Genomic DNA, 55889 nt, shown 5'->3' on the forward strand with positions numbered 1-55889 from the left:
GCGCTGGCGTCCGCATGAGCAACCTGCATAAGTTTGTGGAAGCCGGATTGCGTGAGCTACACAGCTCCGCCAGCCAGCGAATCGCCTCTGCAATGCGCTACCGTAAAGCCGGTGTTTCCATGACTTCCGTCGCGGAAACGGATGAGTTCAGCCGCGCCTGCGTTGACGGCGATATGGTGGAAGCCATGAAAGCCTCGCTCTCGCTCTCGTTTGGCTCGTCGGCAAGCGTAGCCTGACCCCGATTTTGCCGCACAGCACGCCAGGTTAACGACGTGATGTTTGCAAGTACCAGGCCTCATCATTTTGGTGAGGCTTTTTTTCTGCCGCAGAACCGAAATTCCTCTTACACTGAACACATCTCTGGCTGCTGCGAGTTCACTGATGAAAGTCATAATGACCGCCAACGTTTTTCTGCTGCCGCTCATGCTACTGGCGGGCGCGGCACAGGGCGCAGATACCTGTCCCGCCAACGCCGCACGGGTTAACGACAGCAACAGCCTGCTGCTGCTGGGCGGTACCGCGAAAGGGCCGATAAAACAGGTTGTAATGGGCGAGTTTGGTAAGGATGTCGACCAGCAAAAACGCATTCTCGGTGAGTTCGATCGCTGTGGCGCGCTGCTGCGGGCGGATATCAGCTTTGACAAGAACGAAGGTAACGTCGCGCTCAGAATGGTGCAAAGCGTCACGCGCGTCGCCACCGGCTGGCAGGCCGACTACGTTCTGTCGGTCTTCGTGCTGCAAAAGGGCAAGCTGGTGGAAGTCAGCAATAAACAGGGAACCGTCAACTATCTGACCGGTAAAACGGGCACCATTACCAGCTCGTCCGAGGCGTTTCTGTTGCAGGGCAAAAAGGGCTTTACGGAAACCACTAACAGCTACGACAGCCGTCAGCGGCTGATAAAAAGCGTGGCGAGAGGATCGGACGCGCAGGCCAACGGCGAGTTTCACTATAGCTGGAATGCGGAAAATCTGCTGATCGCCAGCCGTTCGGGCAACAGCGAAATGCAGTGGAGCTATGACGATAAAAAGCGGGAAAAGGGGCTACTGATGCAAACGCATAACCCCGATAGCGAGCTGACCACGCAGGATGAATGCCAGCTGTGGGACGAGCGGGGCAACTGCACGCTAAGCTACTCGCATGAGAGAGAAGTCTTTGCGCACGGTGAAGTGCTGCGCAATATCAGCGCGGCCTATCGCTTTGAATACTGGGATAAAGCGGAAGGCGCGGACAAATAAGCGGCCCGCGCCAAACGCTGTTATTTCACGGTCTGGCTGAAAGCGTCTACTGCCAGGATAGCGCTGGCGATATCCTGCGCGCTAAGGTTAGGGTTAAGGTTCTTCAGCGTATCGCCTTCGCTGTTAGCCAGTTCGCCCACTTTCAGCAGGTTCTCCCAGCTTTCGTTTTCCAGATGCATCTCTTTTAGCGTGGTCGGCATTTTTATCGCGCGATAAAAGCGGACATAGCGTGCAATCTCTTCATCGGGCCGCTGCTCCAGCACCATTTGCGTCAGCGTGCCGTAGGCGACCTTTTCACCGTGCGTCAGATGGTGGATGTCGCCGTCGATAGCGGTAAAGCCGTTATGGATAGCGTGCGCGCCCGCTAAACCTGCGTTTTCAAAGCCCAGGCCGGAAAGCAGCGTATTGGCTTCCACTACCGCCTCTACGGCTGGCGTAACCACTTTTTTCTCTACCGCCTGATAAGCGCTGTATCCCCAGGTCAGCAGCGTTTTTTCGCAGGCTTCGGCAATCGCCATACCTGCAATCGTCGGATCGCCATCCACCATCGATTTGCTGTGCGAACGTTTGACCGCCTGCGCTTCGACAAAGGTCGCCAGACCATCAGCGATGCCGGAAGCGAACAGCCTGACCGGCGCCTGGGCGCAGACCTGCGTATCCACCAGCACCAGATCCGGGTTTTTGTTATAGAAGCGGTAGCTTTCGAATACGCCGCTGTCGGAGTAGATCACGGAAAGCGCGCTGCACGGCGCATCCGTCGAGGCGATAGTCGGTACAATCACCACCGGCCGCTTCAGCTCGTCGGCCACTGCTTTAACCGTATCCAACGTTTTGCCGCCGCCTACGCCGATCACCAGCTGCGCATCGGCCTCTTTCGCCAGCGCCGTAAGGCGAGCGATCTCATTGCCGGAAGCCTCGCCGTTGAACTGCTGATAATGAAACTCGACGTTGCGCTGCTGCAAAGCATCCTGCACCGTCTTGCCCGTCAGTTTCCAGACGATTTCATCCGCCACCACAAAAGCTTTATTGCCCAGTTCCGCTACGTAGTCGCCCAGCTGAGCCATGACGCCAGCGCCCTGAACGTACTTGCGCGGTGAAGAGAATACGAACTTACTCATGGGAACTCCTTTTGGTGAAATAAAAGTCGTACAGGTTCAACCGTAGACCTTTTAACGCAAAAAGGGGGATGGAAATGTGACATAACGAAAATTGGTAGTAGGCAATCAGCCGCGTAATCGCTAAACTTTTTTTCCTTTCCAGGGAAATCAGTATGACCTCGTTATTAACCTTTCTGTTCGCCATTACGCTGCTGACCATGACGCCGGGTTTCGATACGGCATTGATCCTGCGTACGTCCGCCGCCAGCGGCTGGAAAAAAGCGCTGGCGACCAGCATGGGCGTCAATGCCGGCTGTATGGCGTGGGGCACTGCGGTGGGCGTGGGGCTTGGCGCACTGCTTCTGGCATCGGAAGTGGCCTATAACATTTTAAGGCTGGCGGGCGCGGCGTATCTGCTATGGCTCGGCGTGGGGCTACTGTTAAAACCGCGCAGCGCCTTCCAGGACGCTCTGCCGCAGGCTAAGCAGGACGGCTATCGCCGCGTATTTATGCGTGGTTTTTTAGGCAATTTGCTTAACCCTAAGGTCGGCATCTTCTACGTCTCGTTTTTGCCGCAATTTATTCCTGCTGGTGGCTCGGTGGCGCTCTGGAGTATCGGCATGGCCTTTACCCACGTGGTCGTCGGTACGTTGTGGAACGGGATGCTGATCGCCTGCACGCATTACTTTGCGGAAAAGCTGCGTAAGCCGGCGGTGATAAAAATCATGGATCGCCTGACCGGCTGCGTCTTTATCGGCTTTGCCGCAAAGCTGGCGCTGGCGAAGCGTTAAGACCTGCCGGGGAAGGGGGAAAGCACGGATAATGAACGCACTTTTCGCGCGTCCCTGCGCGAAAATGGTCGTCCGGCTTTATTTACTACAGCGAGGCTGAAACCAGCAGCCACCCGCGCCGGACGAACTAAGGCTGGCTATCAGTCAGGCCGCTTATGCCCGAAGCTTGCGCACCGAGTCAGCCGCACGGGTAGCTAAAGCTGGCAGTTATGAGCCACGAGTAAAGCCAAGGCTTTACGCCCACGGCGACGCCGGTCGTGCTAAGGCTTGCGCGCCACCAGTACGGCACGCAGCGGCGCCGGATAGCCTTCGACGGTTTTGCTGCTGTCGTTGGGATCCAAAAACTCCGCCAGCGATTCGCTGGTCATCCAGTCGGTGCGGCGCTGCTCTTCCGTCGAAGTCACGGAATAGTCCGCGATCTTCACATCAACAAAGCCGCATTTCTCCAGCCAGTTTTTCAGCGCGCCGGTAGAGGGAATAAAATAGACGTTGCGCATCTGCGCATAGCGTTCGCCCGGCACCAGCACCGCGTGCTCGTCGCCTTCGACCACCAGGGTTTCCAGCACCAGCTCGCCGCCGCTGACCAGCTGGTTCTTCAGCTGATAAAGGTGATCCAGCGGCGAGCGGCGATGATAGAGCACGCCCATCGAAAAAACCGTATCAAACGCTTTCAGCTCCGGCAGCTGCTCGATGCCGAGCGGCAGCACGTGCGCGCGCTGATCGTTGCCCAGCAGCTTGCGCACGGCCTCGAACTGGCAGATAAACAGCTGCATCGGATCGATGCCCACCACCAGATTTGCGCCCGCACCAACCATGCGCCACATGTGATAGCCGCTGCCGCAGCCGACGTCCAGCACGGTTCGGCCCGCCAGCGGGGAAATATGCGGCAGCACGCGGTCCCATTTCCAGTCGGAGCGCCATTCGGTATTAATATGCACGCCATACAGCGAGTAGGGGCCTTTGCGCCACGGCATCAGATTACGCAGCAGGCTTTCGATACCGCCGCGCTGGCGCTCGCTGAGCTGGCTGCTGTCGGCGGTGACACCGTGCAGCAGATCCAACGTTTCTGGCACGATGGTCGGCAGATGCTCAACCGAGCGATCCCAGTTTTTAAAATGCCCGTGCAGCTGTTCGCGCTGCCAGGCGGCAATCTGTGCAGGCAGCGTTTCCAGCCAGTGCGACAGCGGACTTTTGGCGATCAGCTGATAAAAATTACCGAAATCCATCAGTCCGTCCCAGCCTTAAGCGCAATTAACGAGCCAAAATTAAAGCACTGGAACCAGAGTTCGGCATGCTCAAAACCGGCCAGGCGCAGGCGCTCTTTGTGCGTTTCCACGCTGTCGGTCAGCATAACGTTTTCCAGCATACTGCGCTTCTGGCTGATCTCCAGTTCGCTGTAGCCGTTAGCCCGCTTGAAGTCATGATGCATATTGAACAGCAGTTCGCCCACGCTGGCGTCGGCGAAGCTGAATTTTTCGGAAAGCACCAGTGCGCCGCCGGGACGCAGGCCTTGCCAGATGGTATTCAGCAGGCTCTGCCGCTCGGCAGGCTCTAAAAACTGCAGCGTAAAGTTCAGCACCACCAGCGAGGCGTTTTCAATCGGAACGGCGCGAATATCGGCCTCAATCACTTCGACCGGCGTGTCGGCGCGGAAAGCGTCAATATGGCGACGGCAGCGCTCCACCATCGCGGGCGAGTTATCAACGGAGATAATTTTGCAGCCTTCGGCTTTGATATTGCGGCGCACCGAAAGGGTGGCGGCGCCCAGCGAGCAGCCCAGATCGTAAACCTGGCTGTGCGGCTGTACAAAACGCTCGGCCAGCATCCCGATCATCGAAATAATATTGGAATAGCCAGGCACGGAGCGCTGGATCATATCGGGAAAAACTTCGGCCACGCGCTCGTCAAACGTCCAGTCGCCCAGTTTGGCAATCGGCGCGGAGAACAGCGTATCGCGGTTAGACATAGTGGTAAGTCCGGAACAAAAACGGAAAGGGCGTATTCTGGCAGAAAGCGGCGCGGGCTGCACCTTTTCCGCCTCAGCCCAGCGTGAAAACCAAATCCCAGGGCAGAAAAACAAGGTTAAGCACGATCATGCCCAGCAGCGATGCCAGCGTCAGGATCATACCGTTTTTCCGCCACAGCAGCGTGCTGGTGCGCATACCGTAGCTGTGCAGCGCGCGGCCCAGGAAAAAGAAGAGGCCGGTCAGGTGCAGCATCCACATTTCCGCGCCGTTCATTTCCATAATCACCAGCAGCAGCAGGGCGAGCGGAATATACTCTACGGCGTTGCCGTGAATACGAATGGCGGTCTGCAATTCATAAAAGCCGCCGTCGCCGTGCGCCACGTGATACTGGCGACGCAGCCGCACTACGTCAAAAGAAAACTTGATAATAAACAGTGCTCCCAGCACTACATACAGCGCGCTGACCATCCTTACTCCACCCGGTCGAAAATTTCTGGCGCCATCATAGCGGTGAAAAGAGCAGCTGTCAGCATATGTGCAGCGTCGCCCGGGATCAGAACAGACTGTCCTGCTGCGGCCAGTCCGGCGGCTCGCCGATATCGGGCACCGCCTGGCGCAACGCCCCCCACAGGCTCTGCACCATCGCCGGCGCAAAGGCCACGTCAGGCGTATGAATAAACAGCCACGGCTGGCCCTGTTCGCACCACTGCGGCAGCTTGTTTTGCCAGGCTGCAAACCATTTCAGGTTGGCGCTTACCTCGTCGCCGCCGATAAAACGGATCATTGGCTGGTCGGCTGTCATCACCGCATGCACCGGCAGGTGCGGTTTTTTGCGCTGCGCGTCAATAATGGCCGGATTGCTGGGTATGGCGGAATGGACGCCGCGCGTATCCAGGATCACCCGATTCACGCCGCGCTGATGCAGCCCCGCGTTCAGGGCTTTTTCAGCCTCGCCCTTGGCAAAAAATTCCGGATGACGCACTTCCACGCCGTAGCTGAAGCTTTTCGGCAGGCCGTCAAGAAAGGCCCAAAGCGCCGGGAGATCCGCCGGCGAAAACGCGGAGGGCAGCTGTAGCCAGTACTGGCCAATGCGGGAGGCGAGCGGCGTCAGCAGGCTGAAAAATTCGGCGGTCAGATCGCCGCTGTCGCGCAGCGCGGCCTTGTGGCTGATGGTGGCAGGAAACTTAAAGCAGAAGCGGAAATCGTCGTGGGTCATATCGTACCAGCGCTGGACGATCTCAGGGCGCGGCAGCGCGTAGAGCGTTGTATTGCCTTCAACACAGTTAAAATAACGCGCGTAGTCGGCAAGGGTTTCCATGCCCAACTTTTTCCATTGCGGATGCTGCCACTGCGGCAGACCCAGATAAAAAGGTTTCATCGCTCCTCTCTTATCATGCCGACGATAACGATCGCTTCCCTGCGATCGCGGGGAAAATTACAGCGCGGCCATAATCTCGTCTGAGGTGCGTACACGACCCAGACGGGGGAAAATATGCTTAAAGCTGCCGTTGTGCTCTTCGTTGCTGCCCGCGCTACAGATATCTTCCGCGACGATCAGGTTAAAGCCCAGCTCCCAGGCGTTACGGGCGGTAGATTCCACGCCGATATTGGTCGAGATGCCGCCCAGCACAATAGTATCAATACCGCGACGACGCAGCTGCAGCTCCAGATCGGTGCCGTAAAACGCGCCCCACTGATGTTTGATCACTTCAATATCGCTGTCCTGTTTGCCCAGGGCTGTCGGCCAGTCCCACCAGTTTTCCGGCAGCGGGCCGCCGTGGCTGTTATCAACTACCTGCTTCGGCGCGTCGCCGAAATCTTTCGCCCAGCCCACGCGCACCAGCACGACGGGCGCATTGACGGCGCGGAATTTATCGGCCAGCTTTGCCGAACGGGCCACCACGTCTTCTGCCTTATAAGGGCCGCCAGCGAAAGGCAGAATGCCTTCCTGCAAATCGATCAGCACCAGCGCGGTGGTTGCAGCGTTTAATTCCAACATACTTGCTCCGGGTGTTTGGGGAAAACCGTTGAGAATACAGGCAGTCAGCCTTAATGCGCGATAACAACAATGTCAGAGACGCGGGAAATTTGTTAGCTTTTGTGAGGCGCAGGCTAATTGTAGCGACTTTCGGCATAGCTTGCAGGAAGCGACTCTTATCGCGCCGGGCTTTTTCCATTATAATAGCCGCCTTTTTCGCGGCGGCATCGCCCCGAACAGATAACTAAAGATGCTGCCCGCGAGCGGCGAAGTTAAAAGGATAGCGTTATGCGTACCGAGTATTGCGGACAGATCAACCTGTCTCACGTAGGCCAACAGGTGACACTTTGCGGATGGGTTAACCGCCGCCGCGATCTGGGCAGCCTGATCTTCATCGATATGCGCGACCGTGAAGGCATCGTGCAGGTCTTTTTCGATCCCGATCGCCAGGAAGCCTTTCAGCTGGCCTCTGAACTGCGTAACGAGTTCTGTATCCAGCTGACCGGCACCGTGCGTGCGCGTGACGAAAAAAACAAAAACAGCGAGATGGCGACGGGCGAAGTAGAAGTGTTCGCCACCGATCTGACCATTATCAACCGCGCCGAGCCGCTGCCGCTGGATCCCAATCAGACCAACAGCGAAGAAGCGCGCCTGAAATATCGCTATCTGGATCTGCGTCGTCCGGATATGGCGCAGCGCCTGAAGGCCCGCGCGAAAATCACCAGCTTCGTGCGCCGCTTTATGGACGACAACGGCTTTCTGGATATCGAAACGCCGATGCTGACCAAAGCCACGCCGGAAGGCGCGCGCGACTATCTGGTGCCGAGCCGCGTGCACAAAGGCAAATTCTATGCGCTGCCGCAGTCGCCTCAGCTGTTCAAGCAGCTGCTGATGATGTCCGGCTTCGACCGCTACTATCAGATCGTCAAATGCTTCCGCGATGAAGATCTGCGCGCCGACCGCCAGCCTGAATTTACCCAGATCGACGTCGAAACCTCCTTTATGACCGCGCCACAGGTGCGGGAAATCATGGAGAAAATGGTGCGCGAGCTGTGGCAGGACGTGAAAGGCGTCGAACTGGGCGATTTCCCGATGATGACCTTCGCCGAAGCAATGCGCCGTTACGGTTCCGACAAGCCGGATCTGCGTAACCCGATGGAGCTGGTGGACGTGGCCGATCTGCTGAAAGATGTAGAGTTCAAGGTCTTCTCCGGCCCGGCCAACGATGCCAAAGGCCGCGTCGCCGCGCTGCGCGTGCCGGGCGGTGCTCAGCTCAGCCGCAAGCAGATTGATGAATACGGCAAGTTTGTCGAAATCTACGGCGCGAAAGGCCTGGCGTGGATGAAAGTCAACGAACGCGCCAAAGGTCTGGAAGGCGTCAGCAGCCCGGTCGCCAAGTTCCTGAACGCGGACATCGTGGAAGCGATCCTGAGCCGTACCGAGGCCGCTGACGGCGACGCGATCTTCTTTGGCGCGGACAGCGAGAAAATCGTGGCCGACGCGCTGGGCGCGCTGCGCCTGAAGCTGGGTCGCGACCTGGATATTACCAACGGCAACGCCTGGGCGCCGCTGTGGGTCGTTGACTTCCCAATGTTTGAAGACGACGGCGAAGGCGGGCTGACTGCGATGCACCATCCGTTCACCGCGCCGCGCGACATGACACCAATCGATCTGAAAAACGCGCCGGAAACGGCGATCGCCAACGCCTATGACATGGTGATCAACGGCTACGAAGTGGGCGGCGGCTCGGTGCGTATTCACCGTGGCGACATGCAGCAGACGGTATTCGGCATTCTGGGCATCACCGAGCAGGAGCAGCGTGAGAAGTTCGGCTTCCTGCTGGATGCGCTGAAGTTCGGTACGCCGCCGCACGCTGGTTTAGCCTTTGGTCTGGATCGCCTGGTTATGCTGTTAACCGGCACCGACAACATCCGCGACGTTATCGCCTTCCCGAAAACCACGGCGGCGGCCTGCCTGATGACCGAAGCGCCAAGCTTCGCCAATCCGGCTTCGCTGACGGAGCTGGGGATCCAGGTGATAAAAAAGGATAAGCCTGAGAGCAACTAAGATGGCTTTCAAGCGGCCCGTATCGGTTCTGGTGGTGATCTTCGCCCGCGATACCGGGCGGGTGCTGATGCTGCAACGGCGCGACGATCCGGATTTCTGGCAATCCGTTACCGGCAGTCAGGAAGAGGGCGAAAGCCTGGCGGAAACCGCGCGGCGGGAAGTGCTGGAAGAAACAGGGATTGATATCAACGCCGGGCAGCTCACATTAGTGGACTGCCGGCGTCGGATAGAATTCGAAATCTTTGCGCATTTTCGCCACCGCTACGCGCCGGAGGTCACGCATAACAGCGAACACTGGTTTTATCTGGCGCTGCCTGCCGAACAGCCGGTCACGCTAAGCGAGCATCTGGCCTGGCGCTGGATGGCGGCCGCAGAAGGCGCGGCGCTGTGCAAGTCCTGGAGCAACCGCCAGGCCATTGAAGAATTTGTAGTTTAGCTCCCTGGCTTCTGGCTAATGGCCGGGTAAAGGGATGGAATTAGTTAAATGTTCAGGCTTTTATCGGCGCGGTGAGTTTGTTCGCTGCCGGCATGCGTCCGTGAGGACTGCGGACACTGCCAGCGGACAACATCACGCGCAGGATAGCCTGTCCGATCTATATCTGGAGAAAGAGTTAATGGCTGGTCACAGTAAATGGGCTAACACCAAGCACCGTAAAGCGGCTCAGGATGCCAAACGCGGTAAAATTTTCACCAAAATTATCCGCGAGCTGGTTACGGCAGCTAAGCTGGGCGGCGGCGATCCGGGTTCTAACCCGCGCCTGCGCGCGGCAATGGATAAGGCGCTGTCCAACAACATGACGCGCGATACCATGAACCGTGCTATCGCGCGCGGCGTGGGCGGCGAAGACGACAGCAACATGGAAACCATCATCTATGAAGGCTATGGTCCTGGCGGCACGGCGGTGATGGTGGAATGCCTGAGCGACAACCGCAACCGTACCGTTTCCGAAGTGCGTCACGCCTTCACCAAAACCGGTGGCAACCTGGGCACCGACGGCTCCGTGGCCTATCTGTTTACCCGCAAAGGCGTGATCTCTTTCGCTCCGGGTCTGGAAGAAGACACCCTGATGGATGCCGCGCTGGAAGCGGGTGCGGACGACGTGGTGACCTATGACGACGGCGCGATGGATGTCTTTACCGCGTGGGAATCGCTGGGCGAAGTGAAAGACGCGCTGGCCGCAGAGGGCCTTACTGCCGACAGCGCCGAAGTCACCATGATCCCTTCCACCAAAGCGGATATGGATGCGGAAACGGCGCCGAAGCTGCTACGCCTGATCGATATGCTGGAAGATTGCGACGACGTGCAGGAAGTTTACCATAACGGCGAGATCTCCGACGAGGTCGCGGCAACGCTGTAATGGCGCACTTCACGCAACGGCCGGGAGAGGCGTAATGGCGATCATTTTAGGTATCGATCCCGGCTCGCGGATAACCGGCTACGGTATTATCCGTCAGGTAGGTCGCCAGTTGACCTACCTGGGCAGCGGCTGCATCCGCACCAATTCGACCGATCTGCCGTCCCGCCTGAAGCTGATTTATGCGGGCGTCAGCGAGATCATTACCCAGTTTCAGCCGGAATACTTCGCCATTGAGCAGGTCTTTATGGCGAAAAACGCCGATTCGGCGCTGAAGCTGGGCCAGGCTCGCGGCGCGGCCATCGTGGCGGCGGTCAATCACGATCTGCCGGTGTTCGAATACGCGGCGCGTCAGGTCAAGCAAACCGTGGTCGGCATCGGCAGCGCAGAGAAAAGCCAGGTGCAGCATATGGTGAAAACGCTGCTGAAGCTCTCCGCCAGCCCGCAGGCGGATGCGGCAGATGCGCTGGCTATCGCCATCACCCACTGCCATCTCAGCCAGAATATTAACCGGCTGGGCGAAGGCAAACTCAACCTGGCGCGCGGTCGCCTGCGTTCCTGATAAGCTGGATATCTATCCAGCTTTTTTTATGATATAAATCCCCGCATTAACACATTTCTGAAGGAAGCTTACGGTGATAGGTCGTCTGAGAGGCAAGATTCTGGAAAAACAGCCGCCGCTGGTGCTGTTGGAAGTCGGCGGCGTGGGTTATGAAGTGCATATGCCGATGACCTGTTTTTATGAGCTTCCCGAGCTGGATCACGAAGCAACGCTGTTCACCCACTTTGTGGTGCGCGAGGACGCGCAGCTGCTGTTCGGTTTCAACAGCCGTCAGGAGAGAGCGCTGTTTCGCGAGCTGATCAAGGTTAACGGCGTTGGGCCAAAGCTGGCGCTGGCGATCCTGTCCGGCATGTCGGCGCAGCAGTTTGTTACGGCCGTAGAGCGCGAAGAGATCGCCTCGCTGGTGAAGCTGCCGGGCGTGGGCAAAAAGACCGCCGAGCGTCTGGTGGTCGAAATGAAAGACCGCTTTAAAGGGATGCATGGCGACCTGTTTGCCGCCGATGCGCCTTTCGCGCTGACCAGCGAAGTGCAGGCGCCTGCCGCAGGCAACAGCGCGGAAGAGGAAGCCGTTGCCGCACTGGTGTCGCTGGGGTATAAACCTCAGGAAGCCAGCCGGATGATCGGCAAAGTCGGCCGCCCGGATGCAGATTGTGAAACGCTGATCCGTGAAGCCCTGCGCGCAGCTATTTGAGGTAAAGCATGATTGAAGCCGATCGCCTGGTATCGCCGGGAACCTTCAGCGAAGAAGAAGTCATTGATCGCGCCATCCGGCCGAAGCTGCTGGAAGAGTATGTCGGCCAGCCGGTAGTGCGCGAGCAGATGGAGATTTTTATCCAGGCCGCCAAAATGCGCGGCGACGCGCTGGATCATCTGCTGGTCTTCGGCCCGCCGGGGCTGGGGAAAACCACGCTGGCCGGGATCGTCGCCAACGAGCTGGGCGTCAACCTGCGCACCACCTCCGGGCCGGTGCTGGAGAAAGCGGGCGACCTGGCCGCCATGCTGACCAACCTTGAACCGCACGACGTGCTCTTTATCGATGAGATCCATCGTCTTTCGCCGGTGGTGGAAGAGGTGCTTTATCCGGCGATGGAAGACTATCAGCTGGATATTATGATCGGTGAAGGCCCGGCCGCGCGCTCCATCAAACTGGATCTGCCGCCGTTTACCCTGATTGGCGCGACGACGCGGGCCGGCTCGCTAACGTCGCCGCTGCGTGACCGTTTCGGTATCGTGCAGCGTCTGGAGTTTTATCAGGTGAAAGACCTTCAGCATATCGTCGGCCGCAGCGCCAGCTGTCTGGGCCTGCCGCTGAGCGAAGAGGGCGCGCTGGAAATCGCCCGCCGCTCGCGCGGCACGCCGCGTATCGCCAACCGTCTGCTGCGCCGCGTCAGGGATTTCTCCGAGGTCAAAGCGCAGGGCAGCCTGAGCGGCGACGTGGCCGCCAGAGCGCTGGATATGCTGAACGTGGACACGGAAGGCTTCGATTATATGGACCGCAAGCTGCTGCTGGCGATCATCGATAAGTTTACCGGCGGCCCGGTCGGGCTGGACAACCTGGCGGCGGCGATCGGCGAAGAGCGCGAAACCATTGAGGACGTGCTGGAGCCTTATCTGATCCAGCAGGGCTTTATTCAGCGCACGCCGCGCGGCCGGATGGCGACGCAGCATGCCTATAAGCACTTCGGCATCACGCGGGAAGAGTAAGCCATAAAAAAACCGGTCAGCGACGACCGGTTTTTTCTTTCCCTGACGGACGTTTCAGACCGCCGGTTTTTTTACCATGCTGAGCATAAACATCAGCGACGCGCCCAGCACCACCGACGGCCCGGCCGGCGTATCGTAAAAGGCGGAGAAGGTCAGGCCGGCAGTCACCGCCAGAATCCCCACCAGCACCGCGACCCCAGCCATCTGCTCCGGCGAGCGCGCAAACCGTCGTGCCGTTGCGGCAGGAATGATCAGCAGCGAGGTGATAATCAACGCGCCGACGAACTTCATCGCCACGCCGATGGTCAGCGCCGTTACCAGCATCAACACCATCTTAGTCCGCTGGATATTGACGCCGTCTACCTGGGCCAGCTCCGGGCTGATGGTCATGGAAAGCAGCGAGCGCCAGTTAGCCGCCAGCACCGCCAGCACCACGACCACGCCAGCGGCGATGGTATAAAGATCGGTCGGCGTTACGGCCAGCAGATCGCCGAACAGATAGGCCATCAGATCCACCCGCACGCCGGACATCAGGCTGACCACCACCAGGCCCAGCGACAGCGCGCTGTGCGCCATAATGCCCAGCAGCGTATCGATAGCCAGATGCGGCCGACGCTCCAGCCAGACCAGCAGCAGCGCCAGCAGCAGCGTAACGGCGATCACCGCATAAAACGGGCTGACGTTCAGCAACAGTCCAAAAGCCACGCCAAGCAGTGAAGCGTGCGCCAGCGTATCGCCAAAATAGGACATGCGGCGCCAGACCACAAACGAGCCGAGCGGGCCAGCCGCCAGCGCCAGAAAGAAACCCGCCAGCCAGCCGGGCAGCAACAGTTCAATCACTTGGTTTGTCCTCTGCGTAAAACGATACGTCCCTGAAGGTCGTGACGATGGTTATGCTGATGGCGATAGATAGCCAGCTGCTCGGCGCCGCGCGGGCCAAACATAGAGATAAATTCCGGATGCTGAGAGACCGCCTCCGGCGTACCGGAACAGCAGATATGCTGATTCAGGCACAGCACCTCGTCGGTCTTTGCCATTACCAGATGCAAATCATGGGAAACCATCAGCACGCCACAGTTCAGCTCGCGCCGTAGCTGATCGATCAGATCGTAAAGCGCCACCTGGCCGTTCACGTCAACGCCCTGCGTCGGCTCGTCCAGCACCAGCAGCTGCGGCTGGTTGAGCAGGGCGCGGGCCAGCAGCACGCGCTGCATTTCCCCGCCGGAGAGCTTTTGCAGCGGCGCGTCCACCAGCTGTGCGGCCTGCACCCTTTTCAGCGCGGGCAGGATATCGCCGCGCTTGACGCCGCCGCGCAGCAGCATAAAGCGCTCGACGGTCAGCGGCAGCGTAGCGTCCAGATGAATTTTTTGCGGCACGTAGCCAATACGCAGCTGTTCGTGGCGCACCACGCTGCCTCGCGTTGGCGAAATCAGTCCCAGTACCACGCGCACCAGCGTAGACTTACCGGCACCGTTAGGCCCGAGCAGCGTTAATATTTTGCCCGGCTCCAGCGTCAGCGAAACGTTAGAAAGCACGGCGCGCTGACCAAAGCTGACGGAAATTTTTTCAAGGCTAATCAGTGAGGTCATAGTGATTACGGGTTGCAGAAGTTATCGAATGTTATAATATCACAATTCTTCGACCTGTCACGATGGACTGAATCATTATGTTACATAAAACCAAGCCCTTGTTAACGCTGCTTTCTGCCCTGGGATTTGCCGCTTCGCTGACCTCTACCGCCCAGGCTGCGGTAGTGGCCTCTGTTAAACCGTTGGGCTTTATCGCTGCCGCTATTGCCTATGGCGTTACGCCGGTGGAAATTTTACTGCCGGATGGGGCTTCAGAGCATGATTACGCGCTGCGTCCTTCGGACATTAAACGCCTGCAGAGCGCGGATCTTGTGGTCTGGATCGGGCCGGAAATGGAGGCTTTCTTGCCGAAGGCGGTCGCCGCGCTGCCCGCGCAAAAAAACCTCGAACTGGCTGAGTTAACGGCGGTTAAACCCCTGCTGGTTCGTGGGGCGGATGACGATGCGCACGAGCATGAGGAGGGCGCTGAAGCAGCGGATGAACATGCCCATGCGCACCACCACGGCGAATATAATATGCACTTGTGGATGTCCCCGGAAATCGCAAGGCAATCTGCGGTTGCAATCCATGCAAAATTATTGGAACTTATGCCGCAGAGCAGAGACAAACTAGACGCGAACCTGCAGCATTTTGAGGCAGAATTGGCCACGGCTGATACGCAAATAGCCGCTCAGCTTGAGCCGGTAAAAGGGAAGGGTTATTTCGTTTTTCACGATGCTTACACCTACTTTGAAAAACATTTCGGTCTGACTCCTGCGGGTCATTTTACCGTCAACCCTGAAATCCAGCCCGGCGCTCAGCGTTTACATCAAATTCGAACAGAGTTGGTTGAGCAAAAGGCCGTCTGCGTCTTTGCTGAGCCACAATTCAGGCCGGCCGTGATCGATGCTGTTGCCAGAGGAACCAAAGTGCGTACAGGAACGCTGGATCCGCTGGGAACGGACATCACTCCGGGAAGAGACAGCTATGTGAAATTCCTCTCACAGCTGTCCAGCCAGTACGCGAGCTGCCTGAAAGGAGCTTAGAGGAACTAATACGTGCAGCAAATTGCCCGCGCTGTCGCTATGGCGTTTAATACATTGCCGCGAACCCACCGCGTTATGCTGGGTTCGCTCACCGTTGTTACGCTGGCCGTCTCCGTATGGCGGCCTTTCGTTTACCATCCCACCGTCAGCGGTGAAAATCCGATCGTCAAAAGCATAGAGCTGGATAAAGAGCAGCTGCGTACGCTGTTGCCGGAAGCCAGCGAGCCAATCGATCAGGATATGCCTTCGCCTGATGACGACGTGCCGAAAGATGAGATAGACCAGGATGTGCCCAGCGAAACCGGCACGCATGATTACGTGGTGTCATCGGGAGATACGTTAAGCAGCGTTCTTAATCAGTATGGCATCGATATGGGAGATATCAACCAGCTGGTCAAGGTGGATAAGGATCTGCGTAACCTGCAAATTGGTCAGCAGCTTTCCTGGACGTTAACCGACGACGGCCAGCTGCAGCGGCTGACCTGGGAAGCGTCGCGCCGCGAAACCCGCACCTACGATCGTTCCGGCAACACCTTTAAATCCTCCGCTGCGGTTCAGCAGGGCGAGTGGCAAAACAACGTGCTCTCCGGCACGGTGGAGGGCAGTTTCGTGACCAGCGCGCGAAACGCCGGGCTGAGCAGCGGCGAAATCAGCGCCGTGATCAAAGCGTTGCAGTGGCAGATGGACTTCCGTAAGTTGCGTAACGGCGACCGTTTCTCCGTGCTGATGTCGCGCGAGATGATGGATGGCAAGAGCCAGCAGAGCCGCCTTGCCGGCGTTCGTCTGCAAACCGGCGGCAAAGACTACTATGCGATTCGCGCTGCCGACGGCAAATTCTACGATCGCAGCGGCGCCGGACTGGCGCACGGCTTTATGCGCTTCCCGACGGCCAGACAGTATCGCGTGTCGTCCAACTTCAACCCGCATCGCCTGAATCCGGTGACCGGTCGTGTCGCGCCGCATAAGGGCGTGGACTTCGCTATCCCGCTGGGCACGCCGGTGCTGGCGGTAGGCGACGGTGAAGTGATCGTGGCGAAACGCAGCGGCGGCGCGGGCAACTATGTTGCCATTCGTCATGGCCGTCAGTATATGACGCGCTATATGCATATGAAAAAGCTGCTGGTGAAGCCAGGCGATAAAGTGAAGCGCGGCGAGCGCGTTGGTTTGAGCGGCAATACCGGTCGCTCAACGGGGCCGCATCTGCACTTTGAAGTCTGGATCAACAACCAGGCCGTCAATCCGCTTACGGCGAAGCTGCCGCGTATGGAAGGGCTGACCGGTAAAGACCGCAGCGATTATCTGGCGCAGGTTCGCGAAGTCACGCCACAGCTGCGCTTTAAGTAAGCATTAACTTTCCCGCGAAAAAAGCCGACGCTTTAGCCGTCGGCTTTTCTTTATGGGTAAAATGAGGCGGGCATTGCAAAATTGTGCGTCGGCACTATCATTAGCCGCTCAGAATTTGAGGCGAGTGCATGGAAAACAAGAAAAGCAATAATGAATTTATTCCCACCTTTCGGAAATCCTTTCTGCTGCCGCGCTATTGGGGAAGCTGGCTGGCGATTGGGCTTTGCGCCGGCATGGCCTGGCTCCCGGCAAAAATGCGGGATCCGTTACTGGGCGCGCTGGGGCGCTTCGCCGGAAAATACGCGAAGAGCGCGCGACGTCGTGCGCAAATCAATTTGTTTTACTGTATGCCTGAGGTAGCAGAAGCCGATCGCGAAAAAATCATTGATGAAATGTTCGCCACGGCGCCGCAGTCTATAGTGATGATGGCCGAGCTGGCTCTGCGTCCGGCCCATGCAGTGCAGCGTATCACCTGGCATAATAAAGAAATTATTGAGCAGATTGGCGCGCAAAATCAGAACATCATCTTTCTGGTACCGCACGGCTGGGCAGTGGATATCCCGGCAATGGCGCTGGCTTCGGAAGGGCATAAAATGGCGGCCATGTTCCATCACCAGCGGAACCCGGTAATGGACTATATCTGGAACGCGGTGCGCCGCCGTTTTGGCGGCCGTATGCACTCCCGGGATAACGGCATCAAGCCGTTTATCAGCTCGGTGCGCCAGGGATACTGTGGCTATTACTTGCCGGATGAGGATCATGGCGCAGAGCACAGCGAATTCGTGGATTTCTTCGCCACCTACAAGGCCACGCTGCCTGCGTTAGGCAGGCTGATGAAGGTCTGCCGTGCCCGCGTGGTGCCGCTGTTCCCGGTTTACAACAGCAAAACGCATCGGCTGGATATCTATTTGCGCTCGCCAATGGACGATCTGCTGGCAGCGGATGATAAAACGCTGGCGCGCAGAATGAATGAGGAAGTGGAGCTTCTGGTGCGGCCTAATCCTGAGCAGTACGCCTGGATTTTGAAGCTGCTGAAGACCCGCAAAGAGGGTGAGACTGAGCCTTACCGCCGCAAAGATCTTTTCCCTAAAAAATAAAAAAAGCCCCGCCGTCTGGCGGGGCTTTTTTACTGTGCCAGCGCTATCCGTCGGTTACGCTCGCGCAGAAAGGCTTTCACCAGCCAGAACCAGAGCAGTCCGCAGGCCAGATTGACCAGGCTGAACCAGAAGCTGCCGCCGCTGAAATAGGCGCTTTTCACCGCTTCGATCCCTAACGTAAAGACCAGAATACTCACCATGCCCAGCATCGCGGCGACGCTGCCTTTGCCCGACGAGCTGGAAAACAGCGTCAGGCGGTACAGGCCGGCGTTAACCAGCCCCGTGCCAAAACCGTACAGGCTCAGGCCTGCGGTAAGCCAGAGGTAGCTGTGGGCGTTCAGCGCGCTGGCAAGCGTTGCTACCGCCAGGCCAATCAGGATCGGCCACGCGGCCAGCTTCAGCGGCTGCTCAATCGGTACGCGGCCGGACAGGCGGCCCAGGGTCAGATTGCCGATAATCATCGCCACAAACACCGGCAGCTGGAGCAGCGCGTAGGTCATACGGGAAAGATGCTCGTCATGGATCAGGATCACCGGCGACAGCGCTACCCAGCCCAGGCAGGGAATACTGACCAGGCCGATAGCCAGCGAACCGCTCATCACCTGGCGATCCCGCACCAGGCCGAGATAGCCTTTGGCCAGCGACTTAACTGAAACGGAGGTGCTGCGGTCGCCCGCGGTTTCCGGCATCGTTCGCCACAGGCCGACCAGCGCCACCGCGCTGACGGCGCCGAACAGCCAGAACATCGTGCGCCATTCGCCCACCGAGAGAAAGGCGGCACCGGCCAGCGGGCCTGCCAACGGTGCCAGTAGCGCTACGTTAGCCATCAGCGCCATCATTTTCACGCTCAGGGCTTCGTTAAAGGCTTCCTGGATGGCGGCATAGCCGACCGCGCCAATAAAACAGAGGCTGGTGCCCTGCAGGAAGCGCATCAGAATAAACTGCCCGACGGAGCCGACCCAATGCGTCCCCACGCAGGCCAGGGTAAAAAAGGCCACGCCTGCCAGCATCACCGGCCTGCGGCCAAGCTTGTCGGAAAGCGGCCCCAGCAGCCATTGCAGCACGATGCCGCCGGCCAGATAGGCGGTTAGCGAGGCGGAAACCCATTCCGGGCCGACGCCGAACTCGTTGGTCACCAGCAGCATTCCGGGCTGGATCATGTCATGGGCGATATAGCTGGCGAACTCAAACAGCACCAGCGAAAGGGGAAAAATCAAATGGCGACGAGTAATGGCCGTCACCGGAACAAAAGCGGGCATTAAGGCTCCTTCCAGAGTAAACAGGATCTAAATCGCGACAGCATACGGGAGTTGTATGACGGGCGGATAAAAAGTTGCTGAAAAAATAGCGGAAAAGGGAACAGCAGGGTGGAAAAAGTTATCGGGCGCGAAGGCCCGATAACCGTAAGCGTTATTCTACCCGCAGCACGCGGCTGGTATTGGTGGTGCCGGTGGTGCTCATAACGTCGCCCTGGGTGACGATGACCAGATCGCCAGACATCAGGAAGCCTTTATCACGCAGCAGATTAATCGCATCATGCGCCGCAACCACGCCGTCATTGTTGCTGTCGAAATAGACCGGCGTCACGCCGCGATATAGCGCGGTGAGGTTTAACGTGTGCTCATGGCGCGACATCGCAAAAATCGGCAGGCCGGAAGTGATGCGTGAGGTCATCAGCGCGGTGCGGCCGGACTCCGTCATGGTGATAATCGCGGTAACGCCCTGAAGATGGTTGGCGGCGTACATCGCGGACATGGCGATGGCCTCTTCGATATTGTCGAACTGCACGTCCAGACGGTGCTTGGAGACGTTGATACTCGGGATTTTCTCCGCGCCAAGGCAGACCTTAGCCATGGCTGTGACGGTTTCCGCCGGATACTGGCCCGCTGCGGTTTCCGCCGACAGCATAACGGCATCGGTTCCGTCCAGCACGGCATTCGCCACGTCCATAACTTCTGCGCGCGTCGGCATAGGATTGGTGATCATCGACTCCATCATTTGGGTTGCGGTGATAACCGAACGGTTCAGCTGGCGAGCGCGGCGGATCAGCGCTTTCTGGATGCCGACCAGTTCCGGATCGCCAATTTCAACGCCCAAATCGCCCCTGGCGACCATCACCACGTCCGACGCCAGGATAATGTCATCCATGGCTTCCTGCGACGCTACGGCTTCCGCACGTTCAACTTTAGAAACGATTTTCGCCTCGCAGCCTGCTTCGCGAGCCAGACGGCGAGCGTAATTCAGATCTTCGCCGCAGCGTGGGAAGGAGACGGCCAGATAATCCACGTCGATTTTAGCGGCGGTGATAATGTCCGCTTTATCTTTTTCCGTCAGCGCGTCGGCAGACAGCCCGCCGCCCAGCTTATTGATGCCTTTATTATTGGAAAGCGGGCCGCCGACGGTGACTTCGGTAAAGACTTTCATGCCCTGGACTTCCAGTACTTTCAACTGTACGCGGCCGTCGTCCAGCAGCAGGATATCGCCCGGCACAACGTCGGCCGGCAGGCCTTTATAGTCGATACCTACCTTTTCTTTATCGCCTTCGCCTTTACTCAGGCTGGCATCCAGCAAAAAGCGGTCGCCCTGGTTAAGGAAGACTTTGCCTTCTTTAAAGGTGGATACGCGAATTTTAGGGCCCTGAAGATCGCCCAGAATGGCCACATGACGGCCCAGCTTTGCCGCAATTGCGCGCACGTTGCTGGCGCGCTGCATATGATCTTCTGGCGTCCCGTGTGAGAAGTTAAGTCGAACCACGTTGGCCCCGGCAGCGATAATTTTTTCGAGATTATTGTCGCGATCGGTAGCCGGACCCAGGGTGGTAACGATCTTGGTTCTTCTTAAACGTCGAGTCATGGGGAGTTCCTTGTGTTTAAAAACCACGGATGAAAGGTCAGGCCGTCACCCGCGGTGCATCTGTGCACATCTATACTGATGAAACAAAGCGGGAACCGTTCTGTTTCTTTTAGTATTGGTTCTGCAGACGGGCGGCAAAGCCCTCAATGGATACAATACTGGGACGCGTGGCTGAAGTCACCACCTTGTCTCCGTCCGCCGCCGCAATTTTAACAGGCAGCGTAATCTCACCAGGCGACCCGGCAGCAAAAAGGGAGCAAAAAGCTTAAGCGATTATTCCGATTCTGAAGAAAAAAACCGCCGAGAAAATGCCTTAAATTAGCCGTGTTTTCCGACAGACTGTAGCCACTCTGTACGCCGCTATTCTCACGGGCGCAGCATTTAATGCCAGAGCGAAGCCGCAAACCAACGGATAGTAGCGACTAATTTATCAACGGTAATCATTCACAACGCTCGCGAAATAATTATCACTTAAGTTTATTATCCACAGAGAGGACTTTCACGCTTAAAACAAAAGTGGAATTTGGTCGCCGATGACAATGCCCAATGAGTAATAATGTTGACGTTAAAAAAACCAGGTGTTAAAACATAACCATATTATAACAATTGATTTATTATTTTGTATCAGGGGAATAACAATAATAACTTTTGTGAGGGTGTATGCCGTTCCAATACTATGAAGACGTTATCGAAGACCTGGACTTATATAAAATATCAAAAATCATCCTGGAAGGAAATGCTGATGGCAGAGTGCTTTATATCATTCGTAATGCGGTAGACCCGGCGGTCTGTGAAAAAATAAAAAGTAATTTTTATGAAATTATGCGGATAAAAGGCAATCACCGCCCGGATGACGGCTTTGTGAAAACAGAACAGATAGGTTCTTCACAATTCCATAAAACCGGAATGGAATACATCAATGCCACCCTGGAGTCGGATGCGGACGTTCTGAATTTATATCAGGGTATGTCTGATGATGTAGTGAGAACGCTTTATATGGATAAACAGCTGGAAAATTTCTTTTCTCAGGAAAAAATTTCTTATCGACCGTCGGCGTTTAAAAGCCATAATGCCAATTTTGCCACCACCAGACGATGGCTGGACAACGGTAATATGTCGTTATGGCCACATGATGACAGCGCCCAGTTAAAATTTGCTGAGCAAGACGGTTATGAAATTGCAGCGGCTAAAAACGTTATTTCTTCCAATCTGTGCGTTTGCGATGCTGCTAACGGCGGGGAACTGAAGGTGTGGAACTGTAGGCCGGATGACAATATCCGTAAAGAATTTGATGTTCTGGACACAGGTTATCCTTATCCATTGGCGTTCGCTGATAGCTTTGAAAGTTTCACAGTGCGTTTAAAACCTGGCGATCTTTATTTTCTCAATGCTTCCTATCTCCATGGCGTGACCAGTTCGGTAGAGAACGAGAGGATCAGCTCCGGTCGCTTTATCGGTTATATCGATAATAAAGTGGTTTGGTGGACGTAGAAAAATGGAAATAGATAATATTGTTCAGGATTTACAAGGGCAGGGTTACGCTAAGTTTAATCTTAAGAACTTCACAGATTTCACCATTGCTGAAGATGAGCTTAAAATTTTAAAGGCTAATTTTGCCGATATGCCTTTGGATACCTATTCTGAAGGAAATCGATTAAGAAATTATATTCAGGTTGCCTGGCAGAACAACGAGGTAACTTATGGAAAGTTTGAACCTTATCAGCAAACTAAAAGATATAATCCCGTAACAGGTGGCGTGGTCAGAGACTATCAAAATATCGGTGCGGAAATCCTCAAAACAGCGCTGTTCAATAAGATAGTGAAAACAGATATCGACATTGTAAAAAATATCGAAGACATGCCGCCCGTTGAAGAGTTAATGATTGGTGTACATCTGTTTCGCTATAACGCGGGAAAAGAACCGGCGTACAGTTCTCCTGCATGGCTACACAAAGATGATGAGGACGTCGTTTTTATGCATCTGGTGGATGTTTCGGAAGATCTTGTCGGCGGAGAAAGCATAATAGCTAAGCATCCTAAGAGGATTGACCGTGTATTAAGGATGAAAAAAACCTTTGATACGTTAGTGGTTAATCATCGCTGTTTTCATGCGGTCACGCCAATGAGTGTGCCAGAGGAATATGACGATAATGCATTTTTGCACAGGGATATCATCCTGGTAACTTTCCAAAAAAGGGAAACGGGTGAAGGTATTGAATGAAAATATAGCAATTGTTACCGGAAGTAATGGCGGTATTGGCAAAGAAATCGTTTACTCCCTGCTCGAGAGGAACTATCAGGTATTCGGACTGGATCTTGAAAACGATATAGTTCGTGATGGCTTTAAATTTATCAGAACGGATTTGATGGACCTGAATGCTCTGAATGAAAATTCATTCAATGACTTACCGTTCGGCGAATACAACCTTCTGATCAACGCTGCCGGTATCAGGGAGATCGTACCCTTGCTGGACCTGAGTCTTGAAAACTGGTCGGCTGTATATGCAATCAATACCACCGCGCCTTTTCTAATTTCGAGAAACTTTTGCAGAAAGCTGGTCGCACAAAACAAAGAGGGAAGTATTGTTAACATTGCTTCTGTAAGCGGGATTCTGGCTGAACCTGACAGAACCGCCTATGTCTCGTCGAAACATGCTTTAATTGGCCTGACAAAACAGTTCGCTCTGGAGTTTGGTCGTCAAGGAATAAGGTGTAACTCAGTATCACCGGCTATTACCCGTACGGGAATGACTGAACACTATTTTCATGAAGAAGCCACCATGAAAAAAATATACAGTGGAATGTATTCAACCCGAACAGGCGAACCCCAGGATATTGCCGCCGTGGTTAATCTGCTCTCCGACAGAAATTCGCAATTTATCAACGGCGCGAATTTTGTTATTGATGGCGGATGGACCTGCGGCAAAGATTTGTAATAGCGGTCTGTTAACAGCTGCGTTAAATAATTACTGGAGAATATCAGTGATCGAAACCGTATGGATTTCATGGGAAGAACAGCAGGGCCTGAAAAGACTGGCTGAAAGTTTTAAAGAGTTTGATGATGAGATGCTTTTTTCCTCGCTCTCAAGTCTGAAAGAACAAGTTAAAAATATCCTTAGCCCGGAGACGTTCGCCGCTCTAATTGGTTTTATGCCTGGTGAAGGAAATATTCTGCGCGTCAACGGTCTGCCTTTTGACTATAACGTTAAAGAGACACCTTATACCGGCTATGTTGATAACGCCGATCTGCCGATAGCCAGCGTCATGCAGTTTGCTGTTTTCGCAGCCTGCGGTATTTTCCCGATATCTTATCTGCGTGAGAACAAAGGGCTCCTGTTCCGTCACGTGGTGCCGACGCGAAAAAGGGCAAAAAGAGTCAGCTCTCACGGCAGCGCATTAACGTTGGATATGCATGTTTCAAATCCGATCCTGCCGATAATCCCGGAGGAAACCAATAATGTATCAGGTTCGCCGGAAATTTTATCTTTCTATGGTATACGCCCGGATCCGGACGTCTTCACAGAAGTCGTGGAGCTGGATGAGGTGTTGCAACAGCTTGAACAACGCGTTATTGACGAGCTATGTGAGAAAAAATACTACTTTCGGATGCCATCGTCATTTAATGGCGATGAGTTGAAAGGGCCGCTAGCTATCCTTGGCATCAAAGACGGGATGTACTACAACAGGACAGATATGGATACGGTTATTCCTGTTGACTATCCTGCGCTGGTCAGCTTAAACATTTTTATGGAAGCCACCAAGAAGGTTAAGCATTATCACCGCCTTCAGCTTCCACCAGGCGATATGTTGCTGTTTAAAAATCAGCGTACCCTGCATTCCCGACAGAAGTTTGTAGCCCGATATAACGGGCTGGATCGCTGGATGGTGCGCCTGTACGGTAGTGCAAACATGGCCCGCCATCACGCGGCAGATGAATCAAAAAGATACCTTGGGTTAACTTATTAATATTATGAAAAATCTTATCATCAGTGATTCAGTCGTCAACCTGAGTAAAATCGATGCGGCGCTGACCGATAACGCTTGCGTAGTGAAAGGTTACTATCCGGAAGAAGCGGATACTTCTCCCTTTGTTGCCATCGGCTCCAGTCTACATGAAGCTGTAGCCGACAGTGAAAATATTGTTATTTCACTCGAGGAAGATAAGTGGGACAACATATTACTGGGATTAGCAGGGATTCTTACCAGAATTTCGGAAGAAACTAAAATTTTCAACTATACCGCCCTCGATCAAGAGAAGTTAAAAATCTATACGCAATTTTTAACCTCAAAAAACCTTGTATTTATAAATAAGGTCTGATTCAGGTAGCCATTTCCCCGGTTTATGTTGCAAAAAAATAGAAGCTAACAAACGCTGCCTGGCTTTGCTGCGGGCGGCTTTTTTACATGGAAAAAAGTAATGATTACCGCGCAATTAGGCTCCTCACATTATTGTAGTTACAGAATTTTAACAGTAAGATAAAACGGCGATTAAAAAAATAATTTTCATTGGGAGTGAGCAATGCTTTCTAAAAAATCCGCTGGTATCAAATCCTCTGCTGTCAGAGAATTGCTGAAATTCAGCAAAATTCCCGGTGTTATATCGCTTGCAGGAGGAATTCCTGCCACCGATCTTATCGATGTTGAAGGTATCGATACCGTTCTCAAAGATATTTTATCTCGTGAGCACAGAGGTTTATTCCAGTATAGCGTTACCGAAGGCGAGGAACACCTGCGTGAGCAGCTTTCTCGCTGGAACAGCGGGCATAATCTGAATGTGGATGCGGAAAGCATTATTATTACTAACGGGTCGCAACAGGCTATCGATCTTTTAAGTCGCGTTTTCCTTGAAAAGGGTGACAAAGTATTTGTTGAACGGCCAACTTATCTGGCGGCGCTGCAAATTTTTGGCTATACCGACGCCACGGTCGTTGAGCTGGAATATGATTCTGAAGGTATTGAACTGAACCTGCTGGAAAAAGAGATGGCGGCAGGCGGGGTGAAAATGGTTTACCTTACGCCAAACTTCGCCAACCCTACCGGTAATACCATCAGTTATGAACAGCGCGTGAAAATCGCTAAGCTGTCGCAACAATACCAGGTGGTTATTATTGAAGACGATCCTTATGGGCATCTGCGCTTCAGCGGTGACCCCGTTCCCTCAATATTTTCTGTCGCGCAAAGTCTGTTCGGTAAAAATCATAACGTCTGCTATATGTCCAGCTTCTCAAAAATCTTCTCACCAGGATTACGATTGGGCTGGCTGGCCGTGCCCGAACATTTCCACATGGCAACGGTTGTCGCCAAGCAGGCATTAGATTTGCATACTTCTACTTTAAATCAAAGCATAGCCGCACATTATATTGAGTCCGGTAGAATCAATGAAAGAGTGGAGATATTAAAGGCCACCTACAAAGACCGACGCGATTACCTGATTGGATCCTTACATGAATATTCAGGCGGCGATATCACGTGGAATACGCCTGATGGGGGAATGTTCCTGTGGTGTCACCTCGCGGAGGGTATCGACGCCTCGCAGCTTTTGCAGGAATGTATTAAAGAAAATGTCGTGTTCGTACCCGGAGAAGTGTTTTTTGCGCGGGATCCGCAAAAAAATTCACTGCGGCTCTCTTATTCCATGCTTACCGCAGAAACGGCGCGGGAAGCAGTGATACGAATTTCCAGGGCGCTGAAAAAAATAAAATAGTCCAATAAGGATCGTTAGCTTTACGGCTAATGGTTCTCGATCGCAGCGCGGCTTTTGCCGCCCTTAATCGTGCCTGCTGTTAATGAACGGGGCAGGTTACGTATGTAAAAAATGCAGCGGCAGACAGTAAAACATAAGATTATTTAGAGGGAAGTTTATGAATAAGCATGGCGATTATATCCTTCTGGTAGGGGCAGAAGTCCCTTTCCGCGAACGTGCCTTTGCCGGCGCTTTACGCGCTTCTGAAGGAATGGATGTTTTTACCGTCAGTAATACTATTTTTTCTCATACGCTTAAATATTTTGATGGCTATATTTGTGCACCCATCTCGGATCATGAGAAAGTTCTACAGGAAGTTATACGGTACGAGGAATTAACCGGAAGAACGCCGAGGGCGGTTATTCCTACCAATGATTTTACCGTAGTTACTGCTGCCTTCGTTGCTAAACATTACGGATTACCCCACAACGATCTCTCCGTTGTCGAAAGATGCAGAGATAAATTTATCATGCGGGAATGTTTGCAAAATGCGGGCCTGCCGGTGCCAAAATATTATCAGGTTGCCAAACTTGACGAGCTACGTAGCGCCGTTGCGCAGACAGGTTATCCGGCCATTATTAAACCACGCCTGATGGCGGGCAGCCTGGGCGTAATAAAAGTTTCTTCGGAAGAAGAGCTGGTGCGCGCTTTCGAAAAAAGCATTGCCGATGTCAAAAGCATCAATGGCGAAGCCAATGCCGACGAAAGTTTATTTATTGTCGAAGAATTTATCGCATATGAGTTTGAAGTCAGTGTGGAAGTCCTGAATACCCCTGATTTTAGCCGTGTTATTGGCGTGACGGATAAATACCTTGGCGCGCCGCCGCATTTCGTTGAACTGGGGCATGTAGTACCTTCCCGATTTACCTCCCATCGCGATCTTATTGAACTTGCTGAAAGAACCTGTCGTACGTTAGGGATTAAATACGGTATTGCTCATTTCGAAGCCAAAGTCAGCGCTAAGGGCGAGATTAAAATTATTGAAGTAGCCGCCAGGACGGGCGGTGATAGCATCATGAGTCTGGTTGAAAAGGTTTATGGCTATAACCCTTATCAGCTGCATGTCTCATCCTATATTAATCCTGAAATGGTTTTCGCTTCCCGCCTCGACTCCGCCAAAGGCATTGCCGCTATTGCTTTTATGAAAGCGGAAACGGGGAGGCTTACGCAGATAAACGTGCCTGCCTCGTTGCCTGAAGAAATCCTGCATCTCAATGTCATGGCCGTACAGGGCCAACAGATTTTTCCGCTGGACTCGTGGCGTAACCGGGAAGGTATTATCGAATTTTTCTGGCCGGGCGAAACGCAAAGTGAAACGCTGTTTACCCGACATCTTGAAATGGCAAAAACGCTTTCAGCGCAAACTTTTATAACGGAATCTGTGTAACAGAGTAAAGGAGTCGTTTTGGGCGCTTTTAATTTTCATAAATTCATCATTAGCAGAGGACTGGGCGCCCTTTGCGATCAGTTTCTGATGTTCGCCGTTCCTTTGGCTATCCTTAAATCAACCGGTTCGACCAGCCTGTCTGCTTTATCATTTGTTATCGAGTGGATACCCCGAGTGCTGTTTTTTCCGATTGCCGGAAGTTTACTGCAGGGGAAAAACTTCAAAAAAATATTTTTGTCGTTAGATGTCTTCAGATGCGCAGCCCTGGCGGCTGCTTTTTTACTGGTTAACATCACCGGCATATTTGCCACGCTGACCACGCTGATGGCCATCATGTCTCTGTGTTACGTCCTGAATTTTGTCTCGATCGAGTCCATTATACCGGCCAATGTTCCACGTGAAGAGTATGCCAGAGTGCATTCCAGGATACAGACGGTAGAGCAATTTTCACAGATCCTTGGGCCAGCCATCGCCATTGTTATTTATAGCCACGCACACGTAAATGGCATTCTTTTGATCTCGGCCGCGCTGTTTTTGCTGTCGGCCGCGAACCTTTTAACATTATCTATTGCCTCGCCTGAATCCGCAGGAGTGACTAAGGTCAAAGATATCCTGCGCTCTAATCGCGAAGCCTTTGTTTATCTTTTCGAAGACAAGAAAATTATTTATCTGTGCACTATGACATGGATTGTCAATATCATTTATGGCGTGGTTTTAGCTATCTCTCCGGCCGTTATCCTTAAGCATTTTAAGCTGGAGTCGGGAGCGTTAGGCCTGATGCAAAGCGTTGCGGCTTTAGCGTCAGTGCTGCTTTTTTACCTTATTCCTCGGTTGACGCTTCGCTTCAGCGTGACGCTGATTGGGCAACTTTCACTGTTAATCATATTAGCGAGCGGCCTGTTTCTTGGACTGGCAGGTAATTATTATGCTTACGTGGCGCTTTATGCGCTTCTGAGCGCCTTTGACGGAGGCTTCAGCGTTTATATCAGAATTATGCGTAGCACGATTATTCCTGCTGCAATTTTGTCCAGGGTAATCGGCGTGGTCGGCATGTTGAATTTGCTTTCTATTCCAGTAGGCGGCCTCGCCGTAAGCCTGCTCTCTGAAAAGACCACGCTGCAGAACATCATTCTACTGGCCTTTGCGCTCTCGTTTGTACTGACCATAGTCCTGCTTTTTGTTGGTCGACTAAAGTTTGGCTATAAAAAATATTTCCCTCAGGTGCCAAAAGAGGCGAGCTGATATTTTGCCATCGCTGATGCTCGCGTTCTGCAAGGGGGAAGGTTTAGCTCTCTTCGCGACATTCTGGATACTGCTGCATGGCGGATTATGAAAAGACTGGCGCAACTTCTGTTGTAACTTTAAACAGTGACAGTGCTTTTTTACTATCTATTTCGTCGATTTCTTTTAAAGGCGAAATCGATGATTTTTTGCTGCGGTAAAAAGCGTTAGTTAACTGTCGTTGAGCTGCTTTTCGCTGATTTTAACGCATTATCCTCGTTATATTCCGTGTGCTTCTGGTCGGAACGCTTAGTAAGCGAGCGGAAATTTTAAGCACAAACTGCCTGTGTATTGGGCGGCAAAAAGCTTTGAGACTGGCTACTCTGTGCTGGCGGGGCGTCGCCAGGTTTACGCCGACCCGGCAAAAGCAGTACATTGTATTGAAAGAAAATTAAAAGCCTGACCGCGCTGGGATCCGCCGGTCGGGTTTATCCTGCAACGAGGAGAATAGAATGGCGGTTACACAAACAGCCCAGGCATGCGATCTGGTGATTTTTGGTGCCAAAGGCGACCTTGCACGCCGGAAACTGTTGCCTTCCCTGTACCAGCTGGAAAAAGCCGGACAAATCCATGAAGAGTCACGCATTATTGGCGTGGGCCGCGCGGAATGGGATAAAGCGGCTTATACCAAAGTCGTTCGTGAAGCGCTGGAAACCTTTATGAAGGAAACCATCGACGAGGCGCTTTGGGATAAGCTGAGCAGCCGACTCGACTTCTGTAATCTGGACGTTAATGACGCGGCCCACTTTACCAAACTGGGCAAAATGCTTGACCAGAAAAAGCGCGTCACCATCAACTACTTTGCTATGCCGCCGGGAACGTTCGGCGCTATCTGTAAAGGTCTGGGCACCGCTAAACTGAACGCGCAGCCTGCACGCGTCGTGATGGAGAAGCCGCTGGGCACCTCGCTGGAAACCTCGCGCGAGATCAACGATCAGGTGGGCGAATACTTCGAAGAGAACCAGGTTTTCCGTATCGACCATTATTTGGGAAAAGAGACGGTACTGAACCTGCTGGCGCTGCGCTTCGCCAACTCGCTGTTTGCCTCTAACTGGGATAACCGCACCATCGATCACGTGCAGATTACCGTGGCGGAAGAGGTGGGTATCGAAGGACGCTGGGGTTACTTCGATAAAGCGGGCCAGATGCGCGATATGATCCAGAACCACCTGTTACAGGTTCTGACCATGATTGCGATGTCGCCGCCGGCCGATCTGACCGCTGACCGTATCCGCGATGAAAAAGTCAAAGTGCTGCGCTCGCTGCGCCGTATCGACCACACTAACGTGCGCGATAAAACCGTGCGCGGACAGTACACCTCCGGCTTTGTGCAGGGCAAAAAAGTCCCTGGCTATCTTGAGGAAGAAGACGCCAACAAATCCAGCAATACCGAAACCTTCGTCTCTATTCGTGTCGATATTGACGACTGGCGCTGGGCTGGCGTGCCGTTCTACCTGCGTACCGGCAAGCGTCTGCCGACCAAGTGTTCTGAAGTTGTGGTTTATTTTAAAAACCCGGCGCTGAATCTGTTTAAAGATTCCTGGCAGGAACTGCCGCAGAACAAGCTGACCATTCGTCTGCAGCCGGATGAAGGGGTGGATATCCAGATCCTGAATAAAGTACCGGGGCTGGATCACAAGCACAATCTGCAAACCACCAAACTGGATCTGAGCTTCTCGGAAACCTTTAACCAGTCGCATCTGGCCGACGCCTACGAGCGTCTGCTGCTGGAGACGATGCGCGGCATTCAGGCGCTGTTTGTACGTCGCGACGAGGTGGAAGAGGCCTGGAAGTGGGTGGATTCCATCATGGAAGCCTGGGCGGCCGATAACGAAGCGCCTAAACCGTATCAGGCCGGCACCTGGGGGCCGGTTGCCTCAGTCGCGATGATTACCCGCGACGGCCGTTCCTGGAACGAGTTCGAATAAAACGCTCGACTAACCCGCTTTGGCGGGTTTTTTTACGCCTGGCGTCGGCCTGTAAAAAATTGAACCGCAGTTTCAAAAATATCTTTGGCGCATGGACGCACCCGCTCATAATCCTGTATGGTAGCAGACGATCACTTTTCGGACGCCGCGCGCGTCGTTTTTGCCCGCCTTATTGAAGCAGGCAGGCCTGACAGGAGAAGCAGGACGATGAGTAACTGGGAAACAAGCGCTGAAAAAATTCTTACCACCGGGCCGGTCGTACCGGTCATCGTAGTCAACAAGCTGGAACATGCGGTGCCGATGGCGAAAGCGCTGGTCGCGGGCGGGGTGAAAGTGCTTGAGGTAACCTTGAGAACGGCCTGCGCAATGGATGCGATAAAAGCGATGATCGCAGAAGTGCCTGAAGCCATCGTCGGCGCGGGCACGGTGCTGAACGTGCAGCAGCTGCGGGAAGTGACCCAGGCGGGCGCGAAATTTGTTATCAGTCCCGGCATCACCGAGCCGCTGCTACAGGCTGCCGTGGAAGGGCCAATCCCGCTAATTCCGGGGATCAGTACCGTATCTGAGCTGATGGCCGGCATGGATCACGGCCTGCGCGAGTTTAAATTTTTCCCGGCGGAAGCCAACGGCGGCGTGAAAGCGCTCCAGGCCATCAGCGGACCTTTCCCACAGGTTCGCTTCTGTCCGACCGGCGGCATCTCTCCGGCCAACTACCGGGACTATCTGGCGCTGAAAAGCGTGCTGTGCATCGGAGGTTCGTGGCTGGTGCCGGCGGATGCGCTGGAAGCAGGGGATTACGATCGCATTACGCAGCTGGCTAAAGAGGCGGTAGCAGGCGCGCGCTAATGCCGTTCAGAGCGTAAAACTAAAAAAGGATGGCTGGCGGCCATCCTTTTTGCTGAGGCGGGTACAGCGCCGGCCGCCAGCTTTACAGAGGCGGGAGCGCATCAGCCGCTGATTTTACGCTAACGATGCAGAAGCGCGCACAGCGTCAACCGCTGACTTTTACGCCAGCAGCGCAGAAGCGGGGCAGCATCAGCCGCAGATTTTACGCTAATTATGCAGTAGCGCGCACGGCGTCAACCGCTGACTTTTACGCCAGCGGCGCAGGCGACAGCACGCTGCACGGCCTCATCAATATCGTCACCGGTTGCCAGCGCAACGCCCATGCGACGTTTGCCCTGAACTTCCGGCTTGCCGAACAGACGAAGCTGCAAGCCCGCGCCAAGTACCGTATCCAGATTGGCGAACTGCACGTTATCGCTGCTCAGTTCCGGCAGGATCACCGCCGAGGCCGCCGGGCCATACTGGCGGATGCCGCCAACGGGCAGGCCAAGAAAAGCGCGGACATGCAGCGCAAATTCCGAAAGATCCTGAGAAATCAGCGTTACCATGCCGGTGTCGTGCGGGCGAGGGGAAACCTCGCTAAACACCACTTCATCCCCGCAAACGAACAGCTCCACGCCAAACAGCCCGTGCCCGCCCAGTGCGATAACCACTTTCTCGGCAATCTGCTGCGCGCGCTGTAAAGCCAGCTCGCTCATCTGCTGCGGCTGCCAGGATTCGCGGTAGTCGCCATCTTCCTGGCGGTGGCCAATCGGCGCACAGAAGTGGATCCCGTCGGCAGCGCTGACGGTCAGCAGCGTGATCTCAAAATCGAACTTCACTACGCCTTCCACTATCACCCGGCCTGCACCGGCGCGTCCGCCCTGTTGGGCATATTCCCATGCGGCAGCAAGCCCTGCGGCCTCGCGGATAAAACTTTGCCCCTTGCCGGAAGAGCTCATGACCGGCTTCACGATGCAGGGAAAGCCAATTTCCTGCGCGGCCTGATTAAAGTCCGCCACGTTGTCGGCAAAGCGATAAGAAGAGGTCGGCAGCGCCAGCTCTTCTGCAGCCAGGCGGCGGATACCTTCGCGGTTCATGGTCAGACGAGCGGCGCGAGCCGTCGGCACCACGCGCTGCCCCTGTTTTTCCAGCTCAATCAGCATATCGGTAGCGATGGCTTCGATTTCCGGCACGATATAGTCCGGACGCTCCTGCGCCACCAGCGCTTTCAGCGCCTCGCCATCCAGCATATTGATTACGTGACTGCGATGGGCGACATGCATCGCCGGTGCATCGGCATAGCGATCCACCGCAATGACTTCAACGCCCAGACGCTGACATTCCAGCGCCACTTCTTTACCCAGCTCGCCAGAGCCAAGCAGCATTACACGCGTTGCCGCAGGACGCAGCGCAGTACCAAGAGTTGTCATAAATCTCTACCTGATTAGAGGAAAAAATGCGGGCGCAGTATAAACGAAAACGATTGCGTCTTCATCCGATTTCCGGGCTTGAGAAAAATTCCCGGCCTGATATACTGTATAAAAATACAGTTAAACGAGGTGGGCACTATGGCTGTTGAAATCAAATATGTTGTCGTCAGAAAAGGTGAGGAAAAGATGACTTTCGCCAGTAAGAAAGAAGCCGACGCTTATGACAAAATGCTGGATATGGCCGAAGTGTTCTGCGACTGGCTGAGCGCTGCGCCATTGGATATGGTTGAAAATCAGCGCGAGGCGTTGGGGATGTTCCTGTCGGAAAACAAAGATGCCGTGCAGCATATCCTGCGTACCAGCAAAATGCCGGAAGCGGAGTCCTCCCGTCCCGTTGCGTCAGTCGCTGCGTTAACCGCTGAGGATGCCGATGCCGATGCGGAAGAGAAGAAGCCCAAAGCGGGGCGCATTAAAGCAGCGTGAGGCGGTCTCGTCTGTAGTGTGTGACGTTGTGGCTTGTTTACCAGCCCTGTCGCTACCAGATGCCCTGATAAGAGGGCGTTATCAGTAGCAGCCTGTCCTCGGACAGGCTTTTTATCTTTCTGTTTAGCGTTTACAGACCACAGCTTTTCAGGTTCAGGCGATTGTCGCCTGCGCACAGCAGCGTTTCAGCGCGTGCATGGCTTCTTTCGCCGCATCTGAAGGCGAGCGCTGTTTAATCTCATCATTAAAGACTTCCAGCCCAACCGGCCCGCTGTAGCCTTCCGCTTCCAGATAGTCCAGCAGCGTATAGAGCGGGAAGTTGCCCTGGCCCGGCAACAGCCGATGGTGCCTTGCCGTTTCCACCAGTTCGCTGCCGGAAGGCAGCGTGGCTAAATCGGAAAGCTGTACCAGGAAAATTTTGTCCATCGGGATGCCGTTTAAGTCGGCCACGGTTCGGTTGCGTACAAAAATATGGAAGGCATCCACGACCAGGCCCAGATTAGGCTCGTTAATACGCTGTACCAGCTGCCAGGCGGCGGCCGTAGTATTGATATGGGTGCTCCATGCCATCGCCTCAAAGGCGACCCGCAGCCCACGCTTTCCCGCTTCCTGCGCCAGCCAGCGAATATCCTCTTCTTCACGCCCGGCGATACACTCTTTTTGCGTAGAGGCTGGCGTCAGCAGGGTGGTGGCGCCCAGCGCCGCCGCTGTCTCCATCATTTTCAGCGCGTCGCGGCGTTTTTCCTCGCGCTGATCGTCCGGTGCGCCGTCAAAATCCAGCAGCACCTGGTAATCCGTCAGGGCAAGCCGCTGTTCCTCAAGCAGGCTGGCTACAGCCTGAGCCGTACCTTCAGCCGAGTCCACATCCTGCCGCCACAATTCCAGCTGGCTGAAGCCAGCCTGAGCGGCGGCGATAATTTTCTCTTCCGTTGTGCCGCTCAGTAAAACCGTATTAATAAAAAGTGGATTATGTTGAAAACGCATCCTGTTCCCCTTAAAGCCTAATAGCAAAAAAATGGACAGAGAGCCGGTAAACGGTCCGACCTTTTGACTCTCGCCTGCTGACAAGTATAGCGACCTGTGCCGATTCGCCAGCCTCATCAGCGCGCTAAAGGTTTTCCAGGCTTTGCCTGACTTGACGCTTCCTGACGTTAGCCGCTTTATGCTGGTTTTTTTACAATAAGGAGAGCATATGACTAACTGGCTGCAACAAATTCAAACCGTGTTAGGGAAAGGCAAGGGCGGCGGCGAAGGCCTGAGTAAAATGCTGGCACCGGGCGCTTTAGGCGGCCTGGCCGGGCTGCTGATCGCCAATAAATCTTCCCGTAACCTGCTGAGCAAATACGGTAAAAACGCGCTGATTATTGGCGGCAGCGCGGCGGCGGGCGCGCTGCTCTGGAACAAGTACAAGCAGCGCGTCAGCGAAACGCATCGTGAAGAGCCACAGTTTGGTCAGCAGGCCACCGCAGTGGACAGACGCGCGGAGCGGCTGGTGCAGGCGCTGGTGTTTGCGGCAAAAAGCGACGGGCATATTGACGGCGAAGAACGTAAGGCCATCAATGAGCATATTCATCAGGCGGGGCTGGGCGCGGAAGGTGAGCAGCTGTTGCAGCGCGCTATCGATATGCCGCTGGATCCTAAAATGCTGGCGCAGGATGTGAAAAACGAAGAGGAAGCGCTGGAACTCTACTTCCTCAGTAATCTGGTCATTGATGTCGATCACTTTATGGAGCGCAGCTATCTGCAGGCGCTGGGCGACGAGCTGAAAATTCCACAGGACGTCCGCGAGAGCATGGCGAAAGATATCCAGCAGGAGAAGCAAAAGCTGGTCGCCTGACTCTTTCCGGGCGCCTTACCCGGCCCGGAAAGCTTTTTTAACGTTGTTTATCAACTCTTGTCAACGCGCTGCGCTTGGCAATCACCGCCGTAGCTGCCACCCTTACTCTGTATAACTGATTCAGCGGGGCAGCAAATGATAAAACCACCAGTCGCTAAAAAAATACCTTACGAGATGAGCGCGCACGGCGAGACGCGCATAGACAATTACTATTGGCTGCGTGACGACAAGCGTGAAGATACGGCCGTGCTGGACTACCTGCATGCGGAAAACGACTACGGGCAGGCCGTAATGCAGACGCAGCAGGCGCTGCAGGAAAAATTACTGAAAGAGATGGTCGATCGCGTGCCGCAGCGCGACAGTTCCGTTCCCTATGTCAAAAACGGCTATCGCTATCAGCGACGCTATGATGAGGGCAACGAATATGCCGTCTACACCCGCCAGCCGGAAGAAACCGCCACGCCGGAAGAGTGGGAGGTGCTCGTTGACGGCAACCAGCGCGCCGCCCACAGCGAATTTTATACGCTGGGCGGCCTCGGCATCAGCCCAAACAATGAAGTGATGGCGCTGGCGGAGGATTTTCTGTCGCGCCGTCAGTACGGCATCCGCTTCCGCAACCTTAAAACCGGCAACTGGTATCCGGAGGTGTTGGATCACGTCTCTTCCAGCTTCGTCTGGGCCAGCGACAGCCGCACTTTTTACTATGTGCTGAAGGATAAACAGACGCTGCTGCCCTGGCAGGTATGGCGTCACCGGCTGGGCACCCCACAGCGGGATGACGAACTGGTCTATGAAGAGCAGGATGAGACTTTTTACGTCAGCCTGCATAAAACGATGTCCGAGCACTTTATTCTGATTGTGCTCAATAGCACCACTACCAGCGAAATCCGGCTGCTGGACGCCGAATTTGCCGATGCACAGCCGCAAATTTTCTGCCCGCGCCGTAAGGATCACGAATACAGCCTGGATCATTACGATCACCATTTTTACGTGCGATCCAACCGCGAAGGCAAAAATTTCGGCCTGTATCTCACCGATCATGTGAAAGAGGAAAAATGGCAAACGCTGATTGCGCCGCGCGATCACGTTATGCTGGAGGATTTTGCGCTGTTTCGCGACTGGCTGGTGGTGGAAGAGCGTCAGCGCGGCCTGACCAGTCTGCGGCAGATTAACTGGCAGAGCGGAGAAGATTACGGTATCGCTTTTGACGATCCGGCCTATGTCACCTGGCTTTCCGTCAATCCCACGGCGAATACCAGCAAGCTGCGCTATGGCTACTCCTCAATGACCACGCCGGATACGCTGTTCGAGCTGGATATGGACAGCGGCGAGCGGAAAATCCTCAAGCAGACGGAAGTTAAGGGCTTTGACGCCAACGACTACCGCAGCGAACATCACTGGATCAAGGCCCGTGACGGTGTCGAAGTGCCCGTTTCGCTGGTCTATCACCGTCAGCACTATCGACCCGGTAAAAGCCCGATGCTGGTTTACGGCTATGGCTCTTACGGCAGCTGTATGGATGCGGACTTCAGCTCCAGCCGCCTGAGCCTGTTGGATCGCGGCTTCGTATTCGCGCTGGCGCACATTCGCGGCGGCGGCGAGCTGGGTCAGCAGTGGTACGAAGATGGCAAATTGCTGAACAAGCTCAATACCTTTCATGATTTTATCGACGTGACCAATACGCTGGTGGAAAAAGGCTATGGTAACCCGGAAAAGCTCTATGCCATGGGCGGCAGCGCTGGCGGCCTGCTGATGGGCGCAGTTATCAATATGGCGCCGACGCGCTTTCACGGCGTGGTGGCGCAGGTGCCGTTTGTGGATGTGGTCACCACGATGCTGGACGAATCTATCCCGCTGACCACGGGAGAATATGATGAGTGGGGCAATCCGGCGGACGAGCGTTACTATCGCTATATGCGTCAGTACAGCCCTTATGACTGCGTCACCGCGCAGCACTATCCGCATATGTTGGTGACCACCGGACTGCATGATTCCCAGGTTCAGTATTGGGAACCGGCGAAATGGGTCGCGAAACTGCGTGAGTTTAAAACGGACGATAATCTGCTGCTGCTTTGTACCGATATGGATGCGGGGCACGGCGGTAAATCAGGCCGTTTTAAATCTTATGAGGGCGTGGCGCTGGAATACGCTTTCCTGATTGGCCTGGCGCAGGAGACGCTAAGCGCCGCCAGCGCCCGTTAATCCGCCGACAGAGCCCGTTCCATCGCGCTTTTGAGATCGGGCTTCAGATCCGGGATATTTTTTAGCATCCACTTCAGGTATCCCGGATCGCGCTTCACCACATCATCAATACGGCTACCGCGATATTTGCCGAACGGGAAAGTGGCGCTGGAGCCGCGAACCTGCATCCGGCGCACCATTTCTGGCGCATCCCAGCCGGAAAATTCCATAATACGGATCAGCAAAGCCGCCGTAATGTAGCAGTCGTACAGTGCCCGGTGAGCGTGGAGATCCGCTGGCGGCGTCACGTCCAGCTGTAAAGCTTCACGCAGCGCCTGGTTGCCGTATTTTTTTCCGGGCCACAGGCCTCTCGCCAGCGTCATAGTACAAATCCATTCGCCCGGCATTTCCGGCAGCATCCGACGGTCAAAGCTGGCATTGTGAGCGACGTAGTAAGGGCTGCCGTGATAGCGGCCAATCGCTTCTTCAATGGTGGGCTTGCCCAGCACCATCGTTTCAGTGATGCGGTGGATGGCCATAGCCTGACGGCTGATGGGCCGATCCGGACTGATCAGATCGCTCATAGGGTTCACGATCCTGCCGTCGATAACGTCAACGGAGGCGACTTCCACTACGCCGCCCTGCAAGCCACAGGTTTCGGTATCTATTACGCGTAACATAATTTCTCTCTTTCAGAGGGCGGTAGCCGAGCGTAAATCGTGCACTTCGCCCTGCCATTTGCTGTCCTGACGCCGGGCAATAACCAGCTGCTCGCCACGACCGCCAGCGATAATCTGCCGGCCATTTTCATCCCAGACGGCGCTTTTCCCCGCGCTGTCAAAACCGCCCGTGGGCAGAGCGTGGTTAGCCATCAGCACGGCAATATTGAACTTACGCGACCAGCGCGCCAGATATTCGCAATCCTTGTGATAACCTTTTTCAGAAAGGAGCACGCTGGTGGCATAAAGATTAGCGCCACGATGCGCGGCATCGCGAGCGTAGTCTTCCACGCTGATATCGGCGCAGACCGCCATCGCCACATGATGATGTTGGTAGCCAAACACGGGAACGCTTTGTCCGGGATGGAAGAAGGGTTTTTCCGCCTCTACCAGATTGCGTTTAAAATAGGCCAGGCGCGTGCCGTCAGGCAAAAAAGCCAGCGCGCAAAGGCGTATTTTATCGCCATCCTGCAAAGGAACGCCGGTAACAATACTCATACGGTATTCTGTCGCCGCTTCGGCAAAAGCGTTAAGGCGCACATCGTCTATCGACATCGCCAGCTGGCTGGCAAGCGCAAGCTCATAGCCGGTGATGGAAAGCTCCGGGAACAGCAGTAAATCAACCTGATGTTCAGCGGCCTGACGAACAAAAGCCAGATGGCGTTCTATATTCCACTCGATTTCTCCGGGACGAGACCCTGATTGCGCGGCGGCGATGCTCCAGACGGACATAAATATACTCGCGATACGGTTTTTGAGACGTTATCTCAACCGAAGCGACCAGGAAACACAAGTTATTCGCGTAACTATTTTTGCTTCGGCTCATACGGCAGGCGGGAAAGGCTGAGCGACGCCTGTCGATAATGCGTCAGCCGCTGACGAAACCAGTCGCGCAGGGCCTCCGGCTGCTCGCGCTCCACCATCTCCGCCACGACCGGCATATTGTAGCGCTCTTTAAACGCCACGCCTGCGGCAGCTATATCAACATTGATTTTGTCTTTTTCTTCCTGCGGCAGCACCGCCAGATTGTAGTTCATGATGGCCTCCATTGACTCGCGGCAAAAATAAAGCAGACGGCCGCGTTTCGCAAGCCTGACGGCGGGGTAAAGCCCTTAACGACTCGACACTTTATTGGTAGCGGAGTATTCTTTCGGCCTTGTCGCAGCCCCGGGCTGCACCAAACGGGATGGATTCAATGCGTAGGTCAATGATTTTCGCGCTGGCGCTGAGTGCCGCCGCTTTTTCACAGCAGGTTTCTGCTCACGCCCACCTTAAAAGCCAGTACCCGGCAGCGAATGCCAATGTGGAAGCTTCGCCGCAGGCGCTGACGCTGACGTTTTCGGAAGATATCGAACCGGCTTTCAGCGGCGTTGAGGTCACGAACGGTCAGCAGCAGGCCATGCCGCTCTCCGAAGCCGAGCGTGCGCCAAAGCAGCATAATCAGCTAATCGTGCCGCTGGCGAAGCCGCTGAGCAGCGGACAGTATCAGGTCAACTGGCATGTGCTGTCGGTTGATGGTCATAAAACTAAAGGAACCTACACCTTTAGCGTGCAGTAATATGTCCCTCAGCCTGTTTTATCTGCTTTCTCGCTGGCTGCATTTTGCCGCGTTGATGACGCTGACGGGCGGCGCAATCTACACCACGCTGTTGGCGCCCGCGCGTTTCCGGCCGCAACTGGCACGGCGTCTTCACCGGCTGCTGGTGGCGGCTTCGCTGCTTGCGCTGGCAACGGCGATAATGCTGCTGGTGGCGCAAACCGGTCTGATGGCCGACGGCTGGCGCGATATTGGCGATAGCGCCATATGGCAGGCGGTGCTGCAAACGCGTTTCGGGCAGGCCTGGCAATGGCAGCTGCTCGCCGCGCTGTTGGGCGTCGTCGCCTTATCAGCCAGGGGACAGCTGCGGCAGTGGCTGTTATTACTGAGTGGGGCGGGGCAGCTGGTTGGGCTGGCCTTTGTGGGCCATGCGACCATGCTGGATGGCACGGCCGGTTGGCTACAGCGTCTGAATCATAGCGTACATCTGCTGTCGGCTGCCTTCTGGGCGGGCGGCCTGCTCCCGGTAGTGATTTTGATGCGCGATATGGCGCGTTTCCCGGCGGGCTATGACGCTATCCGTACGCTGATGCGCTTTTCCCGTTACGGTCATCTGGCTGTGGCATTGGTTATTATCAGCGGCACGATTGACGCTTTTATCCTGCTGCCTGGCTGGCCGCCGGCATTTGGACGCTACAGCCAGCTGTTAATGCTGAAGGCGCTATTGGTAGCGGTGATGTGCGGCGTCGCGCTGTTTAATCGTTACTGGCTGGTGCCGCGCTTTCAGCCCGACGGGGAGCGCGCCCGGCACCTTTTTATCCTGACCACGCTGGCCGAGCTGCTGCTTGCCGCGCTGGTAATAGCGCTGGTGAGCGTCTTTGCTACTCTGGAGCCAGCCTGAATTTTTACCGCCTGCTGTTGGGCGTTTCTACAAGAGGTAGTGCAACATCATGAAAAAATTAGTCGGCCTGATGCTAGCTTTAAGTTTTTCTTCCAGCGCGATGGCGTCAGAGGTGATTACCGTCAGCCGCTTTGAAGTGGGCAAGGACAAATGGGCCTTTAACCGCGAAGAGGTGATGCTGACCTGTACCAAAGACGGCGCGCTGTACGCAATTAATCCCAGCACGCTGATGCAGTATCCGCTGAACGATATCGCAAAGCAGCAGCTGAAAAGCGGGCAGGTGAAAGGCCAGCCGATCGACGTTATTCAGATTGATGACCCTGCGCAGCCGGGCCAGAAAAAGAGCCTGACGCCAATTATTGAGCGTGCGCAAAAGCTGTGTGATTAAACGTTTTGCCGCGCTGGCTTCCCGGCCAGCGCGGTAGCAGTAATTGTCCACTCCTGCCATCTTGTCACTGTTTCTGCCGTTACGATCACAGAGCTGTCATATTTTAGCTGGCCCTGAACCCTACAGCTGGAAAATCTCCGCGCCTGAACTACCTTATAAAGAGCAAGGCGTCATAGCCTGCATAAATGCCAACTTTTAGCGCACGGCTCCTACCAGAGCCATTCCCCTGGACCAAAGACAGGAATCGTCTTTGGTCTTTTTTTGGTTGGGGTTTTAAAACAGAAACTTACATTTAAATCAATCATTTAAGATCCCCCCAGTTGCACCTTATTACCCCCTGTAAGAACCTATGTAGACACTTTGTAGTCACTTTTTTGGGCCATTCTTGCCAGCAGATTGTTGGTCACGGCCTCTTCCAGATGATCAGGTGCGCATGACGCATGGTCACGCCGATATCGGAATGGCCTGAGATGCGTAGCAATACCACGATATTACCTCCGGCCATCATAAAGTGGCTGGCAAAGCCGTGACGCACGCCGTGGCTCATTTGGCCTTCTGGTAACTATTACGAAGCATTAATCGCGCAAAGTGATATAAAGCCTTTTGAATTCCGTAGTGAACGCCATCAATTAGATCTGGTGCTCAGGAAACTGAATGATGTTGATAGTGTGATTATTGAGTATATTCTTAGACCAGAAGCACATGCTGACAGCGTCCGGGTTAAAGGAGATTTCAGTATCAACGAAAGTTATTTTCCTGAGATACTGAAACGGCTGGATGAAATGATTGCGTGGCAGAATTAAACATCCCGGCATCAGGTATGTTTATCAGATAATCCCCGCCGGGCGGGGATTGGTATCATGCTGGCTTTCCCGGCCAGACAATATCCGGCGTGCCGGTATCAACGGTCTGCACGTACTTCATGCACGCGGTCAGTAATGCCTTAATTTGAGCGTAGTCCGGCAACGTGATTCAGCCCGACCACTCTCGCGTGCCAGAATTACGTTGAATTAAGGTTGCCGGACTGTTTTTTAAATGTATAACTTAATTATTTTTTTAAAGGGAAAAAAGAAATAAATTATCCAGTTTATAGCGGGGGTGATAGGATGCTATTCTGCAATGACTCATAAGGGACTTATAAAGCCATGGCTTACATCGATGCTAATCTTATCAAAAACGAAACGCTGCTTTATCGCGGTGAGGTAACATTATGGGCCTTACTGCCCTGGGTGATTTGGGGTGTCATTGTAGGCGCTATTACAGCAGGTTTAGGATTGTTGTTGATACCTTTTGGCTATTTTGTAATACGTTCTAACGAAGCCGGGATAACGGACAGGCGCGTAATTGCTAAAACTGGTATTATCAAGCGAGATACAATCGAGATAGGGTTGAATAAGGTTTCCAGTCTGCAAATAAAGCAAAGTATCGCAGGCCGTATTCTCGGCTATGGTTCTTTAATTATTTGCGATGTAGGTGCATCCCGTGCCCCTATAAAATATATAAAGGATCCTATGGCGTTCAGGCGCCGTTTTTTTGAGCTACAGGAAGAGAACGACGTGAAGTAATCGCGCAGCACGTACAGTCTAACCCAGCCGAAGCGCTGGGTTTTTTATCGGCTGAAGACTGTAATGCTGCAATGTTTAATGCATAGTGGTAGCTGTATATTCGGCTACCATATTGAATAATGCCAGAAAGCTTTTTTTGCCGACTGGCGTAATGGCGTAATGGCGTAATGGCGTAATGGCGTAATGGCGTAATGGCAGCGGACAGCTCATCCATCCCTCGCGGCAGCGTCAGGAAAAATGCAGTTAGTTGCCTGGCAGAAGCAAGCCTCAGCTATCTGCCGGGCTTGCTTTATGCGTCGGCTGCCTGAAAAAGTATTTATGATGTACTTTCGGGATAACCCAGCGGGTAAAAAGGACATTGCGTTAAGCAGAAAAGTGGGTCTTCCGTACAATTATTACCAGGGAAAACGGCCCCCTACGTTTAACTCCTCAGAACCAAAATCAGGTGATTCTCCTCGTCTTGCCCGAATTTTTTCATCTTTTGTTGGCTTATGTGTATCGGCCCTGCTGGGGGGTTTACCCGGAAGGCTATCACAGCCAAACCCTTTGCAAATTTTCAGGGAAGGCGTCTTGTCCTGAGGCTGTGGGTTTGAGCATGCCGCAAGGGTAAGGGAAAGGCTCACCAGCGCAATATATTTCATTAACATTTTAAGTTCCTTTTAATAATGCCAGTTTCCATAGTAATGCTGATAATTTAAACAAAGCGTCTACGAGTACAAATTAATCGTTTGCGGTACTGGCACCATCCGTTAGTGCAATCGCCATACGCATTTTTTTTGCTACTTAACCTAATTTTTTCAATTCTGTTGCCGATAAGAGCCTCTGACTATTGTAGTTTCAGCCTGCCAATATGAGTGACGGCTGGTCTGTTTTTTAAACACATGGTGTTTTTTAACAAGGAATAAAAAATGAAAAAAGTAGTAAAATGGGTGTTCTTCGTTATTGTTGCGCTAATTGTGATTCGCGCGCTTACCGGCCCCAGCGAGCAGAGTAAAAACGCGGCAAATACCGGCCAGGCGCAGCAGGGTAGCGCGACAGCATCCTCTTCACCGCAAAAAGAGGTTTACCATGTTTCCGCCACTAAACTTTTTAAAGATTATGAAGCAAACGAAGTTGCCACAGATGAGGCGATGAAAGGGAAACTTATTGCCGTAACGGGCACGGTACAGTCTATCGATAAAGATTTTACCGATGCCATTATTATCAGACTGAAAACCCCGAATCAGTTTATGGCCGCGAGTATGGAAATGCAGGATTCTGAGAAAAACACGGCTTTAACGCTCAAGAAGGGCAGTCAGGTTGAGGTGGTTTGTCAGCGCATGTCACGCGTTATCGGCACGCCTTCAGGTCGTCGCTGCGTATTTAATTAATGTGCGCACGGACTATTCCTGAAACACAGCCCGGCTTCCGGCTGGCTTAAAATAGCGTGAACGCCCTGGCCACCGAGCCGGGGCTTATTTTTGCGGCGGCAGGCGCAAAGTAAGCTATCAATTTAACAGGGTCGAACTATTCCGGAAATAAGGGCCGCATCCCGTATTAAGCGGTCTGGATTATCGGCCTGTTTTAACTCATCAAACAGGGAAAGGAGAGACGCTGCTGCAAAATAATACCGGCGGGAAGCCGGTATCGAAAAGCGTGCCGGCCTTAATTACGACTGCGGCTGACCTACCGGGCCTGCGCCCAGCGTGCCGCCCGGCACGGACTGCGCGCTTGGTGCATGAGGACGGCCGTCGTTACCTACCGCGCTGCTGCGATTCATACAACCCGCCAGGGATAAAACGGCCAGCAGAGCGATAAGACCTTTAGTGCAATTTTTCATAATATTTTCCGTGGGTTGAAAAAGATTCAGAGCCTTAAGCGTAGCCTGGCGTTTGTTGATTGCCAGCAGCGGCCTGACAAAAACAGAGCGGAAAAATTTTCCTGCTTCTTTATCGGACGGTGACAGAAAAATCCTCTACTACACTTAACTAACTGCAAACTAAAGGAGGCAGTTATGTTTAAACATGAAACGAATAAAGAACGTAAAGATGAAGGCGACGTGCATAAAGGTCTGCCGGAAGCCGCGCCTTCGGCTGGTAATGCTTACGAGGAAGACGATTATCCGGCCAAGGATGCGCCTGATGAACACGGTGAAGTGCCGCGGACTCGCGATGATAGCCAGGCAGATAAAAAAGATCCTTATCAGGAAAAATAAGGTTTACTCAGGCCCGCTGCGGGCCTGATGCCCGCAGGTTATACGATTGCTTTAGGGTTGTGGACAGCGCTATTCTTTAGCTTCTGAAAAAAGGAAAAGCGCCTTGCAAAGGAGAGTGCAATGAAACATAGCCGCAAATATCGGGTCTGTTACTACGGCAGCCTGATAACCATTTTCTTTTTTCTGTCGCATACTTGCCTGCCGGCCCACGATCTCATCTTCCATCCTTTTCTGCTGCTTACCTGGATTTTTATTATTCGGGGTATAGTCGCGCTGTGGCAGGATGCTGTACGTTTTTGGCAGTGGTTTAACGGCTGACGCGCGCTTAAGCAAATAAATCTGCCGCCTGGTAACGATTCTGGCTGGAGTAGGATCGGTACTGACTCCGGGCCCGCTAGCGCGTTATTATGAAAAAGCCCTGGATAAGGGTGAATAAACGCCGAACGTTTATTCTTCTGGTGCCGGGTAAAGTGCTTTTCAACACGATACTTTACCTTTCAGGCTTGTTTATCAGAGATGAAAGCTCTACGCTGCCGTTTCCACGCCACGCGATTTACGCGTCTGGCGTACTGGCAGGAGCAAGCCTGATGAAAAGTAGCAAAGAGATTTCGATCGATCAGTTTACCGACAGCGAAAAAGAGCTGATTGACGCTAAAGTGAAAGCCCTCACGCTGAAAAAAGGCCATGTTCCTTCGCAAAAAGAAGAAAAAGAGATCCTGAAAGAGGCCAAACGGCTGGTAATGAAGGATCGCGTCATCAAAGAGACCAGCAAAGCCGTCGTGGCTAAAAAACCACGCAAGCCCGCCGCTGCCAAAGAAAGCGAAGTCAAAGAGTTTAACTGGTCTGCCTCCCTGCGCAAAAATCCACGGGCGCTAAAAGGCAGCTAGCCGATAAACACTAAATGCAGCGCCCTGAATAAGACTTCCAGCAGCAAGGCGCCGCCGATGATAACCAGTGCCAGCATCAGACTGAACTGTTGATCTGTTTCCATGTTATTGCCGCTCCCTGATAAGTTAACAGACTATACTTTAGAGCCTGTTAACTGAACATTTCGTAAACATTCCAGTCATTTTTCCTTCAGGATGCAACTATGGTGTATCAATACCTTAACGGCACGGCGTGGCGGCATATCTATATTGTGGGTGATATTCATGGCTGTCTCGCCATGCTGCACGAAGAGTTAGAGGCTCAGCGATTCGATGCCGGGCAGGATCTGCTGATAGCCGTAGGCGATTTGATCGATCGTGGCCCGGACAGCCCTGGCTGCGTGGCGCTGTTGAATAAGCCCTGGTTTCGCAGCGTGCGCGGCAATCATGAAGAGATGGCTATCGGGGCGCTGACGCGGGGCGATCATCAGCAGTGGATCGGCAACGGCGGCGACTGGTTCTATAAGCTGGAAGGCATGAAAATGATTGAGGCGAAACATGCGCTCAGCCGTTGTCGCCTGATGCCCTTAATTATTCATCTGGAACTGGAAAATAGCGTGGTGGTGGTCGCTCATGCCGACTATCCGGCCGAACGCTATGCGTGGGAGGCAGCAGTCGATCCTTTTAAGGTCGTCTGGAGCCGCAGCCGCGTTGAACAGGTACAGCAAGGAAAGGGCAAGGCCATCAGCGGCGCGGACGCTTTCTATTTTGGCCACACGCCGCTAAGCAAGCCGCTGAGTGCGGCGAATTTGCACTTTATCGATACCGGCGCCGTATTCGGCAACCGGCTCACAATGGTGCAGGTACAGTAATGCTCAGGAGAACAGCTTGCCGTCCCGCACCAGCTCCCGCGGGTAGCTGTTTTTAATCCGGCTCGATACTTTCTTTGCCAGGCCAATCGGCTGCTGTTGACAGGTGACAATCACTTCGTCGGCGGGCAGCGCACGCTCAGGATAAATGTCCCGTCCGCGATACCACTCTTCGGCTTCCGCCAGCGTCAGCTCAAAACGATTTGACGCCTGCGGCTGCGTCAGAGCGATAACCGCTTCGTGCTGCCAGCGATAGCCTTTGGCAAAGGTTTCAGCCAGCTTCAGGCCGATACGCGAAAAGCGAACCCGGCCCAGCAGCGGCTCCACGGCGCGCGGAAACAGCCAGAGCTCCTTATCACGCTGCCAAAGCGCATGGGCAGCGCTGTCCCACGCCAGCCCTGATTTAGCGGCAGCGGCCGTAATTTCCTGCTCATCTTTACGTTTTACCGGCGTAAAAGGCAGCTTACCCAGTTTATAATTTGGCGCGGGCATGGGCGGCACGCCCGCTGTTTTGCGCAGTCGCGCGACAAAGAAGCCTTCACTGTCAAAAATATGTGGGAAAACGTGCAAAAAGCCTTCCGGGGTGCTGGCCCGTTCGGCGCCGGCAAACAGGTCGTCTAAAGGTTCGATGACAACGGCGTCCGGATAGCGCGCCAGCAGCCAGGCGATGACCTGCTGATTTTCGCTGCGGTTCAGGGTGCAGGTGGAATAGACCAGCGTCCCGCCGGGTTTAAGGGCATGAAAGGCGCTATCGATTAAATCGTGCTGAGTGGCGGCAATCGCCTCGGTGCTTTCCGGCGACCAGTTGCGCAGCGCATCGGCGTCCTTACGGATTACGCCTTCGCCAGAGCAGGGCGCATCCAGCAAAATGGCGTCGAAGGTTTCCGGCAGCGCCGGCCCGAAGACGCGGCCGTCGAAATGGGCGATCGCCGTATTGCTGACGCCGCAGCGGCTGATGTTGGCGTGCAGCACCTTGACCCGGCTGGCGGAGTATTCGTTGGCGAGAAGCACGCCCTTGTTGCTCATCGAGGCGGCAATCTGGGTGGTTTTAGATCCCGGCGCGGCGGCCATGTCCATTACGCGTTCCGGCGCGGGCGAACCGGCAAACAGCGCGGTTACCGGCAGCATGGAACTGGCTTCCTGAATATAAAACAGCCCCGCCAGATGTTCCGCCGTACTGCCTAAAGGCAGCGTGTCGGCATCGTCACGGCTGATCCAGAACCCTTCCTTACACCAGGGGACGGGCGTCAGCGCCCATTGATAAGGCTCGACCAGCGCCAGAAACGCCTCAACGCTGATTTTCAAGGTATTGACGCGCAGGCTGCGGCGCAGCGGCTGCTGGCTGAAGGCAATAAACTGCTCGAACCCGGCGCTGTCGGGCAGCAGCTCGCGCATCTGATTTAAGAAAAGATCCGGGAAGTACACGCGTGAAGAAGAAGACACTGAAAGATTCCGCTGGCAATAAAGTGGGGCGAGTTTATCACACTCTGCGGCGGCAAAAAAAACGGGCAGCCAGGCTGCCCGTTTCGATTATTTTGCCGGCAGCGCCGTGCCCCATTTACGCCAGTCTTTCGGCTCCTCGTCCTCCAGCAGATAATGCTTGCCGCTGGTGGCCTGCGGTGCCAGCGGCACGGTCGGCGGGGTGGCAAACTGAATGCCGCCCTGAATAAACTGTTGGAAGGTGCCGGTTTTCACCACGCCGCCAATCAGGCCAAACTTGAAGTTGTAGCCGGAGGCCAGCCAGAACACCGAGTTATTGCGCACCAGATGCTGGTATTTTTTGCTGATGCGTAGCGTAATCTGCACGCGATCGGCCATCGATCCCAGCGAGGTGCCCGTTACCGTACCGACCTCGATTCCCCGGAACAGTACCGGCGTACCGACAGACAGCGAGCCGCCTTCAGGCGCGTCCAGCACCACGTTCAGGCCATCCAGATAGCGTGCGTCGGTAATGGTTGATTCCTGTAGTTCAAAGGTGCGCTGCGCGCGGCCTTTGCCGGGATCGACATTGATATAAGGCTGGAGCAGGGTATCCAGATGATTAACGCCCGCTGCGGAAATCTCCGGCGACACTACCGAGAACCGGCTGCCCAGCCGCGCGAAATCCTGTACGTATTCCGGATAAAGCACGGCTTTGGCAATCACCTGATTTTTGTCGTTATTGAGCGCCAGAGATTCCAGCTGGCCGATGGTGATGCCGAGATAGCGGATAGGCATCCCTGAGGAGAGCTTGCTGGCGTCGTAGGTATGCAGCGTAATCTGACTGCCGACCGCTCTGGCCGCCGTTTCTGATTCAAACAGCGTGCGCTTGTCTTTACTCGTCAGGCCCGCACCGGCGCCGCTGAGGTTATCAAAGCTGATAGCGCCCTTCAGCGCGCGGTTAAGCGGCGAAGCCTGCACGGTCAGGCCGCTGCCGTTAAGCTGCACGCGCGCGCCGCCTTCCGACCAGAACACGCTGTTCGGCGTCAGCAGCTTGCGGTATTCCGGCTTGATGTGCACGCGCACGTCGAACTCGTTAGCTCTTGGCGTGACCTCCACGATCTCGCCGACCTGAAACTTACGATAGAGCACCACTGAACCGGCCTGAATATCCGGCAGGCTGTTGGCGGTCAGCGTCAGGGTGGTAGGCAACTGGTTGGTGGTAATGCCTTCGGCGGCTTTTTCCGCATTAGCAAACAGCGGATAGCTCTCTTTTGGCGCACCATTGCTGCCGGGATCCAGGCGAATGCCGCCGTCGATCCATTCGCGTGCGCTGGCGCCCAGCACTTCCATACCGTCCAGCCCCAGCTTAACGTCCAGCCGACTGTTGATAATAAACTTGCTGTCGCCGTGCACCAGTTCGCGATACTCAGGCGTAACAGCGATAATAAAATTCACGCCTTTTTCATTGAGCTTGCGGCTGACCACCTGGCCAATCTGCATCCCGTGCAGCATCACGGGCTGGCCCGCATCGATACCGTAGCTTTCCGGCGCGGTCAGCTTCACTTCCAGCGTGTCAGGCCGTTGCAGCAGCGACTCGTTGCTTTGCAGCACGGTAAAGCGATCCTGCGGTTCGCCTTCGCCAGGCACCAGTTCGAGCGTGCTGCCGGTCAACAGACTGCTGAGGCTGGTATCGGCGAGGGTGATTTTGGGGCTGCGCATCTCAATGCGGGTGCCGGTACGCATCAGGCCGGTTACCGACGGATCGATGGTCAGTTCGCCTTTTACCTTGCCGTCGGGCTGTAAGTTCAGCGCGGTTAGCGTGCCGACCTCCAGTCCCTGATACATCAGCGGCGTGCTGCCCGCCTTCAGGTTTTTGCCGCCGGGCAGGTCAAGCGTGATAATCACGCCGCGATGGCTGTGCGCCAAATTCGGGTAGAGCTGATAGCTGTCATCGCTTTTTGCCTGCGCGGAGTCGGCTGGCGAGTCAAACGCAATCGCACCGTTGACCAGCGCCGCCAGGCTCTCCAGCTGCACTTTGGCACCGCTCAGGCCCACATCGGCCTTCACCCCGGAGACGTTCCAGAAGCGGCTCTCTTTTTTCACGAGGTTGGTGAAGCGGCGCTCGATCAGCACGTCGACGGTTACGCCCTGATTGCCAGGGTTGATGCTGTAGTCATAGACGCGGCCAACCGGGATTTTACGGAAATAGACCAGCGAGCCGGTATTCAGCGAGCTTAAATCGGCGGCGTGCAGATGGATCATCATCTCGCCCGTGTTCATGCGATATTTCGGCTGCGTATCCAGCGCCACAAAATGCTCCTGCGGCTTGCCTTTGCCCGGCATCATGCCGATATAGTTGCCGCCCACCAGCGCATCGAGGCCCGACACGCCCGCCAGTGACGCTTTCGGCGTCACCAGCCAGAACTGCGTTTTATCGCGCAGCGCGTCTTTCATATCGCTCTTGATGCTGGCCTTGATCTTAATGGTGCGCAGATCGTCAGTCATGCTGATGCCCTGCACCAGACCCACCTCGACGCCCTGATAGCGCACCGGCGTTCGGCCAGGCACAATGCCGTCAGCGGTGGCGAAATCGATGGTAACCGTGGTGCCGCGCTCCTGGTAATTGTTCCAGACGAGCCAGCCCGCTATCAACAGCGCAATCAAAGGCAGCAGCCAGAACGGCGAAATTTTGCGGCGGCTTTTCACGCGTGCGCTAGTCGGTGTAGTCGGCGTTTCCTGTTGCATGTGCATCCCAAAGTAAACGGCTATCCAGCCACTCGACGGCAAGGATAGTAAGAATAACCGCTGAGCCAAAATAGAAGGCAGCCGGTCCCATAGTAAAAGCCAGAAGCTGGTCGCGATTCACCAGCGACATGGTTAAGGCAATAACAAACAGGTCCAGCATAGACCAGCGTCCGACCCAGGTAACTACCCGCAGCAGACGAACGCGCGTTTTCAGACCCTGTTCACATTTAAAATGGATGCTGAGCAGCAGCGTCAGCAGCACGATAACCTTGGTGAAAGGCACCAGGATACTGGCGATAAAGACCACGATCGCTACCGGAATATTGCCGGAAGCGAGGGAAAGAATACCGGAAAGAATAGTATCTTCCTGGCGCGCGCCGTTGAGATAAATAACGGAAATCGGCAGCAGATTGGCCGGGATCAGCAATACCACCGCAGAGATCAGCGCCGCCCAGGATTTTTGCAGGCTGTGGCGACGACGCAGGCGTAGCGGCGTATGGCAGCGCGGGCAGCGGCCCCGTTCGTCAGGCAGGCAGGTATGATGGCAGTTCAGGCAAACGCGCAGCTGCTCGGGGGCGATATGCGGCTGCGGCTGCGGATAAAAGCGATGCCACAGCTGTTCAACGTTGATATGAATAAGCGTCACCAGGCTCAGCGCGGCCAGCGACAGGAAGGCGAGCAGGCCGGTGCCGGGATTGATATCCGCATAGTCCTGCACCTTGATAGAAGCGACGGCGATACCGACCAGATAGATATCCAGCATGACCCACTCTTTGAGCCGATCGAGCATCAGCAGCACCGGCCGCAAATTTAAACCCAGCCGGTCACCAAAAAAAAGCCAGCCGATTGACGCCACCAGCGTGGCGGGCGCGCCGATGGTGCAAAAGGCCACCATAGAGGCGGTAATCACGTTGCCCTGCTGCGCCATCTGGATAATGCCTTCCAGCAGGCTGGCGCGGATAGTGGTGCCCAGCAGCCGGATAGTCAGCAGCGGTTCGCTAAAGGCAAACGGCATCAGCAGCAGCATAGTGACGGCCATTGCCGCCAGCCGCGTCATCGACCAGTCGCGTCCGTTAAGGATACGGGCGTTGCAGCGCGGGCAGTGCGCCGACTGGTTCGATTTAACATCTGGTAAGGAAAAAAGGGTATCGCATTGCGGACAACGCTGATAACGTTCCTGAGGCAGAATTTGGCTGATAGCGTATATTTTCACGAATTATCCGGATTTGCAGGGTACGGTCAGGCAAAATCGCCCCGGCGAACCACTCTTACGTTTGTTTTTAAAGCTTCAGACCAACAAGGGTATATTAACTAACGGAATCATTCACCTTGTCCGTCTGGACATTTAATGCTTATTTTATCAGGCGAAGCCATTCCGGGCTTCGTAACAGTTTTAATAATGGTTAAAAAATGACTAAAAAAGAATTTTACTCGGATCTCAATCGTGATTTACGCGCGCTTATCGCCGGCGAAACCAGTTTTCTGGCCGCGATGGGCAACTGCAGCGCGCTGCTGTTTGAGCGCCTTGAAGGCGTTAACTGGGCCGGGTTTTATCTGCTGACGGAAGAGAAGACCCTGGTGCTGGGACCGTTTCAGGGCAAAATCGCCTGCGTACGCATTCCGGTAGGCCGCGGCGTCTGCGGAACGGCGGTGGCGGAGAGCGCCGTACAGCGCGTGGACGACGTCCATGCCTTCCCCGGGCATATTGCCTGCGACGCGGCCAGCAATGCCGAAATCGTGCTGCCGCTGGTGGTAAACGGCGAGACGATCGGCGTACTGGATATCGACAGCGTGGAATATAATCGCTTCGACCAGGAAGACGAAAACGGGCTGATTACGCTGGTTGACGGGCTGTGTGAAGTGCTTGCCGGCACGGACGTGGAAAAATTTATTCACATGAAACGCAGCTAAAGTGCTGGATCACGTAGCATTTGCTGATGGTGTCATTATAATGACGCCTGTTCATGCCTGCGCTGGTTGGCAAACCCGTTGTAATCAGGAAATTTCATGGAAAATCAACCTAAGTTGAATAGCAGTAAAGAAGTAATCGCCTTTCTGGCGGAGCGGTTCCCACAGTGCTTCAGTGCCGAAGGCGAAGCGCGACCGCTAAAAATCGGCATCTTTCAGGATTTAGTCGACCGCGTGCAGGGCGAAATGGGCCTGAGTAAAACTCAGCTTCGTTCCGCGCTGCGCCTTTATACTTCAAGCTGGCGCTATTTATACGGCATCAAAGCTGGTGCCACCCGCGTTGACCTGGACGGCAACGCCTGCGGCGTTCTGGACGAGCAGCACGTGGAACACGCCCGTAAGCAGCTCGAAGAGGCCAAGGCGCGCGTTCAGGCGCAGCGCGAGCAGCAGCAAGCGAAAAAACGCGAAGCGGGTGAAGAAACTGCCCCTCGTCGTCCACGCAAGCCGGTTCGTAAACCTTCTGCTGAAGGCGAGCAGCCTCGGGCCGCACGCAGCAAGCCGCAGCGTAATCCTGGCCGCGCGCCTTCCGCAGAACGCCAACCGCAACGCACGACACCCGTTACGGATACCGCAGCATTGCAGGTGGGTCAAAACATCAAAGTCACGGCAGGCAAAAGTGCGATGGATGCAACCATTCTTGAGATTACAAAAGATGGCGTCCGGGTACAGCTGGCTTCCGGCCTGGCAATGATAGTGCGCGCAGAACACTTGCAGTTCTGATACGGAGGCCAATCAGGGCATGAACAACTTTTTTAAAACCACCGTTATTGCTGCACTGTTGTTTACCGGACATGTTTTCGCCGCCGATGCTATTACGCGCGCCGAGCAAATTCCGCAGCTTCATCAGGAACCGCAGCACGCGACCGTCAGCGAGCGCGTGACGTCGCGCTTTACGCGTTCCCACTATCGTCAGTTCGACCTGGATAAAGATTTCTCCGCGAAAATTTTCGCCCGCTATCTGAATCTGTTGGACTACAACCACAATGTGCTGCTGGCTTCTGACGTGGCGCAGTACAACACCAAAAAAACCACGCTGGGCGATGAACTGAAATCGGGTCAGCTGGATGTTTTTTACGATTTATATAACCTGGCGCAGAAACGCCGTTTTGAGCGCTATCAATACGCGCTGACGGTGCTGAACAAGCCGATGAATTTTAGCGGTCACGATACTATTGATATCGACCGCAGCAAGGCACCCTGGCCGCAAACCACTGCGGAGCTGAACCAGCTTTGGGATGCCAAAGTCAAATATGACGAGCTGAGCCTGAAGCTGACGGGCAAAGAGGAAAAGGAGATCCGCGAGGTTCTCACCAAGCGCTATCAGTTTGCTATCCGCCGTCTGGCGCAGAGCAATAGCGAGGACGTTTTCCAGCTGGCGATGACCGCTTTCGCGCGTGAAATCGATCCGCATACCAGCTACCTGTCTCCGCGCAATACCGATCAGTTCAATACTGAAATGAGCCTGTCGCTGGAAGGCATCGGCGCCGTACTGCAAATGGATGATGATTACACCGTGATCAACTCCATGGTTGCAGGCGGCCCGGCAGCCAAAAGCAAAGCGATTACCGTGGGCGATCGTATCGTCGGCGTCGGCCAGCCCGGCAAACCGGTTCAGGACGTGATCGGCTGGCGTCTGGATGACGTCGTGGCGCAGATTAAAGGCCCGAAAGGCAGCAAAGTGCGTCTGGAGATCCTGCCGGCCGGCAAGGGCACCAAAACCCGTATTATTACGCTGACCCGTGAAAAAATCCGTCTGGAAGATCGCGCGGTGAAAATGAGCGTGCATAACGTCGGCAAAGAGAAAGTCGGCGTACTGGATATTCCGGGCTTCTACGTGGGTCTGACCGACGATGTTAAAGTGCAGCTGCAAAAGCTGCAGAAGCAGAATGTCGACAGCGTAGTGATCGACCTGCGTACCAACGGCGGCGGGGCGCTGACGGAGGCGGTATCGCTTTCCGGCCTGTTTATTCCGGGCGGCCCGGTGGTGCAGGTGCGCGATAACAACGGCAAGGTGCGTCAGGACAGCGATACCGACAGCATGGTTTACTATAAAGGCCCGCTGGTGGTGCTGGTAGACCGTTTCAGCGCCTCGGCTTCCGAGATCTTTGCCGCCGCCATGCAGGATTATGGTCGCGCGCTGATCGTCGGTGAACCGACCTTTGGTAAAGGCACCGTGCAGCAGTATCGCTCGCTGAACCGTATCTACGATCAGATGCTGCGTCCCGAATGGCCCGCGTTGGGATCCATCACCTACACCATCCAGAAGTTCTACCGCGTTAACGGCGGCAGTACCCAGCGTAAAGGCGTTACGCCGGATCTGCTGATGCCGACCGGCGTGGAAGCGGTGGAAACCGGTGAGAAATTCGAGGATAACGCGCTGCCGTGGGACAGCATTGATGCGGCGGCCTACACCAAAACCGGCGATGTTAAACCGCTGATCCCGCAGCTGCTCAAGACGCATCAGGATCGTATCGCGAAGGATATGGAGTTCCAGTACATCCTGAAAGATATTGCCCGCTTCAACGCGATGAAGGATAAGCGCAATATCATCTCGCTGAATCTTGCCGAGCGCGAGAAAGAAAACCACGAGGATGATGCGCTGCGGCTGGAGCGGATTAACGCCCGTCTCAAGCTGGAAGGCAAAAAGCCGCTGGCGAAGCTTGAGGATCTGCCGAAGGATTACAAAGAGCCGGATCCTTACCTGGACGAAACGGTCAATATCGCCAATGATATGGCGCAGCTGGAAAAAAGCCAGAGCACCAAATAACCCCCAGGGCACAGCGCAAGCTGTGCCTTATTTTTACCTGAACTTTCCCAATCCACGCGGTAACTTTGCCTTTCCTGACAGTCAATCTTTTCCTGAACGTTAAAAGTTAAGACAAAATGTAAAGTTATGTCTTTTTAGACACTTAATGCCCTTTGCCGCTTGAAATGTTTTGCCGCGCCCATAGG

Annotated in this window: 57 protein-coding genes and 1 pseudogene (1 of these 58 only partly in view); 37 read left to right on the forward strand and 21 right to left on the reverse strand. The window is 54.5% G+C overall.

Features of this window, described 5'->3' with window-relative positions:
- On the forward strand, nt 1-236 hold the final stretch of the coding sequence (gene cutC / locus ACMGEE_RS00250) for a copper homeostasis protein CutC (RefSeq protein WP_253460691.1). Its footprint begins 526 nt before the window's first position; the window shows 236 of its 762 coding nt (coding positions 527-762); its start codon lies off the left edge, out of view; it ends in the stop codon at nt 234-236.
- A 157-nt stretch (nt 237-393) separates the two neighbouring features.
- Nucleotides 394-1236 carry a hypothetical protein gene (locus tag ACMGEE_RS00255; RefSeq protein ID WP_301252223.1) on the forward strand — a complete coding sequence of 281 codons (843 nt, stop codon included), beginning with the start codon at nt 394-396 and terminating at the stop codon, nt 1234-1236.
- 20 nt (nt 1237-1256) lie between these two features.
- Here ACMGEE_RS00255 and ACMGEE_RS00260 read toward each other — a convergent pair whose 3' ends face one another.
- Entirely contained in the window at nt 1257-2354 is a 1098-nt protein-coding gene (locus ACMGEE_RS00260; RefSeq protein ID WP_301252222.1) for a glycerol dehydrogenase, read from the reverse strand.
- Between the two features lie 152 nt (nt 2355-2506).
- Here ACMGEE_RS00260 and ACMGEE_RS00265 point away from each other — a divergent pair, with 152 nt between their 5' ends.
- Nucleotides 2507-3124: a LysE family translocator gene (locus ACMGEE_RS00265; RefSeq protein WP_301252220.1), complete on the forward strand. Its 618-nt coding sequence runs from the start codon at nt 2507-2509 to the stop codon at nt 3122-3124.
- A 260-nt stretch (nt 3125-3384) separates the two neighbouring features.
- Here the strand turns inward: ACMGEE_RS00265 and cmoB are convergent, their stop codons facing one another.
- The 5 genes from cmoB to ACMGEE_RS00290 all read right to left on the reverse strand — a co-directional run bounded on the left by cmoB (nt 3385) and on the right by ACMGEE_RS00290 (nt 7090).
- Nucleotides 3385-4353 (reverse strand): tRNA 5-methoxyuridine(34)/uridine 5-oxyacetic acid(34) synthase CmoB, encoded by a 969-nt coding sequence (gene cmoB, locus ACMGEE_RS00270; RefSeq protein ID WP_253461296.1) that lies wholly within the window; start codon nt 4351-4353, stop codon nt 3385-3387.
- Nucleotides 4350-5090 carry a carboxy-S-adenosyl-L-methionine synthase CmoA gene (cmoA, locus tag ACMGEE_RS00275; protein WP_125287922.1) on the reverse strand — a complete coding sequence of 247 codons (741 nt, stop codon included), beginning with the start codon at nt 5088-5090 and terminating at the stop codon, nt 4350-4352. The genes cmoB and cmoA overlap by 4 nt, the downstream gene beginning before the upstream one ends.
- 73 nt (nt 5091-5163) lie before the next feature.
- Nucleotides 5164-5559: an MAPEG family protein gene (locus ACMGEE_RS00280; RefSeq protein WP_253460703.1), complete on the reverse strand. Its 396-nt coding sequence runs from the start codon at nt 5557-5559 to the stop codon at nt 5164-5166.
- A gap of 85 nt (nt 5560-5644) precedes the next feature.
- Entirely contained in the window at nt 5645-6469 is an 825-nt protein-coding gene (locus ACMGEE_RS00285; RefSeq protein ID WP_301252219.1) for a DUF72 domain-containing protein, read from the reverse strand.
- Between the two features lie 57 nt (nt 6470-6526).
- Complete coding sequence (locus ACMGEE_RS00290; protein ID WP_436829455.1) at nt 6527-7090, reverse strand: hydrolase; 564 nt, start codon at nt 7088-7090, stop codon at nt 6527-6529.
- A gap of 267 nt (nt 7091-7357) precedes the next feature.
- Here ACMGEE_RS00290 and aspS point away from each other — a divergent pair, with 267 nt between their 5' ends.
- The 6 genes from aspS (at nt 7358) to ruvB (ending at nt 12757) form a co-directional block, all read left to right on the forward strand.
- The gene (gene aspS, locus ACMGEE_RS00295; protein ID WP_253460712.1) at nt 7358-9136 is read left to right on the forward strand and encodes an aspartate--tRNA ligase; all 1779 of its coding nucleotides are present in this window, start codon (nt 7358-7360) and stop codon (nt 9134-9136) included.
- 1 nt (nt 9137) lies between these two features.
- Complete coding sequence (nudB, locus tag ACMGEE_RS00300) at nt 9138-9572, forward strand: dihydroneopterin triphosphate diphosphatase (protein ID WP_253460715.1); 435 nt, start codon at nt 9138-9140, stop codon at nt 9570-9572.
- A 178-nt stretch (nt 9573-9750) separates the two neighbouring features.
- Nucleotides 9751-10494: a YebC/PmpR family DNA-binding transcriptional regulator gene (locus ACMGEE_RS00305; protein ID WP_436829456.1), complete on the forward strand. Its 744-nt coding sequence runs from the start codon at nt 9751-9753 to the stop codon at nt 10492-10494.
- 34 nt (nt 10495-10528) lie between these two features.
- Entirely contained in the window at nt 10529-11053 is a 525-nt protein-coding gene (gene ruvC, locus ACMGEE_RS00310; RefSeq protein WP_253460721.1) for a crossover junction endodeoxyribonuclease RuvC, read from the forward strand.
- A 73-nt stretch (nt 11054-11126) separates the two neighbouring features.
- The gene (gene ruvA, locus ACMGEE_RS00315; RefSeq protein WP_125287914.1) at nt 11127-11744 is read left to right on the forward strand and encodes a Holliday junction branch migration protein RuvA; all 618 of its coding nucleotides are present in this window, start codon (nt 11127-11129) and stop codon (nt 11742-11744) included.
- An 8-nt stretch (nt 11745-11752) separates the two neighbouring features.
- On the forward strand, nt 11753-12757 hold the full coding sequence (gene ruvB / locus ACMGEE_RS00320; RefSeq protein ID WP_125287913.1) for a Holliday junction branch migration DNA helicase RuvB: 1005 nt from the start codon (nt 11753-11755) through the stop codon (nt 12755-12757).
- Between the two features lie 54 nt (nt 12758-12811).
- Here ruvB and znuB read toward each other — a convergent pair whose 3' ends face one another.
- Both znuB and znuC read right to left on the reverse strand, forming a co-directional pair.
- Nucleotides 12812-13597 (reverse strand): zinc ABC transporter permease subunit ZnuB, encoded by a 786-nt coding sequence (gene znuB, locus ACMGEE_RS00325; protein ID WP_301729442.1) that lies wholly within the window; start codon nt 13595-13597, stop codon nt 12812-12814.
- A complete protein-coding gene (znuC, locus tag ACMGEE_RS00330) occupies nt 13594-14346 on the reverse strand; it encodes a zinc ABC transporter ATP-binding protein ZnuC (RefSeq protein ID WP_253460726.1) in 753 nt (250 codons plus the stop codon). Before znuC ends, znuB begins: the two co-directional genes overlap by 4 nt.
- A 77-nt stretch (nt 14347-14423) precedes the next feature.
- Between znuC and znuA the strand changes: the two genes are divergently transcribed.
- The 3 genes from znuA (at nt 14424) to lpxM (ending at nt 17812) form a co-directional block, all read left to right on the forward strand.
- On the forward strand, nt 14424-15371 hold the full coding sequence (gene znuA / locus ACMGEE_RS00335; protein WP_436829457.1) for a zinc ABC transporter substrate-binding protein ZnuA: 948 nt from the start codon (nt 14424-14426) through the stop codon (nt 15369-15371).
- 12 nt (nt 15372-15383) lie between these two features.
- Nucleotides 15384-16715, forward strand: coding sequence for a murein DD-endopeptidase MepM (gene mepM, locus ACMGEE_RS00340; RefSeq protein ID WP_253460731.1), 1332 nt, complete (start codon nt 15384-15386; stop codon nt 16713-16715).
- A 128-nt stretch (nt 16716-16843) separates the two neighbouring features.
- Nucleotides 16844-17812 (forward strand): lauroyl-Kdo(2)-lipid IV(A) myristoyltransferase, encoded by a 969-nt coding sequence (gene lpxM, locus ACMGEE_RS00345; RefSeq protein WP_301729443.1) that lies wholly within the window; start codon nt 16844-16846, stop codon nt 17810-17812.
- Between the two features lie 29 nt (nt 17813-17841).
- Here the strand turns inward: lpxM and ACMGEE_RS00350 are convergent, their stop codons facing one another.
- Together ACMGEE_RS00350 and pyk are read right to left on the reverse strand one after the other, a co-directional pair.
- Nucleotides 17842-19071, reverse strand: coding sequence for an MFS transporter (locus ACMGEE_RS00350; protein ID WP_301252212.1), 1230 nt, complete (start codon nt 19069-19071; stop codon nt 17842-17844).
- A 151-nt stretch (nt 19072-19222) separates the two neighbouring features.
- Nucleotides 19223-20665 (reverse strand): pyruvate kinase, encoded by a 1443-nt coding sequence (gene pyk / locus ACMGEE_RS00355; RefSeq protein WP_125287906.1) that lies wholly within the window; start codon nt 20663-20665, stop codon nt 19223-19225.
- A gap of 660 nt (nt 20666-21325) precedes the next feature.
- Here pyk and ACMGEE_RS00360 point away from each other — a divergent pair.
- The 10 genes from ACMGEE_RS00360 to ACMGEE_RS00405 all read left to right on the forward strand — a co-directional run bounded on the left by ACMGEE_RS00360 (nt 21326) and on the right by ACMGEE_RS00405 (nt 31850).
- Nucleotides 21326-22156, forward strand: a complete 831-nt coding sequence (locus ACMGEE_RS00360; RefSeq protein ID WP_253460740.1) for a hypothetical protein — start codon at nt 21326-21328, stop codon at nt 22154-22156.
- A gap of 4 nt (nt 22157-22160) precedes the next feature.
- Nucleotides 22161-22886, forward strand: coding sequence for a 2OG-Fe dioxygenase family protein (locus ACMGEE_RS00365; RefSeq protein WP_301252192.1), 726 nt, complete (start codon nt 22161-22163; stop codon nt 22884-22886).
- A complete protein-coding gene (locus ACMGEE_RS00370; protein WP_253460746.1) occupies nt 22870-23601 on the forward strand; it encodes an SDR family NAD(P)-dependent oxidoreductase in 732 nt (243 codons plus the stop codon). The genes ACMGEE_RS00365 and ACMGEE_RS00370 overlap by 17 nt, the downstream gene beginning before the upstream one ends.
- 46 nt (nt 23602-23647) lie before the next feature.
- The gene (locus ACMGEE_RS00375) at nt 23648-24631 is read left to right on the forward strand and encodes a TauD/TfdA family dioxygenase (protein ID WP_253460749.1); all 984 of its coding nucleotides are present in this window, start codon (nt 23648-23650) and stop codon (nt 24629-24631) included.
- A gap of 4 nt (nt 24632-24635) precedes the next feature.
- Nucleotides 24636-24983 carry a hypothetical protein gene (locus ACMGEE_RS00380; protein ID WP_253460752.1) on the forward strand — a complete coding sequence of 116 codons (348 nt, stop codon included), beginning with the start codon at nt 24636-24638 and terminating at the stop codon, nt 24981-24983.
- Nucleotides 24984-25184: 201 nt separating this feature from the next.
- On the forward strand, nt 25185-26369 hold the full coding sequence (locus ACMGEE_RS00385) for an aminotransferase-like domain-containing protein (RefSeq protein ID WP_253460755.1): 1185 nt from the start codon (nt 25185-25187) through the stop codon (nt 26367-26369).
- Nucleotides 26370-26526: 157 nt separating this feature from the next.
- A complete protein-coding gene (locus ACMGEE_RS00390) occupies nt 26527-27795 on the forward strand; it encodes an ATP-grasp domain-containing protein (protein ID WP_253460758.1) in 1269 nt (422 codons plus the stop codon).
- Nucleotides 27796-27813: 18 nt separating this feature from the next.
- Nucleotides 27814-29037: an MFS transporter gene (locus ACMGEE_RS00395; RefSeq protein WP_253460762.1), complete on the forward strand. Its 1224-nt coding sequence runs from the start codon at nt 27814-27816 to the stop codon at nt 29035-29037.
- A 491-nt stretch (nt 29038-29528) separates the two neighbouring features.
- The gene (gene zwf, locus ACMGEE_RS00400) at nt 29529-31004 is read left to right on the forward strand and encodes a glucose-6-phosphate dehydrogenase (RefSeq protein WP_301252187.1); all 1476 of its coding nucleotides are present in this window, start codon (nt 29529-29531) and stop codon (nt 31002-31004) included.
- A gap of 207 nt (nt 31005-31211) precedes the next feature.
- The gene (locus ACMGEE_RS00405) at nt 31212-31850 is read left to right on the forward strand and encodes a bifunctional 4-hydroxy-2-oxoglutarate aldolase/2-dehydro-3-deoxy-phosphogluconate aldolase (RefSeq protein WP_253460768.1); all 639 of its coding nucleotides are present in this window, start codon (nt 31212-31214) and stop codon (nt 31848-31850) included.
- 233 nt (nt 31851-32083) lie between these two features.
- Here ACMGEE_RS00405 and purT read toward each other — a convergent pair whose 3' ends face one another.
- Nucleotides 32084-33262: a formate-dependent phosphoribosylglycinamide formyltransferase gene (gene purT, locus ACMGEE_RS00410; RefSeq protein ID WP_301729447.1), complete on the reverse strand. Its 1179-nt coding sequence runs from the start codon at nt 33260-33262 to the stop codon at nt 32084-32086.
- Nucleotides 33263-33400: 138 nt separating this feature from the next.
- Here purT and ACMGEE_RS00415 point away from each other — a divergent pair, with 138 nt between their 5' ends.
- The gene (locus ACMGEE_RS00415; RefSeq protein ID WP_436829458.1) at nt 33401-33745 is read left to right on the forward strand and encodes a YebG family protein; all 345 of its coding nucleotides are present in this window, start codon (nt 33401-33403) and stop codon (nt 33743-33745) included.
- Nucleotides 33746-33898: 153 nt separating this feature from the next.
- Here ACMGEE_RS00415 and ACMGEE_RS00420 read toward each other — a convergent pair whose 3' ends face one another.
- Nucleotides 33899-34729, reverse strand: a complete 831-nt coding sequence (locus tag ACMGEE_RS00420; RefSeq protein ID WP_394148123.1) for a sugar phosphate isomerase/epimerase family protein — start codon at nt 34727-34729, stop codon at nt 33899-33901.
- Between the two features lie 208 nt (nt 34730-34937).
- Here ACMGEE_RS00420 and ACMGEE_RS00425 point away from each other — a divergent pair, with 208 nt between their 5' ends.
- Nucleotides 34938-35582 (forward strand): tellurite resistance TerB family protein, encoded by a 645-nt coding sequence (locus ACMGEE_RS00425; protein WP_301252184.1) that lies wholly within the window; start codon nt 34938-34940, stop codon nt 35580-35582.
- A gap of 138 nt (nt 35583-35720) precedes the next feature.
- The gene (locus ACMGEE_RS00430) at nt 35721-37784 is read left to right on the forward strand and encodes a prolyl oligopeptidase family serine peptidase (RefSeq protein ID WP_369894818.1); all 2064 of its coding nucleotides are present in this window, start codon (nt 35721-35723) and stop codon (nt 37782-37784) included.
- Here the strand turns inward: ACMGEE_RS00430 and exoX are convergent.
- The 3 genes from exoX to ACMGEE_RS00445 all read right to left on the reverse strand — a co-directional run bounded on the left by exoX (nt 37781) and on the right by ACMGEE_RS00445 (nt 39519).
- Nucleotides 37781-38443, reverse strand: coding sequence for an exodeoxyribonuclease X (gene exoX / locus ACMGEE_RS00435; RefSeq protein WP_436829459.1), 663 nt, complete (start codon nt 38441-38443; stop codon nt 37781-37783). The genes ACMGEE_RS00430 and exoX overlap by 4 nt on opposite strands.
- Nucleotides 38444-38455: 12 nt before the next feature.
- Nucleotides 38456-39214 (reverse strand): carbon-nitrogen hydrolase family protein, encoded by a 759-nt coding sequence (locus ACMGEE_RS00440; RefSeq protein WP_436829460.1) that lies wholly within the window; start codon nt 39212-39214, stop codon nt 38456-38458.
- A 74-nt stretch (nt 39215-39288) separates the two neighbouring features.
- Complete coding sequence (locus ACMGEE_RS00445) at nt 39289-39519, reverse strand: DNA polymerase III subunit theta (protein ID WP_125287889.1); 231 nt, start codon at nt 39517-39519, stop codon at nt 39289-39291.
- A gap of 149 nt (nt 39520-39668) precedes the next feature.
- On the opposite strand from ACMGEE_RS00445, the gene yobA reads away from it, so the two are divergent.
- The 3 genes from yobA to ACMGEE_RS00460 are packed head-to-tail and all read left to right on the forward strand — an operon-like array spanning nt 39669 to nt 41308.
- Nucleotides 39669-40040 carry a CopC domain-containing protein YobA gene (gene yobA / locus ACMGEE_RS00450; protein WP_370734224.1) on the forward strand — a complete coding sequence of 124 codons (372 nt, stop codon included), beginning with the start codon at nt 39669-39671 and terminating at the stop codon, nt 40038-40040.
- A 1-nt stretch (nt 40041) separates the two neighbouring features.
- Nucleotides 40042-40920 carry a copper homeostasis membrane protein CopD gene (gene copD, locus ACMGEE_RS00455; RefSeq protein WP_370734223.1) on the forward strand — a complete coding sequence of 293 codons (879 nt, stop codon included), beginning with the start codon at nt 40042-40044 and terminating at the stop codon, nt 40918-40920.
- Nucleotides 40921-40969: 49 nt separating this feature from the next.
- Complete coding sequence (locus ACMGEE_RS00460) at nt 40970-41308, forward strand: YebY family protein (protein ID WP_436829461.1); 339 nt, start codon at nt 40970-40972, stop codon at nt 41306-41308.
- 347 nt (nt 41309-41655) lie between these two features.
- On the opposite strand, the pseudogene ACMGEE_RS00465 reads toward ACMGEE_RS00460, so the two are convergent.
- Nucleotides 41656-41870: pseudogene (locus ACMGEE_RS00465) on the reverse strand (site-specific integrase); the annotation flags it as partial.
- 583 nt (nt 41871-42453) lie between these two features.
- On the opposite strand from ACMGEE_RS00465, the gene ACMGEE_RS00470 reads away from it, so the two are divergent.
- Entirely contained in the window at nt 42454-42873 is a 420-nt protein-coding gene (locus tag ACMGEE_RS00470) for a PH domain-containing protein (protein WP_436829462.1), read from the forward strand.
- Between the two features lie 395 nt (nt 42874-43268).
- On the opposite strand, the gene ACMGEE_RS00475 is transcribed toward ACMGEE_RS00470, so the two are convergent.
- Entirely contained in the window at nt 43269-43520 is a 252-nt protein-coding gene (locus ACMGEE_RS00475; RefSeq protein ID WP_253460795.1) for a hypothetical protein, read from the reverse strand.
- A 261-nt stretch (nt 43521-43781) separates the two neighbouring features.
- On the opposite strand from ACMGEE_RS00475, the gene ACMGEE_RS00480 reads away from it, so the two are divergent.
- Nucleotides 43782-44243 carry an OB-fold protein gene (locus tag ACMGEE_RS00480; protein ID WP_436829463.1) on the forward strand — a complete coding sequence of 154 codons (462 nt, stop codon included), beginning with the start codon at nt 43782-43784 and terminating at the stop codon, nt 44241-44243.
- Between the two features lie 278 nt (nt 44244-44521).
- On the opposite strand, the gene ACMGEE_RS00485 is transcribed toward ACMGEE_RS00480, so the two are convergent.
- Nucleotides 44522-44692, reverse strand: coding sequence for a hypothetical protein (locus ACMGEE_RS00485; protein WP_253460801.1), 171 nt, complete (start codon nt 44690-44692; stop codon nt 44522-44524).
- A gap of 174 nt (nt 44693-44866) precedes the next feature.
- On the opposite strand from ACMGEE_RS00485, the gene ACMGEE_RS00490 reads away from it, so the two are divergent.
- The 4 genes from ACMGEE_RS00490 (at nt 44867) to ACMGEE_RS00505 (ending at nt 46805) form a co-directional block, all read left to right on the forward strand.
- Nucleotides 44867-45067, forward strand: a complete 201-nt coding sequence (locus ACMGEE_RS00490; protein ID WP_253460804.1) for a hypothetical protein — start codon at nt 44867-44869, stop codon at nt 45065-45067.
- Between the two features lie 120 nt (nt 45068-45187).
- A complete protein-coding gene (locus tag ACMGEE_RS00495) occupies nt 45188-45385 on the forward strand; it encodes a hypothetical protein (RefSeq protein ID WP_253460807.1) in 198 nt (65 codons plus the stop codon).
- 269 nt (nt 45386-45654) lie between these two features.
- Nucleotides 45655-45954 (forward strand): DUF3811 domain-containing protein, encoded by a 300-nt coding sequence (yjbD, locus tag ACMGEE_RS00500; RefSeq protein ID WP_125287823.1) that lies wholly within the window; start codon nt 45655-45657, stop codon nt 45952-45954.
- Nucleotides 45955-46157: 203 nt separating this feature from the next.
- The gene (locus ACMGEE_RS00505) at nt 46158-46805 is read left to right on the forward strand and encodes a metallophosphoesterase (RefSeq protein WP_253460810.1); all 648 of its coding nucleotides are present in this window, start codon (nt 46158-46160) and stop codon (nt 46803-46805) included.
- Between the two features lie 3 nt (nt 46806-46808).
- Here ACMGEE_RS00505 and rsmF read toward each other — a convergent pair whose 3' ends face one another.
- The 3 genes from rsmF to yebS all read right to left on the reverse strand — a co-directional run bounded on the left by rsmF (nt 46809) and on the right by yebS (nt 52182).
- A complete protein-coding gene (gene rsmF / locus ACMGEE_RS00510) occupies nt 46809-48245 on the reverse strand; it encodes a 16S rRNA (cytosine(1407)-C(5))-methyltransferase RsmF (protein WP_394148114.1) in 1437 nt (478 codons plus the stop codon).
- 87 nt (nt 48246-48332) lie between these two features.
- Nucleotides 48333-50969 carry a PqiB family protein gene (locus ACMGEE_RS00515; protein ID WP_436829464.1) on the reverse strand — a complete coding sequence of 879 codons (2637 nt, stop codon included), beginning with the start codon at nt 50967-50969 and terminating at the stop codon, nt 48333-48335.
- Nucleotides 50938-52182, reverse strand: a complete 1245-nt coding sequence (gene yebS / locus ACMGEE_RS00520) for a membrane integrity lipid transport subunit YebS (protein WP_370734173.1) — start codon at nt 52180-52182, stop codon at nt 50938-50940. The genes ACMGEE_RS00515 and yebS overlap by 32 nt, the downstream gene beginning before the upstream one ends.
- Nucleotides 52183-52379: 197 nt before the next feature.
- On the opposite strand from yebS, the gene ACMGEE_RS00525 reads away from it, so the two are divergent.
- The 3 genes from ACMGEE_RS00525 (at nt 52380) to prc (ending at nt 55704) form a co-directional block, all read left to right on the forward strand.
- The gene (locus ACMGEE_RS00525) at nt 52380-52880 is read left to right on the forward strand and encodes a GAF domain-containing protein (RefSeq protein ID WP_253460817.1); all 501 of its coding nucleotides are present in this window, start codon (nt 52380-52382) and stop codon (nt 52878-52880) included.
- A gap of 96 nt (nt 52881-52976) precedes the next feature.
- Nucleotides 52977-53657, forward strand: a complete 681-nt coding sequence (gene proQ / locus ACMGEE_RS00530) for an RNA chaperone ProQ (protein WP_125287814.1) — start codon at nt 52977-52979, stop codon at nt 53655-53657.
- 19 nt (nt 53658-53676) lie between these two features.
- Nucleotides 53677-55704 (forward strand): carboxy terminal-processing peptidase, encoded by a 2028-nt coding sequence (prc, locus tag ACMGEE_RS00535; protein WP_369894573.1) that lies wholly within the window; start codon nt 53677-53679, stop codon nt 55702-55704.
- The last annotated feature ends 185 nt before the right edge of the window (nt 55705-55889 follow it).

It is taken from the genome of Erwinia artemisiae (genome assembly GCF_051400835.1).
Classification (GTDB): Bacteria; Pseudomonadota; Gammaproteobacteria; order Enterobacterales; family Enterobacteriaceae; genus Erwinia; species Erwinia aeris.

What these genes read in the sequence shown, in the direction of transcription:
- ACMGEE_RS00255 (WP_301252223.1), top strand. Translation starts at nt 394, where the DNA reads ATGACCGCCAACGTTTTTCTGCTGCCGCTCATGCTACTGGCGGGCGCG.
- ACMGEE_RS00260 (WP_301252222.1), bottom strand. Translation starts at nt 2,354, where the DNA reads ATGAGTAAGTTCGTATTCTCTTCACCGCGCAAGTACGTTCAGGGCGCT.
- ACMGEE_RS00265 (WP_301252220.1), top strand. Translation starts at nt 2,507, where the DNA reads ATGACCTCGTTATTAACCTTTCTGTTCGCCATTACGCTGCTGACCATG.
- cmoA (WP_125287922.1), bottom strand. Translation starts at nt 5,090, where the DNA reads ATGTCTAACCGCGATACGCTGTTCTCCGCGCCGATTGCCAAACTGGGC.
- ACMGEE_RS00280 (WP_253460703.1), bottom strand. Translation starts at nt 5,559, where the DNA reads ATGGTCAGCGCGCTGTATGTAGTGCTGGGAGCACTGTTTATTATCAAG.
- ACMGEE_RS00285 (WP_301252219.1), bottom strand. Translation starts at nt 6,469, where the DNA reads ATGAAACCTTTTTATCTGGGTCTGCCGCAGTGGCAGCATCCGCAATGG.
- ACMGEE_RS00290 (WP_436829455.1), bottom strand. Translation starts at nt 7,090, where the DNA reads ATGTTGGAATTAAACGCTGCAACCACCGCGCTGGTGCTGATCGATTTG.
- aspS (WP_253460712.1), top strand. Translation starts at nt 7,358, where the DNA reads ATGCGTACCGAGTATTGCGGACAGATCAACCTGTCTCACGTAGGCCAA.
- nudB (WP_253460715.1), top strand. Translation starts at nt 9,138, where the DNA reads ATGGCTTTCAAGCGGCCCGTATCGGTTCTGGTGGTGATCTTCGCCCGC.
- ACMGEE_RS00305 (WP_436829456.1), top strand. Translation starts at nt 9,751, where the DNA reads ATGGCTGGTCACAGTAAATGGGCTAACACCAAGCACCGTAAAGCGGCT.
- ruvC (WP_253460721.1), top strand. Translation starts at nt 10,529, where the DNA reads ATGGCGATCATTTTAGGTATCGATCCCGGCTCGCGGATAACCGGCTAC.
- ruvB (WP_125287913.1), top strand. Translation starts at nt 11,753, where the DNA reads ATGATTGAAGCCGATCGCCTGGTATCGCCGGGAACCTTCAGCGAAGAA.
- znuC (WP_253460726.1), bottom strand. Translation starts at nt 14,346, where the DNA reads ATGACCTCACTGATTAGCCTTGAAAAAATTTCCGTCAGCTTTGGTCAG.
- znuA (WP_436829457.1), top strand. Translation starts at nt 14,424, where the DNA reads ATGTTACATAAAACCAAGCCCTTGTTAACGCTGCTTTCTGCCCTGGGA.
- lpxM (WP_301729443.1), top strand. Translation starts at nt 16,844, where the DNA reads ATGGAAAACAAGAAAAGCAATAATGAATTTATTCCCACCTTTCGGAAA.
- ACMGEE_RS00350 (WP_301252212.1), bottom strand. Translation starts at nt 19,071, where the DNA reads ATGCCCGCTTTTGTTCCGGTGACGGCCATTACTCGTCGCCATTTGATT.
- pyk (WP_125287906.1), bottom strand. Translation starts at nt 20,665, where the DNA reads ATGACTCGACGTTTAAGAAGAACCAAGATCGTTACCACCCTGGGTCCG.
- ACMGEE_RS00360 (WP_253460740.1), top strand. Translation starts at nt 21,326, where the DNA reads ATGCCGTTCCAATACTATGAAGACGTTATCGAAGACCTGGACTTATAT.
- ACMGEE_RS00365 (WP_301252192.1), top strand. Translation starts at nt 22,161, where the DNA reads ATGGAAATAGATAATATTGTTCAGGATTTACAAGGGCAGGGTTACGCT.
- ACMGEE_RS00380 (WP_253460752.1), top strand. Translation starts at nt 24,636, where the DNA reads ATGAAAAATCTTATCATCAGTGATTCAGTCGTCAACCTGAGTAAAATC.
- ACMGEE_RS00385 (WP_253460755.1), top strand. Translation starts at nt 25,185, where the DNA reads ATGCTTTCTAAAAAATCCGCTGGTATCAAATCCTCTGCTGTCAGAGAA.
- ACMGEE_RS00390 (WP_253460758.1), top strand. Translation starts at nt 26,527, where the DNA reads ATGAATAAGCATGGCGATTATATCCTTCTGGTAGGGGCAGAAGTCCCT.
- zwf (WP_301252187.1), top strand. Translation starts at nt 29,529, where the DNA reads ATGGCGGTTACACAAACAGCCCAGGCATGCGATCTGGTGATTTTTGGT.
- ACMGEE_RS00405 (WP_253460768.1), top strand. Translation starts at nt 31,212, where the DNA reads ATGAGTAACTGGGAAACAAGCGCTGAAAAAATTCTTACCACCGGGCCG.
- purT (WP_301729447.1), bottom strand. Translation starts at nt 33,262, where the DNA reads ATGACAACTCTTGGTACTGCGCTGCGTCCTGCGGCAACGCGTGTAATG.
- ACMGEE_RS00415 (WP_436829458.1), top strand. Translation starts at nt 33,401, where the DNA reads ATGGCTGTTGAAATCAAATATGTTGTCGTCAGAAAAGGTGAGGAAAAG.
- ACMGEE_RS00420 (WP_394148123.1), bottom strand. Translation starts at nt 34,729, where the DNA reads ATGCGTTTTCAACATAATCCACTTTTTATTAATACGGTTTTACTGAGC.
- ACMGEE_RS00425 (WP_301252184.1), top strand. Translation starts at nt 34,938, where the DNA reads ATGACTAACTGGCTGCAACAAATTCAAACCGTGTTAGGGAAAGGCAAG.
- exoX (WP_436829459.1), bottom strand. Translation starts at nt 38,443, where the DNA reads ATGTTACGCGTAATAGATACCGAAACCTGTGGCTTGCAGGGCGGCGTA.
- ACMGEE_RS00440 (WP_436829460.1), bottom strand. Translation starts at nt 39,214, where the DNA reads ATGTCCGTCTGGAGCATCGCCGCCGCGCAATCAGGGTCTCGTCCCGGA.
- ACMGEE_RS00445 (WP_125287889.1), bottom strand. Translation starts at nt 39,519, where the DNA reads ATGAACTACAATCTGGCGGTGCTGCCGCAGGAAGAAAAAGACAAAATC.
- yobA (WP_370734224.1), top strand. Translation starts at nt 39,669, where the DNA reads ATGGATTCAATGCGTAGGTCAATGATTTTCGCGCTGGCGCTGAGTGCC.
- copD (WP_370734223.1), top strand. Translation starts at nt 40,042, where the DNA reads ATGTCCCTCAGCCTGTTTTATCTGCTTTCTCGCTGGCTGCATTTTGCC.
- ACMGEE_RS00460 (WP_436829461.1), top strand. Translation starts at nt 40,970, where the DNA reads ATGAAAAAATTAGTCGGCCTGATGCTAGCTTTAAGTTTTTCTTCCAGC.
- ACMGEE_RS00470 (WP_436829462.1), top strand. Translation starts at nt 42,454, where the DNA reads ATGGCTTACATCGATGCTAATCTTATCAAAAACGAAACGCTGCTTTAT.
- ACMGEE_RS00475 (WP_253460795.1), bottom strand. Translation starts at nt 43,520, where the DNA reads ATGTTAATGAAATATATTGCGCTGGTGAGCCTTTCCCTTACCCTTGCG.
- ACMGEE_RS00480 (WP_436829463.1), top strand. Translation starts at nt 43,782, where the DNA reads ATGAAAAAAGTAGTAAAATGGGTGTTCTTCGTTATTGTTGCGCTAATT.
- ACMGEE_RS00485 (WP_253460801.1), bottom strand. Translation starts at nt 44,692, where the DNA reads ATGAAAAATTGCACTAAAGGTCTTATCGCTCTGCTGGCCGTTTTATCC.
- ACMGEE_RS00490 (WP_253460804.1), top strand. Translation starts at nt 44,867, where the DNA reads ATGTTTAAACATGAAACGAATAAAGAACGTAAAGATGAAGGCGACGTG.
- ACMGEE_RS00495 (WP_253460807.1), top strand. Translation starts at nt 45,188, where the DNA reads ATGAAACATAGCCGCAAATATCGGGTCTGTTACTACGGCAGCCTGATA.
- yjbD (WP_125287823.1), top strand. Translation starts at nt 45,655, where the DNA reads ATGAAAAGTAGCAAAGAGATTTCGATCGATCAGTTTACCGACAGCGAA.
- ACMGEE_RS00505 (WP_253460810.1), top strand. Translation starts at nt 46,158, where the DNA reads ATGGTGTATCAATACCTTAACGGCACGGCGTGGCGGCATATCTATATT.
- ACMGEE_RS00515 (WP_436829464.1), bottom strand. Translation starts at nt 50,969, where the DNA reads ATGCAACAGGAAACGCCGACTACACCGACTAGCGCACGCGTGAAAAGC.
- ACMGEE_RS00525 (WP_253460817.1), top strand. Translation starts at nt 52,380, where the DNA reads ATGACTAAAAAAGAATTTTACTCGGATCTCAATCGTGATTTACGCGCG.
- proQ (WP_125287814.1), top strand. Translation starts at nt 52,977, where the DNA reads ATGGAAAATCAACCTAAGTTGAATAGCAGTAAAGAAGTAATCGCCTTT.
- prc (WP_369894573.1), top strand. Translation starts at nt 53,677, where the DNA reads ATGAACAACTTTTTTAAAACCACCGTTATTGCTGCACTGTTGTTTACC.